The sequence below is a fragment of the Chryseobacterium sp. C3 genome, from assembly GCF_014218905.1.
In the GTDB taxonomy this organism is placed as follows: domain Bacteria; phylum Bacteroidota; class Bacteroidia; order Flavobacteriales; family Weeksellaceae; genus Chryseobacterium; species Chryseobacterium mucoviscidosis.
This window is the reverse complement of sequence record NZ_JACLCU010000004.1, coordinates 326,303-383,973: the sequence shown is the minus strand read 5'-3', so window position 1 is coordinate 383,973 and position 57,671 is coordinate 326,303. Positions and strand designations below refer to the sequence as shown.

The 57,671-nt window shown below is 37.7% G+C and carries 44 protein-coding genes and 1 tRNA gene (2 of these 45 running past the window's edge); 28 read left to right on the top strand and 17 right to left on the bottom strand.

The window, feature by feature from the left end:
* The 7 genes from nuoE to H6W53_RS11470 all read right to left on the bottom strand — a co-directional run.
* Positions 1-277 carry the 5' portion of a complex I 24 kDa subunit family protein gene (gene nuoE, locus H6W53_RS11500; RefSeq protein ID WP_076393021.1) on the bottom strand. Its footprint begins 233 nt before the window's first position, so the window shows 277 of its 510 coding nt (coding positions 1-277); its start codon is at positions 275-277; its stop codon lies beyond the left edge, outside the window.
* A 138-nt stretch (positions 278-415) separates the two neighbouring features.
* Positions 416-1,639 carry an NADH dehydrogenase (quinone) subunit D gene (gene nuoD, locus H6W53_RS11495; protein ID WP_076393019.1) on the bottom strand — a complete coding sequence of 408 codons (1,224 nt, stop codon included), beginning with the start codon at positions 1,637-1,639 and terminating at the stop codon, positions 416-418.
* Between the two features lie 64 nt (positions 1,640-1,703).
* The gene (locus tag H6W53_RS11490) at positions 1,704-2,198 is read right to left on the bottom strand and encodes an NADH-quinone oxidoreductase subunit C (protein ID WP_076393017.1); all 495 of its coding nucleotides are present in this window, start codon (positions 2,196-2,198) and stop codon (positions 1,704-1,706) included.
* A 5-nt stretch (positions 2,199-2,203) separates the two neighbouring features.
* Complete coding sequence (locus H6W53_RS11485) at positions 2,204-2,764, bottom strand: NADH-quinone oxidoreductase subunit B (protein WP_047397471.1); 561 nt, start codon at positions 2,762-2,764, stop codon at positions 2,204-2,206.
* 104 nt (positions 2,765-2,868) lie between these two features.
* The gene (locus H6W53_RS11480; RefSeq protein ID WP_027380112.1) at positions 2,869-3,240 is read right to left on the bottom strand and encodes an NADH-quinone oxidoreductase subunit A; all 372 of its coding nucleotides are present in this window, start codon (positions 3,238-3,240) and stop codon (positions 2,869-2,871) included.
* A gap of 121 nt (positions 3,241-3,361) precedes the next feature.
* Entirely contained in the window at positions 3,362-3,538 is a 177-nt protein-coding gene (locus H6W53_RS11475) for a hypothetical protein (protein WP_185206951.1), read from the bottom strand.
* A 42-nt stretch (positions 3,539-3,580) separates the two neighbouring features.
* Positions 3,581-4,708, bottom strand: coding sequence for a GNAT family N-acetyltransferase (locus H6W53_RS11470; RefSeq protein WP_185206945.1), 1,128 nt, complete (start codon positions 4,706-4,708; stop codon positions 3,581-3,583).
* Positions 4,709-4,814: 106 nt separating this feature from the next.
* Here H6W53_RS11470 and H6W53_RS11465 point away from each other — a divergent pair, with 106 nt between their 5' ends.
* The gene (locus tag H6W53_RS11465) at positions 4,815-5,504 is read left to right on the top strand and encodes a zinc metallopeptidase (RefSeq protein ID WP_185206943.1); all 690 of its coding nucleotides are present in this window, start codon (positions 4,815-4,817) and stop codon (positions 5,502-5,504) included.
* On the opposite strand, the gene H6W53_RS11460 is transcribed toward H6W53_RS11465, so the two are convergent.
* The 9 genes from H6W53_RS11460 to rbfA all read right to left on the bottom strand — a co-directional run bounded on the left by H6W53_RS11460 (position 5,501) and on the right by rbfA (position 13,910).
* The gene (locus H6W53_RS11460; protein ID WP_185206941.1) at positions 5,501-6,103 is read right to left on the bottom strand and encodes an IMPACT family protein; all 603 of its coding nucleotides are present in this window, start codon (positions 6,101-6,103) and stop codon (positions 5,501-5,503) included. The two genes, H6W53_RS11465 and H6W53_RS11460, sit on opposite strands and share 4 nt — an antisense overlap.
* A 121-nt stretch (positions 6,104-6,224) precedes the next feature.
* The gene (locus H6W53_RS11455) at positions 6,225-6,389 is read right to left on the bottom strand and encodes a bacteriocin-like protein (RefSeq protein WP_185206939.1); all 165 of its coding nucleotides are present in this window, start codon (positions 6,387-6,389) and stop codon (positions 6,225-6,227) included.
* A 45-nt stretch (positions 6,390-6,434) separates the two neighbouring features.
* A complete protein-coding gene (locus tag H6W53_RS11450) occupies positions 6,435-6,623 on the bottom strand; it encodes a bacteriocin-like protein (RefSeq protein WP_087705838.1) in 189 nt (62 codons plus the stop codon).
* A 101-nt stretch (positions 6,624-6,724) separates the two neighbouring features.
* Positions 6,725-7,756, bottom strand: a complete 1,032-nt coding sequence (gene ribD, locus H6W53_RS11445; protein WP_185206937.1) for a bifunctional diaminohydroxyphosphoribosylaminopyrimidine deaminase/5-amino-6-(5-phosphoribosylamino)uracil reductase RibD — start codon at positions 7,754-7,756, stop codon at positions 6,725-6,727.
* Between the two features lie 60 nt (positions 7,757-7,816).
* A complete protein-coding gene (locus tag H6W53_RS11440) occupies positions 7,817-9,622 on the bottom strand; it encodes a DUF349 domain-containing protein (protein WP_185206935.1) in 1,806 nt (601 codons plus the stop codon).
* 78 nt (positions 9,623-9,700) lie between these two features.
* Complete coding sequence (locus tag H6W53_RS11435) at positions 9,701-10,438, bottom strand: shikimate dehydrogenase family protein (RefSeq protein WP_185206932.1); 738 nt, start codon at positions 10,436-10,438, stop codon at positions 9,701-9,703.
* Positions 10,439-10,500: 62 nt separating this feature from the next.
* Positions 10,501-12,294: an endonuclease gene (locus tag H6W53_RS11430; protein ID WP_185206930.1), complete on the bottom strand. Its 1,794-nt coding sequence runs from the start codon at positions 12,292-12,294 to the stop codon at positions 10,501-10,503.
* A 47-nt stretch (positions 12,295-12,341) separates the two neighbouring features.
* Positions 12,342-13,547: an ABC transporter permease gene (locus tag H6W53_RS11425; protein WP_185206928.1), complete on the bottom strand. Its 1,206-nt coding sequence runs from the start codon at positions 13,545-13,547 to the stop codon at positions 12,342-12,344.
* Positions 13,548-13,550: 3 nt separating this feature from the next.
* Positions 13,551-13,910 carry a 30S ribosome-binding factor RbfA gene (gene rbfA, locus H6W53_RS11420; RefSeq protein ID WP_076392997.1) on the bottom strand — a complete coding sequence of 120 codons (360 nt, stop codon included), beginning with the start codon at positions 13,908-13,910 and terminating at the stop codon, positions 13,551-13,553.
* A gap of 91 nt (positions 13,911-14,001) precedes the next feature.
* On the opposite strand from rbfA, the gene mce reads away from it, so the two are divergent.
* Both mce and H6W53_RS11410 read left to right on the top strand, forming a co-directional pair.
* Positions 14,002-14,400, top strand: coding sequence for a methylmalonyl-CoA epimerase (mce, locus tag H6W53_RS11415; protein ID WP_185206926.1), 399 nt, complete (start codon positions 14,002-14,004; stop codon positions 14,398-14,400).
* A gap of 62 nt (positions 14,401-14,462) precedes the next feature.
* A tRNA-Ile gene (locus H6W53_RS11410) sits at positions 14,463-14,536 on the top strand.
* A 604-nt stretch (positions 14,537-15,140) separates the two neighbouring features.
* Here the strand turns inward: H6W53_RS11410 and H6W53_RS11405 are convergent.
* Positions 15,141-16,847 (bottom strand): tetratricopeptide repeat protein, encoded by a 1,707-nt coding sequence (locus H6W53_RS11405; protein ID WP_185206923.1) that lies wholly within the window; start codon positions 16,845-16,847, stop codon positions 15,141-15,143.
* A 236-nt stretch (positions 16,848-17,083) separates the two neighbouring features.
* On the opposite strand from H6W53_RS11405, the gene H6W53_RS11400 reads away from it, so the two are divergent.
* The 25 genes from H6W53_RS11400 to H6W53_RS11285 form a co-directional block, all read left to right on the top strand.
* Positions 17,084-17,602: a hypothetical protein gene (locus tag H6W53_RS11400; RefSeq protein WP_185206921.1), complete on the top strand. Its 519-nt coding sequence runs from the start codon at positions 17,084-17,086 to the stop codon at positions 17,600-17,602.
* A gap of 153 nt (positions 17,603-17,755) precedes the next feature.
* Complete coding sequence (locus H6W53_RS11395; protein ID WP_185206918.1) at positions 17,756-21,109, top strand: DUF11 domain-containing protein; 3,354 nt, start codon at positions 17,756-17,758, stop codon at positions 21,107-21,109.
* Positions 21,110-21,179: 70 nt separating this feature from the next.
* Positions 21,180-21,758, top strand: a complete 579-nt coding sequence (locus H6W53_RS11390) for a hypothetical protein (protein ID WP_185206909.1) — start codon at positions 21,180-21,182, stop codon at positions 21,756-21,758.
* A gap of 75 nt (positions 21,759-21,833) precedes the next feature.
* Positions 21,834-22,040 carry a hypothetical protein gene (locus tag H6W53_RS11385; protein WP_185206906.1) on the top strand — a complete coding sequence of 69 codons (207 nt, stop codon included), beginning with the start codon at positions 21,834-21,836 and terminating at the stop codon, positions 22,038-22,040.
* Between the two features lie 52 nt (positions 22,041-22,092).
* Complete coding sequence (locus H6W53_RS11380) at positions 22,093-25,074, top strand: reprolysin-like metallopeptidase (protein ID WP_185206904.1); 2,982 nt, start codon at positions 22,093-22,095, stop codon at positions 25,072-25,074.
* Positions 25,075-25,085: 11 nt separating this feature from the next.
* Entirely contained in the window at positions 25,086-25,517 is a 432-nt protein-coding gene (locus H6W53_RS11375) for a transposase (RefSeq protein WP_076392955.1), read from the top strand.
* 96 nt (positions 25,518-25,613) lie between these two features.
* Entirely contained in the window at positions 25,614-25,940 is a 327-nt protein-coding gene (locus H6W53_RS11370) for a helix-turn-helix domain-containing protein (protein WP_185206902.1), read from the top strand.
* 1,140 nt (positions 25,941-27,080) lie between these two features.
* Positions 27,081-28,112 carry a sensor histidine kinase gene (locus tag H6W53_RS11365; protein ID WP_185206900.1) on the top strand — a complete coding sequence of 344 codons (1,032 nt, stop codon included), beginning with the start codon at positions 27,081-27,083 and terminating at the stop codon, positions 28,110-28,112.
* Complete coding sequence (locus tag H6W53_RS11360) at positions 28,109-28,786, top strand: LytR/AlgR family response regulator transcription factor (RefSeq protein WP_185206898.1); 678 nt, start codon at positions 28,109-28,111, stop codon at positions 28,784-28,786. Before H6W53_RS11365 ends, H6W53_RS11360 begins: the two co-directional genes overlap by 4 nt.
* A gap of 371 nt (positions 28,787-29,157) precedes the next feature.
* On the top strand, positions 29,158-30,297 hold the full coding sequence (locus H6W53_RS11355) for a DUF3500 domain-containing protein (RefSeq protein WP_185206896.1): 1,140 nt from the start codon (positions 29,158-29,160) through the stop codon (positions 30,295-30,297).
* Between the two features lie 77 nt (positions 30,298-30,374).
* A complete protein-coding gene (locus H6W53_RS11350; protein ID WP_185206894.1) occupies positions 30,375-32,576 on the top strand; it encodes a TonB-dependent receptor in 2,202 nt (733 codons plus the stop codon).
* A gap of 26 nt (positions 32,577-32,602) precedes the next feature.
* Positions 32,603-33,970, top strand: coding sequence for a DUF3500 domain-containing protein (locus tag H6W53_RS11345; protein ID WP_185206892.1), 1,368 nt, complete (start codon positions 32,603-32,605; stop codon positions 33,968-33,970).
* A 4-nt stretch (positions 33,971-33,974) separates the two neighbouring features.
* A complete protein-coding gene (locus H6W53_RS11340; protein WP_185206890.1) occupies positions 33,975-35,108 on the top strand; it encodes a HupE/UreJ family protein in 1,134 nt (377 codons plus the stop codon).
* Positions 35,109-35,546: 438 nt separating this feature from the next.
* Positions 35,547-39,992 carry a CRTAC1 family protein gene (locus H6W53_RS11335; RefSeq protein ID WP_185206888.1) on the top strand — a complete coding sequence of 1,482 codons (4,446 nt, stop codon included), beginning with the start codon at positions 35,547-35,549 and terminating at the stop codon, positions 39,990-39,992.
* A 20-nt stretch (positions 39,993-40,012) separates the two neighbouring features.
* A complete protein-coding gene (locus H6W53_RS11330; RefSeq protein ID WP_317169748.1) occupies positions 40,013-40,168 on the top strand; it encodes a T9SS type A sorting domain-containing protein in 156 nt (51 codons plus the stop codon).
* Positions 40,169-40,733: 565 nt separating this feature from the next.
* Positions 40,734-43,862, top strand: coding sequence for a glycoside hydrolase family 2 TIM barrel-domain containing protein (locus H6W53_RS11325; protein WP_185206886.1), 3,129 nt, complete (start codon positions 40,734-40,736; stop codon positions 43,860-43,862).
* 11 nt (positions 43,863-43,873) lie between these two features.
* Positions 43,874-45,757: a carbohydrate binding domain-containing protein gene (locus tag H6W53_RS11320; protein WP_185206884.1), complete on the top strand. Its 1,884-nt coding sequence runs from the start codon at positions 43,874-43,876 to the stop codon at positions 45,755-45,757.
* Between the two features lie 18 nt (positions 45,758-45,775).
* The gene (locus tag H6W53_RS21520; RefSeq protein WP_228457787.1) at positions 45,776-45,964 is read left to right on the top strand and encodes a hypothetical protein; all 189 of its coding nucleotides are present in this window, start codon (positions 45,776-45,778) and stop codon (positions 45,962-45,964) included.
* Between the two features lie 32 nt (positions 45,965-45,996).
* Positions 45,997-46,602, top strand: coding sequence for a family 16 glycosylhydrolase (locus H6W53_RS11315; protein ID WP_228457786.1), 606 nt, complete (start codon positions 45,997-45,999; stop codon positions 46,600-46,602).
* Between the two features lie 147 nt (positions 46,603-46,749).
* Positions 46,750-50,172: a hypothetical protein gene (locus tag H6W53_RS11310; RefSeq protein WP_185206882.1), complete on the top strand. Its 3,423-nt coding sequence runs from the start codon at positions 46,750-46,752 to the stop codon at positions 50,170-50,172.
* Between the two features lie 509 nt (positions 50,173-50,681).
* Positions 50,682-51,893 carry a glycosyl hydrolase family 17 protein gene (locus H6W53_RS11305; RefSeq protein ID WP_228457785.1) on the top strand — a complete coding sequence of 404 codons (1,212 nt, stop codon included), beginning with the start codon at positions 50,682-50,684 and terminating at the stop codon, positions 51,891-51,893.
* Positions 51,894-52,028: 135 nt separating this feature from the next.
* Complete coding sequence (locus H6W53_RS11300; RefSeq protein ID WP_185206878.1) at positions 52,029-53,513, top strand: glycoside hydrolase family 30 protein; 1,485 nt, start codon at positions 52,029-52,031, stop codon at positions 53,511-53,513.
* A 21-nt stretch (positions 53,514-53,534) separates the two neighbouring features.
* A complete protein-coding gene (locus H6W53_RS11295) occupies positions 53,535-55,898 on the top strand; it encodes an MFS transporter (protein ID WP_185206876.1) in 2,364 nt (787 codons plus the stop codon).
* 92 nt (positions 55,899-55,990) lie between these two features.
* Positions 55,991-56,887, top strand: coding sequence for a glycosyl hydrolase family 17 protein (locus H6W53_RS11290; RefSeq protein WP_185206874.1), 897 nt, complete (start codon positions 55,991-55,993; stop codon positions 56,885-56,887).
* A 296-nt stretch (positions 56,888-57,183) separates the two neighbouring features.
* Positions 57,184-57,671 carry the beginning of a family 16 glycosylhydrolase gene (locus H6W53_RS11285; RefSeq protein WP_185206872.1) on the top strand. It continues 1,213 nt past the right edge of the window, so the window shows 488 of its 1,701 coding nt (coding positions 1-488); the start codon lies at positions 57,184-57,186; the stop codon falls past the right edge of the window.

Sequence of the window (57,671 nt, the reverse complement as noted above, 5' to 3'; positions counted from 1 at the left end):
AAGGTCCGGTTCTGCAAACCTCCAGAACATATTTACCTACCGGCTTCATGTTGAACATGGTGTAGAAAGTAGCTACTTCATAAACTTCGATAGGTTTGATACTCAATAATTCTGCAACATAATCCATTACCGGAACGTCTAACCAGCCTCCGAATTCTTTCTGTGCCAAATGAAGTACAGGAATAAGGGCAGATTTTTGTCTTCCTTCAGGATATCTTGCGATGATTTTGTGTACCTGTGCTAAACTTTCCGGTTTAAAAGCTATTGTTTCGCTCATATTTAAAGATTTTAGATTTTAGATTTTAGATTTTAGATGAAAATCTTAGTTCTAAAAATCTTATCAATTTTGATATTAATTTATATTTAAAGAGTTTAGATTAATTTAAAATTTATAATCCAAAATCTATAATTTCTTTTATGCGTCTAATTCTCCCGCAATAATATTCATGCTACACATCGTAACGATCGCATCTGAAATTACAGAACCTGTAATCATTTCAGGATATGCCTGATAATAGATGAAACAAGGTCTTCTGAAATGCAGTCGGTAAGGGCTTCTTCCGCCATCACTCACAAGATAGAAACCTAATTCTCCGTTTCCGCCTTCTACTGCATGATAAACTTCTCCTTTCGGTACATCTGTTTCTCCCATTACAATTTTGAAATGGTAAATCAGTGCTTCCATTTTCTTGTAAACATCTGCCTTTTCAGGAAGATAGAAATCCGGAACATCCGCGTGGAATGGTCCTTCAGGAAGGTTTTCGTATGCCTGTTTGATGATTTTGATAGATTCCCAGATTTCCTGCTGACGAACCATGAAACGGTCGTAGGTATCTCCGGAAGTTCCTACCGGAATGATAAAGTCGAAATCCTGGTAAGAAGAATAAGGCTGCGCAACTCTTACATCATAATCCACACCTGTTGCACGTAAATTAGGACCTGTGAAACCATAGCTTAATGCTCTTTCTGCAGAAATAGATCCTGCTCCGATGGTTCTGTCCATAAAGATTCTGTTTCTTTCTAATAATGTACAGAATTCTTTGAATCTTGGCGGGAACGTTTTAAGGAAATCCTTTAATAACTCATGGAATTTTGGAGTGAAATCTCTTTCAAAACCTCCGATTCTTCCCATATTGGTCGTCATTCTCGCTCCGCAGATCTGCTCATACATATCGTAGATACGTTCTCTTTCGATGAACATATAGGTAAGACCGGTAATTGCTCCGGAGTCCATTCCTGTTACACCGTTACAGATCAGGTGATCTCCGATTCTCGCAAGCTCCATTAAAATAACACGCATATAGTCTACACGTTTAGGAACTTCAACGCCGATCAGCTTTTCAACCGTCATGTGCCAACCTAAATTGTTAATCGGCGCAGAACAGTAGTTCATACGGTCGGTAAGGGTAGTGATCTGAGAGTAGTTTCTTCTTTCTGAAATTTTCTCAAATGCTCTGTGGATATATCCCACAGTCTGCTCTGCATGAAGGATTCTTTCTCCGTCCATCGTTAAGATATTCTGAAAAATACCGTGCGTTGCAGGGTGGGTAGGTCCTAAATTGAGGGTGTATAACTGTCCGTCAATCTGTTCCTTACTTTCGTATTGGTTGAGTATATTAGATAATGAGTTATCTTTCATAATGATTGCTTTTAGCTATTTGCTTCTGGCTATTGGCTCGCTGCCATTAGTGCCATTCGCTTTTTTATCTTCCGAACATGCTGTCGTTCTTGTCTGTTCTTGTTCCGTCTTCCAGACGATATTCTTTCAGCATCGGGTGGTAACCAAGATCTTCCATATTTAAAATAGGTCTCAGATCCGGATGTCCTTTAAATTTGATTCCGTAGAAATCATACGTTTCTCTTTCCATCCAGTTGGCTCCTGCATATAATTCCACTAAAGAATCTACTTCGATGTTTTCTCTGGACATGAATATTTTCAGACGTAATCTGAAGTTCGTCATCATGTTGTGCAGGTGATAAACCACGCCGATTTCCTTTTCCGGAAACTCAGGGTAATGGATTCCGCACACATCGGTAAGAAAGTTGATTTCCAATGATGAATCTTTCAGATAGTGAACGATTTTTTTCAGATCTTCTTTCTTTACTTCAATCGTTAACATTCCATATGGCTCTGAACTTGCAATAACAGACTCCGGAAATTCTCTTGTAATTGCTTCTAATACAAATTCGTTTGTCATTTCCGTTAGTTGCTAATGTTGTAAGAATCTAATAATTTCTGATATTCAGGCATATCTCTTCTTCTGATGCTTTCGCTTTCTGCCAAAGCCTGAACCTGCATTACGCCTTCAATAATCTGTTCCGGTCTCGGAGGACATCCCGGAACGTAAACGTCTACCGGAATAATTTTATCAATACCCTGTAAAACAGAATACGTATCAAAAATACCACCGCTGGAAGCACAGGCTCCAACTGCAACCACCCATTTCGGCTCTGCCATCTGAGTGTACACTTCTTTAAGTACCGGTCCTAATTTTTTGGATATCGTTCCGCAAACCATTAACATATCTGCCTGTCTTGGGGAGAAAGAGTTTCTTTCCATACCAAATCGGGAAGCATCATACGTTGGATTCAGGGTAGCCATAAACTCGATACCGCAACAAGAGGTTGCAAATGGTAACGGCCAAAGAGAAAATTTTCTTGCCATCCCGATTACACTGCTCAGTTTTGTTGCGAAAAACCCTTCTCCTTCAAATCCTTCCGGAGCAGGTGCATCTGTTCTTATTACTGGTTTGTTATCTGACATTTTAGTAGATTTTAGATTTTAAATTTTAGATTCTAAATTATTGTTAATGTAAACTTTAATCGAAAATCACCATCTAAAATTTGTAATTTAAAATTTATAATTTCTTATTTATCCCAATCTAAAGCGCCTCTTTTCCATACATAGAAAAATGCCATGAAAAAGATTGCTACGAATGTAAGAACGGCAAGGAATCCTTCCATTCCGAATTCTCTGAAGTTTACCGCGTACGGATAAAAAAATACGATTTCAATATCGAATAATACGAATAATACCGCCGTCAAAAAGTATTTAATGGAAAACGGTGTTCTTGCATTTCCTTCTACCGGGACTCCACATTCCCAGCTCTGGTTTTTTACAGAATTTCCTTTTTTCTGTTTCGGACCTAAAAAATGCGCTCCAAGCAAAGAAATGGCTACGAAACCGATCGCAACACCTGCTTGTATAAGGATTGGAATATAACTTTCAGGTAAATTCATTTTTGCATTATTATCTCAATTTGCAAATTTAGCGAATAAACAAGAAAGCATGAAATTTATGAGGTTAAAAGTGGCTCCAAAATAGGTAAAACGGGTAATTTAGAATCATTAAAAATAACAATTATTTTTTCATTTTTCTGATGAGAGAATATGCCATAAAGGAAATATAGGCAAAAAGGAGACTTGCGTAGATAATATTCACTGCTGTATTGGTTCTGTCATCCGGTAACTGAAAAAACAAATTGAAAACAATGAATCCGGCAATTAAAATTCCGAAAATGATGAGTTGTGGTTTCATATTTTAAAACTTACAATAAGTCTACTTTTTGATGACGAAAAATTATTTAATTTCCAGAGCGTAGGTTCTCCTTCTTTTATGGTTTACGGGATTGTAATCCTGCCAAAGAAGCTGAATGCTTTTGTTTTCTTCCAGTTCAGGATTGGTTTCCAGATATTTCACTCCTTTTTTATTGAAAATATCCCAGATTTCTTTAAAAATAATGGACGTTACACCGCGTCTCTGATAATCAGGATGGATTCCGATCAGGTAAAAATTAGCCCTGTCGTTTTTCTTTCCTGCCTGTAAAAAATGCCACCACCCGAAAGGGAGCAGTTTGCCTTTGGATTTTTGCAAAGCTTTTGAATAGGAGGGCATTGTAATAGCAAATGAAATCAGATGATTGTTTTCATCGGCAATACATACGATGAAATCTTTATCGATTAAAGGGAAATATTTCTCTTTGTAAGTTTTTCTCTGTTCATCCGAAATAGGAGTGTAGGTAGAAAGATGCTTGTAAGTTTCATCCAGCAGATCAAACATCGCATCCACATACTGCAGAATTTCTTCTTTAGATTTAAATCTTAAAACTTTCAGATGATATTTCTGGGAAATCAGTTCGTTGAATTTGTAAATTTTCTCCGGAAGGGAATCAGGAAACATGATTTCAAATTCCACCCATTCCTTTTCTTTGGTTAAACCCAGTTTTTCCAGATGTTGAGGATAATACGCATGATTGTAAATTCCGATCATCGTTGCCAGTTTATCGAAGCCTAAAGTCAGCATTCCGGCTTTATCAAGGTTGGTGAAACCCATCGGTCCTTCAATCTTTCCGATGTTTTTTTCTTTGGCGTACTCAACTGCTTTTCGGATGAGTGCCTGAGAAACTTTTTCATCATCAATAAAATCAATCCAGCCGAAGCGTACTTTCTTTATCCCTAGTTCGCGTTCTTCCTTATGATTGATCATTAAGGCAATTCTTCCGACGATTTTATTATTCTGGTAGGCAAGAAACTGTTTGGCTTCAGAGTATTGCAGTGCCGGATTTTCCTTCGTACTCCATATTTTAATCTCATCATTAATAAGAGCCGGAACGTAATACGGATTGTTTTTGTACAGATCCATGGGAAATCTTACGAATTGCTTTAGCTGATCGCTGTTTTTTACCTCAATAACTGAAATTTCTGACATGATTCTTTCGTGAAATTATGGAACAAATATAGCTAAATTAATACAATACTTTGGCACAGTTTTTACATCATATTGGATGAAAAGTATATTATAAAAGATTACAGAGATGAATGGTTATTATTTGATTATTATTGTTTCGATGGTGGTAAGCTGGTTTGTTTCATGGAGGCTGAAATCGAAATTCGAAGAATATTCTAAAGTCTATCTTAGAAACGGACTTTCAGGAAAAGAAATTGCGGAAAAAATGCTGAGAGATAACGGAATTAATGATGTTCAGGTAATGTCAGTTCCGGGACAGTTAACAGATCATTATAATCCCGAAAATAAAACAGTTAACCTATCCGAAGCGGTGTATATGCAGAGGAACGCAGCGGCAGCGGCTGTTGCAGCTCATGAATGCGGTCATGCCGTTCAGCATAAAGTAGGATATTCCATGTTGCAGTTACGATCCAAATTGGTTCCAGTGGTAAGCATAAGTTCCAATCTTATGCAGTTTGTAATTATGGGAGGACTCGTAATCATGGCATTTAGTGGAAGTAAACTTGTGCTTACAATAGGGGTTATTATGTTTGCGTTCACGACGCTTTTTGCATTTGTAACACTTCCGGTGGAATATGATGCAAGCAACAGAGCAATGAAATGGCTTCGTGATACGGGAACGGTAACAACAGAAGAATATGTAGGCGTAAAAGACAGTTTGAAATGGGCGGCAAGAACTTATGTAGTGGCTGCAATCGGATCTTTGGTACAGCTTCTTTATTTTGCTTCCTTATTAATGGGCGGAAGAAGGGATTAATCTTCAAATGTAAACGAAACATATTGCATCTCGGATAGTTTTTCTGAGATGTTTTCTTTTTGTGAAAGTTTCAGGGAAGCGGTTACTATACAGTTTTCATTCGCATCAAATTGCAGGACTTTTGCATCATACTTAGACAGCAAAGTAAAAATAATATTCTGCTGATTAAAATTAAACTGAATCTCAATAGTCGTTTCAAGCTCTTTCGTAACAATATTTGCTTCTTCCAGTGTAATTTTTGCCGATTCTTTGTACGCTTTTACCAGACCGGAAACGCCCAGTTTTGTGCCTCCATAGTAACGGACGGAAATAACCAGAACATTGGTGATTTCATGGGCTAATAACTGGTTGTAAATGGGCAGTCCTGCACTTCCGGAAGGTTCTCCGTCGTCATTTGCGCGATAATTTTCTCCGTTAAGTCCGATTCTGAAAGCATAACAATGATGCGTTGCCTTCGGATGTTCTGCACGGATTTTTTCCAAAGCGTGTTTCAGTTCTTCCTCATTGTTCACGGGAAACGCAAAACCCAGAAATTTGCTTCCCTTTTCTTTTAACAAGGTGTTTTCTACCGGAGATTCTATCGTCTTAAAATTGAACATATGTAATGAGGAAAGATATTTTTTCGAATTTTAGAATAATTGTTCAAAGGTAAAATTTTTTTAAGAAAAGTCCCGTAAACAGACAACAAAAAAGAGAACCGTTGCAGTTCTCTTTATTCGATTAACAAGGAAAGCTTCCTTCCAGCCACGGTGGAGGGCAGCTCATACTTGAAGGGGTTTTACAGCATCTTTGTAGATTTGGCGGATAATAAGAACAGCAAACTGGTGCGATTCCTCCGCCAAGATCTTTAAGTTCTTTTCTGGATAGCTTTTTTAGATTTTTCATATAGTTTGAATTAGTTGCGGAGATGATTAAAATTTCTGATCAGTATTAAACCGGCTCTCCTGGATTTCCGGGACCATTATTACTGGTACATTTTGTGCCGATCGGAAGACAATAATATCTCTGACGCGGGATGCAGCATTTGTAATATCCTGTTATGCAGTTTTGATCACAGGTTTCGATTCCTCCCAGAACGCTTTTCAGTTCATGTTTTGATAATTTTCTTAAATTTTTCATGATGATGATTTTTAGTTCATCATAAAGTTACATATTTAATTTCAAACTATGGTGAAAAATTATAAAATATTTATTATGTTAAATTTTTGATTATTAAATGTTTAAATGTTTTCTGAAAGAAAAAAATCAACGCGGTTATCTCTGATAATTTCAGTTTTGAAAGGATTTGCCTGTGCAAAAACAGGAGCTTGGGTTCCGTTCCCAAGAAGAAGATGTTCATTGGTAATAACAATCGTTTCGTCCCAGAGATTGGCATCTATAAAATGCTGTAAAGTGAATTTTCCACCCTCGATAATTACAGACTGAATTTGCTCTTTATATAGAGATTCCATAAGATTCTGAAGGAAGTTGTCTTTTTCGGTTTTAATAAAATGAACATGATCTACAATTTCTTCTTTTATAGAATTAATCACGATGGTTTTTGCTTCTCCGTTGTAAATTTTAAAATTCTGAGGAACTTTCAGATCAAAATCAATTAAAATTCTCACAGGATTAACGCCTTCCACATTTCTTACCGTTAAACTTGGATCGTCATTCAGTGCGGTCTGTGTTCCGACCATAATAGCGTGTTCATCGGCTCTCAACTGATGTACGAACTGATTCACCAGAGAATTTGAAACAGCGGTTGGTTTAAAGTCTTTATCCAGAAATCCGTCTCCGGACTGCGCCCATTTCAGAATAATGTAAGGTCTTTTCTTTTCGTGATAGGTGAAAAATCTTTTATTAAGATCAATACATTCTTTCTCCAGAACGCCTGAAACCACTTCAATTCCCGCATCCTGAATGATTTTTTTTCCTTTTCCGTTCACTTTGTCATGAGAGTCCATTGCTCCGACCACTACTTTTTTAAAGCCTAATTCCTTAATCTTTAAAGCACAGGGTGGCGTTTTTCCGTAATGTGCACAAGGTTCTAATGTAACGTAAATAGTAGATTCGGGAATTAAAGATGGGTCTTCAACAGAATTAATGGCGTTAATTTCCGCATGTGGTTCTCCCGCTTTCTGATGATAGCCTTCACCGATAATTGTACCATTATGCACAATTACACTTCCCACCAAAGGGTTCGGATAGGTTTTTCCGATGGCTTTCTGAGCAAGTTCGATAGCTCTTTTAATATAAAATTCGTCCTGCATACTGAATGAAAAAAGCGAAGTCAAATTGCTTTGCTCCGCTTTCTAATATTTTAAATAGTTTTATTCTCCCGCAATAATGCTGTGAAGATTTTGTTTTAAAGTTTCCAGATGAGCTTTTTTCTCGTCGATAGATTCGTACGTATCTCTCAGCATCGGGTTTTCTCTTGAAGGATTTTTAAAGAAAGCGAGATTGTTTTCCAGCTTTACGATTTCAGCTTCAAGATCAGAAATCTGGCTCTTGATTTTTCTTGCTTTGTCTGTAAGCTGATTTTCAGATAATCCTTCTTCTTTAAGTTCCAGCTCGTTGATTTTATTTAATTTCAGTTTTTCTCTCAACGTTTTGTTGAATTCTGTATTGATGGAGATTTTATCTCTCGGTACTTTTCCGATGTTGTTCCATGCGGTTTTGATGGCTTCAATTCTTTCGATGCTGCCTTCCTCGTTCCCGATTGTTTTCAGTTCATCAAGAATTGCCTTTTTCTGCTTGTAATTTTCCTTCCAGTTATCCGTAGAAGCATTGCTCTTTTCACGGTAATTGTTGAAGAACGCATTACACGCATCACGGAATTCATCCCAGATTTTATTCGTCATGCTTTTCGGAACGTGACCGATTTTTTTCCAGTCTTCCTGAAGTTTTTTGAACAAAGGAACAGCGATGTCCCACTCTTCATTATTTTGGTTGTCTTTTGCAGTCTGGATCAGTTTTAATTTTTCTTCCAGATTTGCCTGCTGAGAACCTTTTAATGATTTATAATAGGTGTTTTTTGTCGTGTTGAATCCTCTCAGAATCGTTTTGAACTCGTTCCAGTTCTGGTTAGAGAGCTTTCTCGGAACGCTTCCTGTTTTCAGAAATTCTGAACGGAGATCTTCCACTCTGCGGATCGCATTCTGCCAGTAATTATGATTAGGATTTTCTCCCGGCTCAGAAAGTTTCTTGATTTCCGCGATGATCTGATTTTTCTTTTCCAGATTTTCGTTCTGCTCTGTTTCAATGGCAGCCGAAAGTTCAGATTTTCTTTCGTGGATTTTATTTGAAATTTCTTTGAATTCTTCCCATGTTTTCTCACGGAATTCTTCAGCAACCGGTTCTGCTTCTTCCTTCCATAATTTGTGAAGATATTGCAGCTCATTCAGCGCTTTCTGAATCACAGGCTCATGTTCAAGCTGTTTAGCACGCTCAATGATGTGTTGTCTTTTTTCAAGATTGTGGCTGTACTCCTGCTCCAGAAATTCCTTATTCAGATCAAGCATCTGATAAAACTGGTTCAGATGATGAAAATAATTGTTGTTAAGAATCTTGAACTCAGATTTGGCAACCTGTCCCGCTTTGGACCAGTCTTCTTTAATCTCTCTTATCGATTTGAAAAGATTGGTTCCCGGTTCGGAATTCGTATACAGATTTTTAAGCCTTTCGATGATGGTTTGGCGGTGCTCCAGATTTTTCTTCTGTTCTTCTTCCTGCCCCTTTTGGTAAGCATCATGCTTTTCTCTGAAAATATTCACCAAAGCAGAGAATTTCGCCTGAGAAGGATGCTCATAACTGAAATTTTCAGGAGCATTTCCCGCTTCGGCATATTCATGCTTTTTATCTTCCACTTCATCATGGATGTAATGACTTGCTTTTTCTTTGAGCTGATTGAATTTTTTGAAATCTTCACCAGCATTGGGCGCATTGATGATTTTTTCCATTTCCTTCAGGGCATCAGCAAGAGAAATTTCTACTTCTTCGTGCTCTTCTTCATGTTCCGTTTCCTCATGATGAATGATTTCATCCTGAGATTCTACAGGTTCTGATGTTTTTTCCTGAGGGACTTCGTTAGAATTTTTGTTTTCCTCGTTTTCAGAAAGGTTGTTTTCTGTAATCATAGCAAATCGTTTATGTGAGTGGCATTAAAATATCCTCTAAATATAGAGCTAAAAAGCTAAATACAGTACTAATTTATGTTATTTTTTTTGAAAATTCCAAATTTCCCATGCTTTTTCTGCCTGTTGTTCCAGCATATAATATCCGTTCACTGTTTTGGCTCCTTTTTCAGAGGCATTGATGATGAATTTGGTATAGTTTGGGTTGTAAATTAAATCGATAATCAAATGTTCTTTTGAAAGCCCTTCGAAAGGGAAATTCAGGCAGTCTTCCACATTCGGAAAAGTTCCTACCGGAGTACACTGGATAATGAGTTTATGATCCTGTACAAAAGCAGCATTTAAATTATCATAATTAATTTCCGTGCTTCTGGAAACCGTAACCGATGGAATTCCGTGTTTGTCCAAAACATATTTTACCGCTTTTGCAGCTCCTCCGTTTCCTAAAATGATGGCTGAATCATGGTGGGGTTTTTTGTGAAGCAGCAAAGTCTTTTCGAACCCGAAAGCATCTGTGTTATAGCCTCTTTTCTTCCCGTTTTCAATCAGTACACAGTTTACGGCTCCGATGTTTTTCGCTTCATCGCTCAGTTCGTCCAGATAATCGATGATTTTTTCCTTGTAGGGAATCGTTACGTTAAAGCCCAGTAATTCCGGAGCTGAAAAGACATCTTCCACTTCATCAATTTCGTTTAAATCAAAAATGGTGTAAGAATAATCTTTCAACATCAGTTTCTGGAATTTGTCTTCAAAGTATTTTTTCGAGAAAGAGTAGGAAATGTTTTTCCCGATCAAGCCTAATTTTTTGTTGGAATCCATAGGATAAAATTAAAAAAAAAAGACCGGAAAAACCGGTCTTTGAGATAAATATTTTTTTTGTTTTATTCTACGATAAATTTCGCTGAGGAAGAATCTGTTTTCAGAATGTAAGTTCCTTTTGCCAAACCTTTCAGATGAATTTTATTAGAAGTTCTGAACGGATTTTCAATCGTTTCGATCAGCTTTCCTGATAGATCATAAATCTGAGCTTTCGAAATTTTATTCAGATTTTCTCCTTTTACAAACAATTCATTGTTTTTTACAGGATTAGGATAGATGGTAAACTGAGACTTATCTTTAGAAACTTCCGCAGTTGCCAATGAAGTGAAGCAGGTCCAGCTTAAATCATCAATAGAAATTCTTTTTCCTGTTTCAGAATTGATTATTTTAATAACCACATTGTTAGGAACATTGATGTTGCTGATTGTTGTAGTGGTAGCTGAAGTAGTAAAAGGAATAGTTCCCGCATTAGTTCCGTTAATCTGTAAAGTCAGATTACCTGCAGAGTCAGAAAACGGTAATTTCGTAGTCACTGTTAAACTTCCGATTCCGCCTGAAATTGTAGAGCTTGTCAGGTTACCATTCTTAATAGTAATAGCTCTGCTGTTAATTGTCTGATCGGTTCTTGCGTCTGTGGCTGTCCATGTAATGCTATTGCTCGTCCATGTTTGCGTTGTATAGTTTGAAGCCGCCGCCGGAATATTAGAGAAATCCTCTGTTCCGCAGCTTCCGCCCGGCTGTCCTCCTGCAAGAGTTGTTCCTGAAGCGATGTTACTCGCCGGAGAAGCATTTCCTGCTGCATCTTTAGCAATCACATAAAAATTATAGGTAGTAGAAGGATTCAGTCCAGAAACAGTAGCCGTTGTTCCGGTAACCGTAGCATATAAAACGCCGTCTTTATAAATTTCATATCCTACAACACCGATGTTGTCTGTAGAAGCCGTCCAGCTTAAAGAAATGGTGTTGGAAGTAGGGTTGCTTGTTGCTAAATTGGTTGGAGCAGTCGGAGCCTGTGTATCAGCAACCGGAGTTCCCCAGATCTGCGCAACGTATTCAGGATGATCGATGTATGGATTTCTGTTTCCCTGATAAGTATAAGAAGCGTTGTTTCTTGCAATTTCGGTAGCAGAAACAGGATCCGCGATATGCCATGCCAATAACTGGTTCAGTTCCCAGGTCTGTAATCCCGGAAATGCGGAACCTCCCAACATATTTCCTGTTCCGAAACCTGAAAGCTGAGTTTCATATCTTGTTACGAAATACAGGATCATTCTTGCAATATCTCCTTTAAAAGCATCAACAGGCTCAAAAACCGTCCCCGAATATCCCGGAGAAACTGAAGTTCCCAGTTTTGATCCGTTTTGAGAAGTGAAAGAAGCCGATCCTACTTTTCCGTATGGGAAATTAGATCTCATACCGTTTACTTTAGCATCGGTCGGTCTGATGAAATGAATATCTGAAACCATCGGAGCATTGCTGTTGAATAAACTTTGAGGGACAACATGCTCTCTGTTATAACATAAACCTTCCGGACCACTGCTTCCGCTACATTGTCCGCCAGGATAAGTATAAGAGTAAGGATCTGTGCCGTTAGGATTTTCAGAATATATATCTAAAATGGTATTGTCATTTTCATAGCCTGCCATAGCGATGTTATCGCGGTCTGTTGTTGCATAACCAGTCCATAAACCATTATAACCATTGTCTACATGACCGTTGGTAATAATCTGTTTCAGTTTGGTTTTTAAAGCAGCTCCGGAAAGACCTGCAGTTCCGTCGTAATATCCCGTAGGAATCTGAGCAAAGGTACTTATCAAGACAAAGCTCAATAAAAAAGAGAATAATTTACGTTTCATTTTTAAAAATTGGGACGCAAAGATACGAAAAAATGAAAGCTTACGTATTAATTTTTAGTAATATAATCTTTGCTGATCTTGGAAAATACCCATGAAATTCCAAAGCCGAATAAGGATGCGGTAACCGCAACAGTGATATAATTTTTACCCACTATTTTCACCGGAAAAGGTAAGGTTTCGTTGGCTTTAAAGAACTCTGTGAACTGCTGGAAATAGCAAAGTCCGGTTCCTATAAGTAAGCCTGAAATAATTCCTAAAACGACAATTAAAACTCCGGTATAAAAGTAAACCTGTCTTAAATGACTTAACGGAAAACCTAGCGAAATAAGGGATTTTGCCTGTTCTTTTTTATCCAACTGAAGAATGATGATGGCTCCTGCTAAATTGAAGGTGGTAATAAAGATCACCAAAGCAAAAATTAAATAGATAAAAAGCTTCTCGGTATTGATCATTTTCCAGAAAGCCGCATTTTCTTCCTCTTTGGTTTTTACTTCAATGTTTTTTCCAAGGGAAGAAATAAGCTGTTGCTTTACGGAGTCTGTATTTTCAGGATTCTTTAATTTGATAACGATTTGATAAGCCGAATGTTTAGGGAGATTTAAAAGCTCTTCAGTCAATTCAACAGGAGCAATAATATAATTGTCCAGTTGGTCTTTTCCTGCAAAAACTCCGGAGACGAGGATATCTTTTTTGTTGTAAATATCTTCTTCTTTATTAATGATTCCGGTTCCCGGTTTCGGCATAAAGATCGTTGCATAATCCGAACTGGACGGTACGGGAATCGAAAGTCTGTTATCCAGAGAATTTTCCATTAAAACTTCGTTGGAATACTTAAAGCTGGGATAAGCGCCGTAGAAAACATCCTTATTGATGGGGTTCACTTTCGTGTAGGCAGAATCTACCCCTCTTAAATAAGCAATATCGCCTTTGCCGTTATAGCTAATGTATACCTTTTCTTCAATAACTCTCGAAAAGTTACTGATCTCTTTATTGTTTTTGAGAACGGAATTAATTTTATCGAAATCTTTAAGTGTTTTTCCGGAAGAACTTTTAAGCGTAAGATCGGCATGAAGATTTGAAATCAATTCTTTATTGAGGTCTTCAAGCCCCGAAAAAACGGAGATGATAACGAACATTGCAGTTACGGCAACCGTCATCGCCCCAACCGCCAACCACGTAATAAACGTAACGGCAGTACTTCCTTTTTTAGACAAAAGGTATCGGGAAGCGATATAAAATGCAATGTTTTTCAAGGGTTACAGAATAGGGTTGTCACCTTCACCTCTCAATTCACGTTCCAGTTTTTCAACGTCGTCCAGAGAAGTGTCTAAGTAGAAATTAAGATTAGGGATTACACGAACCTGCTTCGCCATTTTCTGACCGATGAAGTTTCTGTATTGTGCTTTATTTTCTTCAATTTCCTTCATCACAGCTTTGCGGTGCTCCTGCGGAAATATGCTTAAATAAATTTTGGCAATACCCAGATCCGCCGTTACTTTTACATCCGAAACCGTTACCAGAATGCTTTGTTTGCTTTCTGAAGCCTGTTTGCGGAAAAGTTCTGCGAAATCTTCCTGTATAATCTGTGCTACTTTTCTTTGTCTGTTACTTTCCATAATTTCTGCAAATTTAGTACTTTTGTTTGAATTGATACTTTGAAATTTGTTCGCTGTATCAAATTTACGACTTAATTTATTTTAAATATTTATGAAATTAGAACATATCGGCATTGCGGTAAAATCTTTAGGCGTATCTGATGAACTTTTTGCTAAGTTCCTAGGAAAGGAATCTTACAAACAGGAATCTGTAGAAAGGGAAGGAGTAGTTACTTCTTTTTATGCTGCCGGAGAAAGCAAAATTGAACTTTTGGAGGCGAGTAAAGAGGATAGCCCGATCTCAAAGTTTATTGAAAAAAAAGGAGAAGGCATCCATCATCTGGCTTTTGGCGTGGAAAATATTCTGGAGGAAGTGCAAAGACTGAAAAAAGAAGGTTTTGAATTTATCTCGGAAGAACCGAAAGAAGGTGCTGATAATAAATTAGTTGTCTTCCTTCATCCCAAATCCACGAACGGCGTACTGGTAGAACTTTGCCAAGAAAAGCAATAAAAAATTTTGTAGTGAAAGAAATTTTACTATTTTTGCAAACACAAAATTTAACCAAGTTTTGAGGTCCTATAGCTCAGTTGGTTAGAGCACCTGACTCATAATCAGGTGGTCCCTGGTTCGAGCCCAGGTGGGACCACTTTTTAAATCAAGCACTTGCAGATTTGTAGGTGCTTTTTTATTTTGTCAGGTGAAACATTGGATCAAACGCAAAACTTGGGGGCTATGCAAAAAGTTTAGTCAACCTGAATAGAAGAAAACCACTCAAAATTCTCCCTGAATCCTTCGACTGTTGTTCGGTTATCCTTCGGAAAAAATCCCATTTTTCCGAAGCCGATCCGAAGAAGACCCGAACATGATCCGAAGAAATGGGTTTTCAAACCGGTCAAAACCGGTCAAAAGCAGTCAAAACCGGTCATCTTTTTCACAGGTGTCTGAAATGGCAAAATTCTGTAATACCTTTGTTCAGTTAACCAATAAAAAAAGCACAAAATGCTACGAGTTACAAAAGGAATCCTTGGAGGGTTTTCAGAAATGCGAAAGAAACGCTTGCATGTAACAGCAAGTATCTTGGGGCTTATACTTTAATTTAATCTGAGTCTTTGTCCAAAAAAAGGACGGAGATTATTCGGGATTTCCTGAAAAATCAAATTAAGAATAATTTGAGGATAAAAAATGTGTTTTCTGACAATCACAATCAAATTGAATAACTTTAAAACAGATTAAGTATAAACCGGTTTACATCATATATTTTGTAGAGACTCTTCGATGCTTTTTTCCTTTGGAATGTTCATTTTAGATTTAATTTTACTCTTATAAACACGAACACTGCCATCGGTAATTTTTTCTAACATTGAAATTTCCTTTGCGCTTAAATTCAGCCTGAAATAAACACATAACTGAAGTTCCTGCTCCGAAAGAATAGGATATTGTTCGGATAGTTTTTTGATGAAGTTTTGGTTCTCCACAGAGTTTTGTTCAGTAAAATCAATATTTCTTTTATCAATATTGATTAAATTGTTTAAGTCGAAATAAAGCTCTTTAAGTATACTTTCCGGATTGTTCAGGTTAGACTTTCTGGCCTTCTTAATTTTTTCTAAAAATGCTTTTGCGGTTTCCTGCTTTATATTGAGATTAAGATGCAGATTTCTTATTTTCTCTTCCTGCAATTTCAGATTCTGCTGTAAGATTAATTCTTTCTGGTCTGAGATTGTTTTCTGCTGAGCGCTCATTTCTTTTTCTATTTTTCTTTTCTTGAATGTAGAAATGAAAAAGTAGGTTAAAAATGAAATAATAATAATGCCGATAAGAATAATCCATGATCTTTGCACTTTTTGAGAATGTATCTCATTATCATACTTCTGATTAATGTTTTTAATGATGGTTTTATTTAAAGCTTCATTTAAATATCCCATCATTTCCTTGTTGTCTGCTATCATTTCATCTTTAATCTGAAGTGTTTTAAAATGATAGACTTTGGCTTCATTATAATTTTTGAGGTTGAAATAATAATCTGTAAGGGTTTCAGATATAAGTAATCGGGTATCAAAATCGGGTGATTTTTTTTCTGAATTTTTCAGATAATCAATAATAACATTCATTTTTCCTTTATTCTGATCAGATTTATAAACTCCATATAAATCTTTACAGATAATCACCAGATCCCGCACAAGATCTTCTCTGTTTTTATTTTGGTTAAAAAGATTTTCTAATAACGCCTCAGCTTCATTTCGGTTGCCGTTTTTTATATACGCTTCTGCAAGATTCTCACTAATATGTAAAAAAAACAAATGTTCTTGATGGGTCATGTTTTTTTTCTTAGTCAGAATTTCTAAAGCTTTTTTAAATTCCTGAATAGCGTTGTTGCTTTCATCTTTTTTTATATAAACCAATCCGAAATTATTGTACATGGATGAGATATATAAATATTGGTCGGGAGTGTACAGCTTAAGGGCTTTTGTGAAATATTCATTGGCTTTGTCATATTTTTTCTCATTGTAATACAGCCTGCCTTTAACGTGATAAAGATGAGGTAAAGATTTGGAGTTTTTAACTTTGAGTTCGTTTTCTATTGATTGATTCAGGTAGTAAAAGCTCAGATTACTGGAATAATTTTCAAAATGCAGTGCCAATGAAAAATTAACATCGGTGATAACAATAGAATATTTATTATTATTTGCTTTCCATAATTCCATAAGAGTAAGGAAATGGGAAATTCTGTCTTTTTTATCCTGATCAAAAGTAAATAATAAGGCATATTTGTAAGACATAAAATAAATGCTGTCTTGCGTTTTTCCGAATTTATTTTTTTCAAGATCTGCAATTTTTTGAAGTTGCACTTTATTATCAATATTGTTCTCAATTTTCTTTTTCAACTGCTGAAAATATTCTTCCTGTGAAAAGCAAAATATAGAAAAGAACAAAATAAAAAAAGATAGATTTTTCTTCATTGGATTACTTGTTGGTTGCAAACATATACGATAAAAAATTGCTGTAAAACATTATTAACAGTAATGTAAATTTAACTTACTGATTATTAAATTGTTAATTTTTTAAAATTAATGAATATTTTAATTATTTCTTCTTTTTATTAATACTTTTTAACACCTCATTTTCATCATTTGCACTCGTAGGTATATAATTTCGCAGACACAACGGAAAGAATAAAATCTTTCTTCAATAGAAAATGATGAAATTCTGGTTAGGGTTTTTACTGTCTTTTTTCTGCGGGTGTTGGATGCATTCACAGGATGTTGGTAATTCCTCAATCGTCAAGATAGACGGCGCAATAATTATTCAGAATCATGAATCAGATCCCATTGCAGATAAAGTAAAAACAGAAAGAAAATCTCTTTTCGTTATCAGAAAAAAACAGACTAAGCAACATAAAAACATTCAAAAGAGAGATACTAAATTAATTTCAGTAGACAGCAGAAAAAATCGCTCTGAAAAAAAAACACAAATAAAAACATATAAGAGTTCAGATGATGATTGGCTTTTTTCAACTTCACTGGTGAAAAAGATTTCTGCTGTTTTTTCTTCGAATACAAATCCCGATCTCAAAAAGAACTTTAATAATTATGTTTTCTTAATAAGATTATTCAAAGAACATTTTATCAGAAAAAACACCTATTTCTATCTCTTTTTTAAGCATTCAGAAATATGGCATCAGTTTTTCAACAAGCCTCCGCCATTTATTATTTAAAGATCAATATCTGTCATCTTCAAAATAGTCATAGGGTTTGTCAAACATTTTGTTTTAAGGATTCACTCTACTGAAAGAGATTAAAGCTACAGGTTTTCAGACAGATAATGGAATATGGTTACATAATAATTAAGATTCTTATAAAATACAAAAATGAACAATATAAAACTATTTTTGGTTTGTCTGCTTTTCTTATTAGGAAGCGGGGCAAATGCCCAGACGAATTTGGCACTGGGAAAAACCGTAACCTCTTCGGCAGGCGGAAGTTCACTGTCTAATCTGGTAGATGGTAATTTTAATACAGCTGCGATTACAGGTAATGCTGCAGTTCCGCCTAATGCAGAATATTTTCTGGTGGATCTGGGTTCAGACTATATTATCGATAACGTAACATTAGGATCGGTAGTTCCGGATAATGGACGCTCCAGAAGATTTATGCTGATTACCTATCCCAGCACAGTTGGAGGTAATTTAGGATTTAATCCGAATACTTATATTGCTGCTAATAATACCTGTTATTTATACAACAGATTAGTATATACAGATCCTGCAGGATTTGTGGATTCCCAGACTGTGTTGGGAGGCGGTCCGGTTCCCGCTGTAGATAATTCTAAAAGAGGACCGGCTTTTCCTGGTGGGCAAATCAATATGCACGTTGGTATACATAAAGCAAGATATGTGCTGATTCTTAATTTGCAGGATGACAACCTCGAATTTACAGAATTGCAGGTATTTGCCTCTACTAAACCAGCAGTAAGAAATTTTGTAAATGGTGGTTTTGAACTCGATGGTGACGGTATGCCAAGAGAAGGCGATGTAAGAGGATGGAGCACTACGGAAGCGGCAGCAATGCCGGGCGGCAGAACACCGGTAATTCCCACACAAGGTAGTCTAATTGAATACTGGAGTAATGGGCAGGTAAATGGGGGGAATTCAATCTTTTCATCGGAAGGAAGCTTCTGGGCAGAACTAAATGCTTACACCAATGGTATGCTGGAACAAGAACCTATTTGTGTATTGCCGGGAGAAAGCTTTACATGGTCTTTTCTTCACAGAGGAAGAGATGGAGTAGATACCATGGGGCTGCGTATAGATGATCAAAATGTGGCTGAGTTTACAGACAATAATGGACAAGGTGGAACCCATTCTTTTGTTTTAACAGGGAGTAGCACGATTAATACAGGATTAACACAAAGTGCAACCGATGTTAGAGGATGGACAAGATATACCGGAACCTGGAACAATACTTCAGGGGTGGCAAAAACAGTATTTTTTGCATATTATGCAAAAAGTACGGCATCTAGTGGATTGGGTGGCGGTAACTTTATTGATGATGTGTCGATAACTTCTCTCAACAGTATTGCCAATTTATCAACCGCATCCAGCAGTGGTCTGGAAACAATACCGAGTGCTAATCTTCCAAAATTAACCATCAATGGGAGTGTTACCACAGCACAGACCATTCAGATTAATATAACCGGAGGTACAGCCACCAGAGGAGTAGATTATACTACAATACCTGCAACAGGATTAATTACAGTAACAATACCTGCAGGAAATTATGATGGAACAGATGCAACTGCTATTAGTTTAGCGCCTTATATTCAGATCAATCAGGATAATATATCAGAATCTAATGAAACGATAGAATTTTCTCTTCAGAATTCAACGGGCAATGTATTGATTGCGCCGACTTCAGGGTGCTTTACCAGAATCGTATCTGCAATTTATACGATTATTGATCCTGTAGCGGATCTTTCGATTGTGAAAACTGTTAATAATGCCACTCCGAATGTGGGCAGCTCTGTACAATTTAGTTTGGTGGTTACCAATAACGGCCCTGATGCTGCTGCCGGAGTTTCTGTAACAGATCTCTTGCCTAGCGGTTATACCTATCAGAGTTCTACAGCAGCCTCAGGTTCTTATACTCCGGCAACAGGGATTTGGGCAATTGGAAATTTAGCCAACGGAGCAGCAAGTACTCTCACCATAACGGCTTTAGCAAATTCTACAGGAACGTATCTGAATACAGCTACTGTTAGTGGAAATGTATCAGATCCTGTTTCTGGCAACAATACATCTTCGGCAACGACAGCACCTGTGGTTCAGAATGAATGTATGGGAAGTACGGCAACCAAGTTAAATTTATCCGGAGGAGTTTTGATTTCCGGTACGGCTAATACGGTAGGCGCAAAATATAAATACAGTAATGCTATTGGAGGAACGGGAGTGAGCCAGCAAGCAGACGTTGTATTTGAACTTACAGCGTTGGATTATGGGTCATCTTTATTACAATCGAATTATAATTTTGTTTTTGATGTTCCCCAATCTACTGCAGGTATTGAAAATAATTTTCAGCCTGGTTTTATAAGAAGTACGACAGGAAATATAAATAACATTCCGAATGGAACTTATCACCAGTCTTCAACCTGGAAAGTTACAATATACAAAGCAGGAACGAATACACCTTACAGTGTACCGTCTATTGTGCAGGTACTGGATAATGACGGATCGCTGTCTTCAACAATAAATGTGATTGAAAGTGTAGAGTTTTTATCTCCGCTTCCGGCTCAGATTTTAACGAGTACCCCTACAACGCAGATTGTTACAGGAAATGTTGTGAAATCTAATGGAACTTCACAACCGGGTATAGGAGTAGATCCTCAGTATTCTGCTTATGGAAATTACGGTTATGCCAATGAGTTTAGCTTTAAATTAGATAATGAGATTGTAATTAATGGAGGAGGAACCGGAAGCATCAGTTCAAATCTTGCTAATCGTTATGCGTCAGTTAACTTTGGCTGTGACTTCTCCGGAACCAATAACTTTACCAAGCAGATTGTCCGTGGAAAAGTTTATACCGATACGGATGGAGGAATACCAAGCGGAGTACCTTATACTGCGGGTAATGTATATGCAAATCTGGTAGATCCAAACGGGATCATTGTAAATTCCCAAATGGTGAGTACTGCAACCGGAATATACAGTTTCAGCAATGTAATCGCAGGAACCTATACCATAATACTTACAAACGCAATGCAGACAGTGGGAGCAACGGCCCCTGTTTCATCTTCATTGCCGCCAAACTATGTTAATGTTACATCTACAGACAGCACTCCTACAGATGGAATCACTACGGTAGTTGTAACCAATGTTGATTTGGATGGTATTGATTTCGGAATCAATTTGGCGGTTTGCTATGAATCACCTACCGATACAGGCAGTTCAGTTCCGGTAAAACATGGGATTACCCTATTAGGAAGAGCAGGAGCAGGCAATGGAAACTGGCCGATGCTGAGAAATTCGGCTTATACCGTATTAGAATCAAAAACGAAAGGTTTCGTAATTACCAGAAATTCTAATCCTGAAGGAAGTATTGCTATTCCTGTTGTGGGAATGATGGTGTTTGATACGGATGAAAATTCGGGCAAAGGATGTCTAAAAATCTATACAGGATCCGGATCCGGTGAAGGCTGGAAATGCTTTAATACACAGACTTGTCCATAACTTTTTAATACCATTGGGTATGGTATTTATTGACCATGCCCATTGTGTTATTAAATATAAATATAAAACAATGAAAAAAATAATCATACTTATCGGAATATACACCTCGGTTTTATCATTTTCTCAGGTAAGAATCGGGGAGAAAACAATTAATCCTACCAATTACGATTTAAGCAGTGCTTCCGTTTTACTGGAATTCGGGGATACAAATAACAAAGGAATTGTTCTCCCTTATGTAGAAACGGTTCCTGCAGGAGCCAATAATGCTAAAGGTGGTACTTTTATTTTTGATGTGTCTGCATCATCGGAATATAAAGTTAAAGTAAAAAATGAGAACACAGGCTGGACAGATCTCAGTGTACAATCAGGCTACAGCACAGCGGTAGAAACGGTAGTGAAAAATCCTCAGGCGGCTCCACTGGCAGACAAAGCCGGAGCAAAAGCTGTGATCGGAAATTCTGCCACAACAACGGACGGTGTACTGGTTTTGGATTCAGGAAACAAAGCCATGGTTCTTCCTATAGTTACCAATTATACCAACATCAAGAATCCGTCACCCGGAATGATGGTTTTTCTGAAAGGAGCAACTGCAGACAAACATCGTTTGGTGGTTTTTAATGGACAGAAGTGGACATTCTGGAAACCATAACATTAAAATATAAAAATGTGAACAGCTTAAAATTTTACTTTTTAAGCTGTTCATTTCAAACATTGCGAGCTCTATATGTCTGAAAAATATAAATATCTCATAGGAAAAACCAAGCAGGAAGTCATTTCCATTCTGGGACAGGAATTTAATTTTTATCCGTCGGATCATTGGAGCTATGAACTGTATACAACCTGGTGGGGCAAAAAGGCAACACTGTATCTGGATTTTCAAAATGATCGGGTTAGAGATTTTAAAATAAACTTCAGATACTTGAGATTCTAAGTTCTTTACTTTAAACAACATGTTTTTAATTGATTGCTTTAAAAAGTAGAATATGAAAAAAATAGTCATTTTATTTTATACATTTATTTCCATTACTATTCTGGGACAAAATTCATTAGAACAGACTTCTTCAGACACTGAAATCAAGATAGATTTTAAAAAGTTTGAGACTCAGTTTTATAAAAAGAAAGAAACGTCTCAGAAAATGAAGGGAAATATATCAATCCTTCTTCCTGAGAACGGTCTGGTAAAATTTATTTTAAATGAGAATGATCTTATACCGGATAGAATTGCGTCGATTATAACATTTGACGGTAAAAGTGAAGATGGAAAGTTTTCAATGAAACTCTCTTTATACAATAATAGGCTGAGTGCAATTATTAAAACTTATCAGGGTAAATATTATGCATTGGAAAGATCAGGGAGCTCTTCTTCAGATCATTACAGAATATACAGCTTAAGTGAAGCCATGAAAAAAGAGGCTTTTATCTGCAGTGCGAATGTTGAAGATTTCCTTTCAAAAACTCATGATGGTTCCATAATATCAAAATCAGTAACCAATTTTCCGATAGGATCACAGCTCAGAAAATATCGTATGGCTGTTGCAGCCACAGGTGAATCGGTAGAATCATTAGGCAGTGCGGATGCAGTTCTTAATGAAATTGTATCCAAGATTAATGCAGTTAATCTTATCTATGAATCTGAAGTTTCCGTTACTTTTACTTTGATATCCGAAACACTCAACAAAAGCATTCTTTTCACCAACTCTGCTACAGATCCGTTTACAGGAACCGGAGGAAGTGCAGGCCAGGCAGGTTTTGTAATAATGAATAATTCAGGACTTCTTACTTATAATAAATATGATATAGGACATACGGTAAATATAAGTACTTCGGGAGGAGCAAGCGGAACAGCTGGCGGGCAGCCTTGTAATGATTCTTCAAAAGCTTTGGGGTGGTCTAACTGGGGAACACAAAACAGTCTGGGATTTGTTACAAATCTTATAGCTCACGAAATGGGACATCAATTCGGAGCAAGCCATAGCTACAATGCTACAGGAGGAGACTCCCCCGGAGATACTTTTTGCGCCAATAGCTGGAGCAGTAGCGGAGCAGTAGAACCCGGAAGCGGAGCCACTCTTATGGCATACGGAACAAACTGTTCTTATCCTGTAGACCAAAGATACCCTTCTAATAATTATGAATCCTACTTTCATGCAAGAAGTCTGGATCAGATTCTGAACAGAATACAGACCCTTTCTACATGCTATACAGTCGTTGCAAGCAGTAATATACCGCCTGCTGCCAATGCAGGAGCCGATATTACCATACCCAAAAATACACCTTTCAGGCTCTTGGGAACAGGAACGGATGCGAATGATGCCAATCTTTCTTATACCTGGGAAGAAAATGATGCTGCTACGGCTAATGATAAAGGTGCATTTGGATCAACATTAAATGGTGCTGGTGGTTATACTGCTGTAAACAGTACTACTGCGCCGCTTTTCAGATCGGTTAAAAGCAATATAAATGGAGAAAGATATTTTCCAAAACTGAATTTCATCCTCAATAACCAGAATGTTCCTCCAATGAATGAGGGAGAAGCATTGCCCAACGTTGCAAGAAATATCAATCTGAGATTAACTGTTCGGGATAATAATGCTTCAAACGGCGGGATTGATTCAGATGATCTTAATGTTACGGTTGCTGATTGCGGACCTTTGAGTGTAAGCTATCCAAATGCGTCAGGAATAACGCTGAATGCCAATAGCAGTGCTACGATAAGCTGGAATGTAAATAATACAAACTCAATAGCTAATACCGTTAATCTGTTTTTATCTATTGATGGAGGTTTGAGTTTTCCTTATATTTTAGCGAGCAATATTTTAAACAACGGAAGTTATGTTGTAACAATTCCCAATATTCCAGCTACAACTAAGGCAAGAATAAAAGTAAGTGCATTGCTCAATCCAAATGCAGAATTTTTTGATATCTCGGATAATAATTTTACCATAGCATCAGCCTGTGAAGCATTTAGAAGTTACATCAGTCCCACTTTTGCTGTAACAACTTATGCAGGATCTGCGGTTGCGAATCTTAATATGACGGGTGCGGCGGCTGCCAGTGAACCTTTTAGTACAAAATCGATCATTTTTAATGCGCCGTCTACAAATTCAGCAATACATGGGTATTCCAGTGCAGATAATGTAACACCCATCAGCTTCAATGATAATTATCCCACTCATCTTGTGCAGTTTCGGGTAACGCAGACAGGAAATTATACGATTTCTAAAAATTCCGGCTTTCTTATAACTTCAGTGTATACAGCTACACCACCTAATTTGTCAGATTTTTTAACATCAAACTCTACAGGGACATATTATGGAGTTGTAAATGCTTCCGGTTCCACAAGATCCGTAGTACTTAACGAGGGAACAAATTATTTTATGTATTTATGTAATTTTAGTAATCCTGCCAATGCCAATACTTACACATTGACTTTTAACGGCCCCGGAATGGTTTATGAAACCATAAATACACCATCAGGTTACAACTATACTTATATTGCCGTGAACAACAGTACAAATAAGGTAGAGGCTTTTCATCCGACAGCGGATTTTACAGTATTACCAATAGGCTCTTATACCGTGAAAGGACTTTCATATATCAATACAGCTTCGCCTTCGTCATTTATTGGAAAGACATTTAACGAGATTGTTGCAATGGGTGTCTGTGTTCAGGAAAGTTCCAATAAAAGACAACTTACTATTACCGGAGTACTGTCAACTGCTGATATTAAAAAAACAGAAAGTGATATAAAAGTAGTACCCAACCCTGTAAATGACTGGCTGACTGTAGTAAGTGATAAAAATGTTTCAGAATATGAAATATTGGATTTATCAGGAAGGATTATTATTCCGAAATCAAAATTTCACAACAGTATATTTCTGAAAAACTTAAGCACAGGATCATATATTTTAAAATTGTTTGATGGTCATCATATCATCTATAAAACAACGATTATTAAAAACTAAAATGATTAAAAATGAAATTTAATTTTAAAAATATACACATAGGACATCTCATAAAAAGTAAAGTTTTGGAGCATGAAGATATAACGCTGGACAGAATTTGTAATTTTTTTGATTGTGATGAGGAAAAAATACAAATGATGTATGCTTCCGAAAATCTGGAAACCGATTTGCTTCTCAAATGGAGTAAATTATTAAAGTTTGATTTTTTCAGAATATATACTCAACATTTGATTCTTTATTCCCCTCCACAAAGTAGTGTTTCAAAAAATAGTAAAAATTCAACTCTTCCTCAATTTCGTAAGAACATCTATACGAAAGAAATAATAGAATTTATTCTGGAATTAATTGAAAAAGGAGAGAAGGATAAAAAAGAAATAATTGACGAATATAGAATTCCTAAAAATACGCTTTATAAGTGGATTAATAAGTATTCTCAGATGTAATATTCAGACAGAAATGTACAATGAAAGTAAATAACCAAAAACTGCATTAATTTAGAATATAAATAATTAATTAATATAATCTTAACTATATTGTAAATGGGAAAATTTGAACAGCCTGATTATAACAAAATTTTCAGAGACATTGTAGAGAAAAAATTTATAAAAAGAAAAGAAGAGCTTTTACCGCTTTTACAGAATCACTTAACGGTATTAGATGTAATAAGAATTAATAAAATTATATTTGGTAAGGGCGATGACAACATAAACAGACTCAATCAGAAACATAAATCCTATGATAAAGAGACCATACTGAAAATTTTAGATTATCAGAAAAAGAATCATTACAACAATGTTGCTCTTGCAAAACATTTCAATCTAAGCCGTAATACAATTGCCAAATGGAGGAAGATTTTTATTAATTAATGGTAATTGAAAGAGTAACCGGAATATAAAATCATGATATCATTGAGATTATTCTGTTTCTTTATAAATGAGTGATATTAATAGTATTTCATAAGTGTTTTTATATCAGTTGGTTAGGGGGTAATAATCTCAGTGTCTCTGATTCGAACCCGGGTGAAACCACATAAAAAGAGTTTGTATCATAACTCTATGATATGGTTTGAGATTCACTGTACGAAAACCATTCTCCATCAGAAGGTCGAGAAAAAACATAAAAAAAGTCCGTTTTCACTAGTTGTGAGACGGACTCTTTTTTATTTCAAGATTTAGTTTTTTGATTACAAAAACGGTCATGTTTTTTAACCTAAATTATCATTCCCCAATCAAAAACCACTCAGAATTCTCCCGAAATCCTTCGACTGTTGTTCGGCCTTTCTTCGGAAAAAATCCCATTTTTCCGAAGCCGATCCGAAGAAGACCCGAACATGATCCGAAGAAATGGGTTTTCAAACCGGTCAAAAGCAGTCAAAACCCGTCATCTTTTTCACAGGTGCCTGAAATGGGAAAATTCTGTAATACCTTCGTTCTGTTAACCAATAAAAATGCACAAAATGGCACGAATAACAAAAGGAATCCTTGGAGGATTTTCAGGAAAAGTAGGGGCGATTGCAGGCGCGAACTGCCGTGGCTAGGACATTATGAGAAGCCGGAGACAACATAGCTTGGAATTTGATAATTAACTAAGATTATTTCTGAAACACAAAAGATGGCTGAGCGGAGCCGAAGCCACCTATTGTATTTTGATTTTTTTAGTACTAAAAGTTAAGAATATTTTGAAAAGGAGAATAAACAGATGGCTGAATATAAAACTAAGGTAACTGAGCATATAACCAGGTGGCTGAATGTAAAACTAAGGTGACGAGTATATAACCAGATGACTGAACGTAAAACTAAGGTGATAGAGCATATAACCAGTTGGCTGAACGTAAAACTAAGGTGATAGAGCATATAACCAGTTGGCTGAACGTAAAACGAAGGTGGCTGAGCGGAGCCGAAGCCACTTTTTCAAATCCTGTTAAATAAACATTCACCCCAAAAATATCCCTCTTTACAACATTTTTCTCTTTGCAATCATAAAAACAATAATTTTGTGTAATAACTATGAGTAAGAGAAAATTATTGATCTTTACGGGAGTAGTTCTGTTTTTACTCCAGCCGGTTCTTCTTCCTGCGTTTCCTATGGATAGCTCAGAGCCTCATTATTTTAAAGATTTATCAGAAAATATACTGGGTAATTTGCTGATCCTCATCTTTTTTTACATCAATTATACTTACCTTATTCCGGGACTTTTATTTCAGAAAAAATATCTGCAGTACGGGTTTCTGGTTTTCTTGGGACTCATGGTCGTTTTACTTCTGCCGTGGGCGCTTTTCGGATCTCATGCTCCGCCAGACTTTGCACAGCTGCCCTTTCATCCGAGAACCCATGAAAAAACAATGTTTCACAGGATTCAGCTGTTCTTTTCGGAGGTAGATCATCTGGTCTTCCTTTTCGTGGGGACGATATTTTTTTCCACCTTCTGGTTTGAAAGAATGCAGAACCAGAAAATTAAAAACGAAAAATTACAGGCAGAACTTTCTCACCTCAAACTGCAGATTCATCCCCATTTTTTATTCAATACCCTGAACAGTATTTATGCATTTGCGATAAAAAAAGACGATAAAACAGCAGATACGGTATTGGTTTTTTCAGATTTTATGCGGTATCTTTTACAGGATTCCTATCAGAATGAAGTTCTGCTGGAAAAAGAAGTTCAGTATATCAGCAATTATATCGAGTTACAGAAATCCAGACTGAGAAATTCTGTTGCTGTTGAATTTGAAAAAACAGGCGATTTTGATAATAAAAAAATTGCTCCTCTTATCCTGTTCACTTTTGTGGAAAATGCTTTTAAATATGGTGTAAATCCGGATGAAAATTCTGAAATAAAAATAGAAATATCCATACAGGAAAACGAATTGAATTTTATGGTTTTCAATAAAATTGTATCTGCCAAAAATATAGAATCCAGTAACATCGGGATTAAAAATACCAAAGAAAGACTCATGCTTTATTATCCTCAAAAACATACGCTGGAGATTAAAGAAGACCAAAAGGCATTTATCGTCAATCTCAAAATTAATTTGTTATGATTACCGCTATAGCACTGGACGATGAACTACCATCTTTAGAGATCATAGAAGCATTTTGTGCGAATATTGAGGAGATAGACTTAAAGAAAACTTTCCTCAAGACCAGCGAAGCAAGATATTTTCTGGAAAACAATCCTGTGGATCTGCTTTTTCTGGATATTAATATGCCCGCTGCTTCAGGGATCGATTTTTATAAAACACTTCCACAGGAAACCCTGGTGATTTTTACAACAGCGTATAAGGAATATGCTGTAGAGAGCTACGAGATCGGAGCCTTTGATTATCTGCTGAAACCATTTAGCTTTCAGCGTTTTAAAATGGCAGTCGACAGAGCGGCGGAGCAAAAAAAATTACTTTCTGCTCACGATGAAGGATTTATCTATTTTCGGGTAGATTACGGATTGGTGAAAGTTGTTTTCAGTGAGATTCTGTATATCGAGGGACAGGATAACTATGTGAAATTTTACTTTGAAAACCAAAAATCACTTTTAGTAAGAATTACCATAAAAGAACTTTTGGAAAAACTTCCTGAGCAGCATTTCTGCAGAATCCACCGTTCCAGTATTGTTTCTTTAGCAAAAATAACTTCTTTCAGGCACAAGACAGTCTATATAAAAGATATTGCGCTTCCTGTAGGCAATACCTATGAAGAAGACTTTCTTAAAAAGATATAATTTAATCTGAGTTCGGGATAAGTCTTCTTAAACACCGTGTTAAACAAAGAGATTCAATTCTCAGGAATTCAGCTTTTAAGATATACAAAGGCGTAAAATTGATCAAAGTAATACTATTTTGTGTTTTTTAAATAAACGAAGTACCTTTGTTTAGCTTACCAACTTTCAATAAGTAAAAAAATCTTTTGTTTTTCTTTGCGATACATTAATATAATGCTATAAATCAATTATTTAAATTTATTTCTTATCCCGAACTGAGGTTAAAATTAAAAATATATATTTTCACCACAACTATTTTATCATTGACCACACTTTCCTGAAACCCATGGGATTATTGATTTTTTTTGTAATGAATTTTAAAATAACATATTATGAAAAAAATCTTTTTGATGATAAGTGTTCTCGGCATTACGCTAAGCACTTTTATCGTTTCATGTTCTGATGATAATGATTCTGCAGATTCTGGTAATTCTACCAGCAGCACAGGCGGAGGAGCATCTGATAATGCTGTTGGAACAACCGGAGCAGCATCCATAGCCGCTACGGATGTAACAGCCTGCGGTTCCGTAACGGGCGTTTCCAAAATTGTTTGTCTTACCGAACAGTTAAAAGCTACGCTTACTTCCTCACAGCTTGCCGCCGTTCAGCTGGATTATACCTATGCCAACATTAAAACCTGGTCTAATCTTCCTGCGGCGATGTCCGCAAGAAAAGGAATACCTTTAGGGAATCTTAATGCAACACAGGTAGGTATTGCGAAAGCCATCATCAAAGAAATGAGCGGAACCACCGCTAATGAAGGCTATGATGAAATTCAGCAATTGCTGTATGCCGATAATTATCTCAATGCCAATGGAGGCGGAAGTACTTATGGTTCAGGAAATTTTTATCTGGCTTTCTTCGGAACTCCTTCTGCCACAGGGAAGTTTGAAATTATGTTTACAGGGCATCACAAGACCATTGCCAATACCTATAATAATGGAGCTTTAGTAGCTGCAACGCCTTTGTTTACGGCTACAGAACCATTGTCTTTTGCGGTTAATTCTACAACGTATGCGCCGGTAGATCAGGAGAAAAATGCTATTGTTGCTTTACTTGGCGCGCTTTCTTCCACACAGCTTACCACTGCAAAAGCCAGTACAACCTTTACGGATCTGGTTTGCGGACCTACCGCCAACTGGAGTTTCCCGACTGCTTTTTCAGGGCTGCAGTGTTCTGCTTTGGATGCGACTCAAAAAGCATTGGTGCTGAATGTAATTAAGACCTATGTAAATGATGTTTCCGATACCAGTGCAGCTTCTATTCTGGCAACCTACACATCAGAATTAGACAATACCTACATTTATTACAGCGGAAATACTTCAATGACGGTAAAAAATGATTACTTCAGAATTGCAGGTCCAAAAGTGTGGATCGAATTTTCCGTACAGGGCGGAATTGTTCTCAGCGGAGTTCATTACCACTCCATCTGGAGAGACCGGGTGAATGATTATGCAACGACTAACTCATAAAAAGATTCTTAACCCAAACCTCACAGGTTTTTAAAACCTGTGAGGTTTAGAAATCCACAACAAAAATCAGAAACGAAATGAGATTGCTTTTTTTCTTTCTTTTTCCGGTTTTAATCTTTTCCCAGAGTACGATCAGGGGGATTATCTCTGATGAAAACGGTCATCCGGTAGAAAATGTTTTAGTAAAGAATATTTCTAAACCTTTGTATCATACCCATACCGATATTTCAGGGAATTTTTTGTTGGAAAATGTAAGCCCGGAAGATAGTCTGGAATTTGTTCATCAGGATTTTGAGACCCAAAAGATCGTTCTGGAAAATCCGGAAAACCTGAATATTATCTTAGAAAAAAAATCATTTCAGATCAAAGAAATCACCATTACGAAAAATTTAAAAAATTTAAATACCATTTCGAAAATCGATTTGCAGGTACAGCCTGTTGCTTCATCTCAGGATCTGCTGAGGAAAGTTCCGGGTTTATTTATCGGGCAGCACGCAGGAGGAGGAAAAGCGGAGCAGATTTTTCTGCGTGGTTTTGATGCCGATCACGGAACCGATGTTGCCATTTCTGTAGACGGAATGCCTGTAAACATGGTGTCTCACGCTCATGGACAGGGATATGCTGATCTGTATTTCGTGATTCCGGAAACGGTAGAAAGTATTGATTTTGATAAAGGATCTTATTTTGCGGATAAAGGCGATTTTGCCACTGCCGGATTTGTCGCTTTTAAAACCAGAGATTTTGTCGACAAAAGCAGTTTAGGATTGGAAATCGGGCAGTTTAATACCTTCAGAACCAACAGTATTTTTAATCTACTCAACAAAAACAACCAGTCAGCCTATTTTGCAGGTGAGTTTTTAATGACGGATAATTATTTTGATGCTCCTCAAAACTTTAACCGCATCAACCTTTTTGGAAAATATACCTCAAGACTGACAGATAAAGACAGACTGTCTGTTTCAGTTTCGCATTTTAACAGCAGATGGGATGCAAGCGGACAGATACCGGAAAGAGCTGTAAACAGCGGACTTATTTCGCATTTTGGAGCAATAGACAATACGGAAGGAGGCACAACAAGCCGAAGCAATTTCAATCTTCAGTATGAAAGAAAAATCAATGATGATGCTTTTATCAGAAATCAGGTGTATTTCAATAAATATGATTTTGAACTGTACTCCAATTTTACCTTTTTCCTGAATGATCCCATCAACGGAGATCAGATCAGGCAGAAAGAAAACAGAACGATTGTAGGATTTCAATCAGAATACAACGGGAAAATAAATGACAATATCAGCTTTAAAACAGGGGGTGGCTTACGCAATGACAACAATAAAGATGTAGAACTTTCTCATACCAAGAACAGACAGGCCGTTTTGCAATACCTCAGTCTGGGAGATATTAATCAGACTAATGTATTCGGGTACGGCAGTTGGGATTTTTCTTTCGGAAAGTGGCTGATTAATGCAGGATTGAGGGTAGATTATTTTAAATTTAATGTGGTGGATCAATTGGCAGAAAAATATCAGAATCAGTCTGAAGCAAAAGCTGTTCTTAGTCCGAAACTTAATTTTTTATACTCTTTTAATACAGGTTTTAATGCTTTTTTGAAGTTAGGAAAAGGCTTTCACAGCAATGATGCAAGAGTGGTAATTGCCGAAAAAGGGAAAAACATTCTGCCGGCTTCTTACAATGCCGATTTAGGATTTTCATGGAAACCTCTTCCCAACGTATTAATAAACGCCTCATTGTGGTATCTTTTTCTCGAACAGGAATTTGTTTATGTAGGCGATGAAGCGGTGGTGGAACCCTCAGGAAAAACAGCAAGAAAAGGTTTTGATGTGGGATTGCGTTATCAGCTGAACAACTGGCTTTTCTGGAATACCGATTTTACCTACACCCATGCAAGAGCCATACAAGAAGCCAAAGGGAACGATTACATTCCTCTTGCTCCCAAAACTACCTTTGTCAGCGGATTATCCGTGAAAAATCTTAACCGTTTTTCAGGAAGCATCAATGCAAGATATTTAGGAGACCGTCCTGCGAATGAGGATAATTCTGTAACAGCGAAAGGGTATTTTATCACCGATCTTTCTGTGAATTATCAGTTCAGAAAAGTTTCTGTGGGAATTAATATCGATAATATTTTCAACACCAAATGGAAAGAAACCCAGTTCCTCACCGAAAGCCGTCTTCAAAACGAAACCGAAAGCGTGGAAGAGATCCATTATACCGCAGGAACGCCCTTTAATGCACGATTGATTTTAAAATACAACTTTTAGAGACCTATAATTTAAACACTTATACAATGAAAACACTATTCAGCATCACCGTAGCCACTTCTGTTGCGGCGATTTCATTTTTCAGCTTTTTTAAAAAGAATACAGAAACCCCAAAAGCAGCATTTATGACGAATATTGCCAAGAAAAATAAAGCTGCGAAAACAGTGGTTACCACACAACAGATTATTGATCTTGCCAATGCCTTCAAAGCCACCCTTTCCAGTTCGCAGATTGCAACGCTGGAGCTGGCTTATACGTATGCCAATGCAAAAACATGGTCTAATCTTCCTGCTGCTATGTCCCCAAGAATCGGACTGAAAATGGGAACTCTTACAACGGCTCAGTTAACCGCTGCCAGAAATCTCATTCAGGCTTTATCCGGAACAGGAAACGAAGGCTATAACGAGATCTACGGACTTTGGATGGCAGACAATTATCTTTCAAACAACGGAGGCGGAACCACTTACGGAGAAGGTAATTTTTATATCGGGTTTTTCGGAACTCCATCTTTATCAGGAACTTTTGAAATCCAGATGACAGGACATCACAGAACGGTTTCCAACACCTATATCAACGGAATTCTTGTGGGGGCAACTCCTTCTTTCGGTGCAGCAGAACCTTTTGCCTCTTTTACTTATAATTCGGCAACCTACCAACCAATGATTGAAGAAAAAACCGCTCTTGTGAATATGTTGTCCGGATTATCTTCCGCACAGCTTACTACTGCACAGCTTTCCACAACGTATACCGATTTGGTCTGCGGTCCCGGAAAAGACTGGCTGTTCCCGACCACCAAATCCGGACTGAAAGTAAGCAATTTAACAACAGCTCAGAAACAGCTCGTTTACAATGCAATTGCAACTTACGTAAATGATGTGGACGATACGAATGCGGCAACCATTATGGCAAAATATAATAATGAACTGGATAATACATACATTGCATGGTCTACCGATGCCACACTGACCAACCAGAACGGTTATGTAAGAATAGACGGACCATCGGTATGGATAGAATATTCTGTACAGAACGGAATCATCCTTACTCCGAAACATCCTCACAGCATTTGGAGAGATCACACTACAGATTACGGAGGAACAGGAAATACCTTATCTACGAATGAAACCAATACTTCCATTTCTAAACCTATGATTTATCCTAATCCGGTAAAGGATTTTGCTACTTTTAACTTTACAGCTTCAGAAAAAGGAAATACAAAAATCAACATCTATGACCAAAGCGCAAGATTAGTGAAGAGCATAGAAAAGAACAATCTGCCGAAAGGACAAAATTCTGTCTCTGCCGACTTAAGCAGTCTTGAAAAAGGAGTTTATACCTTCAATATACAACACAATGGTACAAAAACAAGCGGACAAAAACTCATCAAAAAATAAAGGGTTGAAGAAACTGTTTCTTTTATTTGTCTTTTTTTCAGTCTTTGCATCGGCGCATCCGCTGCCGGATACGAAGGTCATGTTTCATATGTATCCGAGCGGTGCGGCGATTGATATTACTGCGCCGCTTCGTGATTTTGAAATCGTTTTCAACGGTAAAATAACACCGGATCAGAAAAAAAAAATTCAGGAGTATTTTAAGAATCATATCAAAATTTCCTCTGAGAACAGATTCTGGAATATAAAACTTGTTGATTATAAGATCTCCAGAACACGGGATTCTGTGGTCGGGCTCTATGATAAAATAGATTTCAGGATTACGGCAAAACCACAAAAAAAAGAAGATACCCGAGATTTCACCCTTCATTACGATGCCTTTGTACACCAGATCTATAATCACAAATCGATTATAGGATTGGCTTCCGACTGGGAAAAAGGAGTACAGAATTCTAATCAGATTCTGGGGGTTGCAGCGCGGGATCTGGACGGAAATATTCAGCCTCTGAATATATCATTAGAGGAAGGAAGCTTTTTTACAGGGTTCAAAAGCATGATTGAAATGGGTTTCAAGCATATTTTAGAAGGGAAAGATCATATTTTGTTTTTAATTTCCCTGCTTTTGGTTGCCCCATTTTTTGTAGAAGACAGAAAATGGAAACTTCTGCACAATAAAAAATCTGCGGTAAAAAGAGTGGTAAAGATCGTAACCGCTTTTACCGTAGGACATTCACTGATGCTTATTTTGGGAGCCATACAGTTAATAAATATCAACCCGAATAATATAGAGATCGGGATTGCGATTACCATTTTACTGTCCGGAATCAACATCTCCAAACCCATCTTTTTCGGGAAAGAAGTTCTTATTGCCCTGCTTTTCGGATTTGTGCACGGATTTGCTTTTGCCAATACCATTACGTTTTTTAATCTGGATATCAGTCAGTTCATCTGGAGTGTTTTAGGCTTCAATATAGGAATAGAATTGGTGCAGATCCTGATTGTACTGATAAGTTTTCCCATTATCCTCTATGTTTCTAATAGGTTTAAAAATATTGATCTTTACAGATCTGCCGTTTCAGTTTTTGTGATTGTAATGGCCTGTTACTGGATGTATGAAAGAGTAGAAAGTTTCCTGCAATAATAAGGAGATGAGGATTTTGTTTTAAAAATTCTGAAAACTTACCCATTCCATGATCTGGAAAATGAAAGAGGTTTAAGTGTTTGATTTTTAGATTTTAGTAAAGAGAGGATGAAAGCATCTTCTCTTTAATTTTTCCTGTTGTTTCATCTAATTGCTAAAAGCAAATATTGTGATTGTTGTAAAATCATGCATAGAAGCTATAACAGTTCTGAGTCTTGTATTTTCTATAATTAATTTTTTTTATTCTGATTTTCAGAAGGGTATTGTTGCATACTATTTGCATTGAGCCAATAAACTCTTTAAAATTCCAAAAAATGAAACAAAATCTTTTTTTTGGAATTTTTTTTCAAAGAAAAAATTGTAAGCTTTTGAAAATCAATACATTTTAAAACAAGCATATTTGTTGAATGCGGTCTACTACCTAAAATAGCAGCAAGTATGAAAAATTTATTCTTTTTATTTATTCTTTTTTTAGGAGTAAATAATCTCTATGCAACAGGAGAACCCTCAACTTATTTTCAAATTTATGTTCCACCAAATAACGATGCCGTACAAAGAAACGTCTGTTTAGTGGTAACGGCTATCTACGATGATACGGAATTTAATATCATTGATGATGGCGCGGACGGAGATACGGATGATTCTAAAACCGGAGTATTAAAAGCAGGGCAGAGCTACGTCCTGTATATTAAAGACAATGGGATTAATGATGATGCCCGTTATGCTTCCGGTGGTGTTTTAAAATGGGACGGAGACTATTTTATTGTTAAATCCAATAAACTGGTGTATGCTTCCCAAAGTACAAACAGCGACTGGCAGCACGACTGGGTTCCGAGTGTGGATAAAAGCTCTATCGGGCAGAAATTTATTGTGTATGCTCCCATGATTACCTCTTCCAAAAGAGACATCAATGTATTTGCCTATCAGAATAATACCGTAATAGACTTTTACAAAATCTCTACTCAGGCAAAAACAAATACAGGTTTTACAGATGTTGATGCTGAAAATCCCGTTAAAGTTTTTTCTAAAACACTGAACGTTGGGCAGGATTTAATTTACAGCTTTCCGGAAGGAAGGGATGCGATGATTTCTGGAGAAACGTATATGCTGGTTGCCAATAAGCCCGTAACGGTGCAGTACGGAGCCTTATTCGGAAATGAGCGGGACGGAGGAGGATATGTGCCTACATCCAATGGAAGCTCTTCCGGAGAACTGATGTATTTCGCGGTTCCTTATCAGTCGGGTGGTGAACAGGAAATAAGAATTGTGAGCTGGGACAATGCCAATACCGTGAAACTGGATCGTTTTGTAAACGGAAACTGGGTACCTGTACAAACCTTCTCTCTCAATCGGTTAGCCGCGGGAGACTGGGTGGGAAAGACCAATGGAAACGTTTCTTATCCTACCGTCTTCAGAGTTACCTGCACCGCAGGAAAAAAAGTCTCTGTTTTTGAAGGAAATTGGTTTGAAACCGGTTCTCCGGGAACCTCCGATATGGCAACAATGGTTTCTTCCGAAAGCGGAACAACGGCAGGAAAAAAGTTCCTGACCTATATTGCACCTCCGGGTAATGAAACCAATGTAACCAACCCCTTAACAGGATCAAAGTATAACGGTTCCTTTTCTCACCTGTATTTATTTTCAAAAACAGGAGCTACCGTTACCGTAAAAGATGCTTTAACCAATGGGACAAAATTTAATAAAACATTTACTATTACTCCCGAGAAATACGCAGACTGCTCCATAAGTCTAAATGAATGGAAAGCATTTTACAACGGAACAGGAACAGCTTCAGGATCAGAAAGACCTTATCTGATCGTGGAAAGTAATAATGATATTGCGGTGATGAACAGTAATTTTAATGATAACTGGATGTGCTATACCGGAAGTTCTTTAGGACATTCTTTCACCCAGACAAGCAACGTAAGCGACGATGCGCTCATCCCGACCGAACAGGCAACCGTAGTTTCTCAGGTTAAAACGGGCGGGGAAGTAACAAATCCTTCGGTAGAAGTTATTGTACAGGAAGGACTTAAAGTAGTAGAATCGAAAATCATTAACCCAAATCAATCCCAAACACAGGGTGTTGTTACAGAACTTAATGACAAAACAAAAGTAGAATATAATAACTTACCGACCTTACAGCCGAACTCTACGTATCAGATTGAAACCAAAGTGGTAGCAACCGTAGGTGCCAATAACGGAGAACTGGTAGGAACCACGCTTAATTCCACCGTTGAAACCGTGATAACAGGAAAAGTGAACGGAGAAACACAGCAGTCAACCATTGCGAATTCGGTATCTGTACAGACAACTAATACTTCAAAGCTGATATTTTCACGTCTTGAAAATCCGTTGTTTGATTCATTCACCTCCAACTCATGGACCATCAGTTGGGTAGACATCAACAATGATGGTTATGATGATATATACATTACAGATATGGGACTTACTTCTCCTAACCGAATCTTTATGAATAATACAGCCGGAGGCTTTACAGCAGGGCAGGTTTTACCTGAAGACGGGGTTTCTATGAGCAGCACCTGGGCAGATGTGGATAATGACGGAGATGAAGATTTATTGGTTCTTAACAATACCAGAAATCCCAACCGTTTTTACAGAAATGACAACGGTACATTGGTCGCAGACAATACCAAATCTTTTACTCAGGATGTTTCCTATTATCATGGCGGTGCCTTTGCAGATTATGATAATGATAACAAAGCAGATGTATTTATGTGTAATTATTTCCCTACAAAATACAATGAGCTGCACAGAAATACAAATAACGGAAGCTTTGTAAAAGAAGCTACAGATGCCATTCCGCTAGAAGCCAATTCTTCTCTTGGACCAACATGGGCAGATTATGATCAGGACGGACTGATGGATTTATTTGTCCCTAATGGAAGCGGAAATAAGAACTCTTTATTCCATAACGACGGAAACGGAACCTTCTCCAAGAAAAATAACATCATTAATCAGGAAGGCGGAAAATCTGTAGGAAGCTGTTGGGGAGATATAGATAATGATGGAGATTTGGATTTATTCGTAACCAATTCCAACACAACAACCAATTTCCTGTATAAAAATTTAGGAAACGGAAATTTCCAGAAAATAACCAATTCTATTGTTAATCAGGGAGGAAGTTCTCACGGATGCAGCTTTGCAGATATTGATAATGACGGAGATTTAGACTTGTTTGTAACCAATGACAGAATCAGAAAATTCCTTTATTTTAACGACGGAAACGGAAATTTTACCGAAAACAGAGACGAAGCAATTACCTATAATTTCGGACTTTCTTTCGGACACGCATGGAGCGATTACGATCACGACGGCGATCTGGATCTTGCCGTGGCAACGCATTCCAATCAGAAAAATCACATTTTCATCAATAACGGAAATACCAATAAATGGCTGGAAATTAATCTGAAAGCCACAGAAAGCAATGGTTCTGCCATCGGAACAAAAATATTTGTAGAAACAGGCAACAGAACGCAGATGAGAGAAGTAAACAGCCAGAGTGGTTTTGGAGGACAAAGCAGCTATACACAGCATTTTGGATTAGGAAACGCAGCAACCATCAATACGATCACCGTTAAATGGGCGAGTGGAATCATTCAGAAACTGACGAATATTTCTGCCAATCAAATACTCGAAATCGTAGAGCCCCAACAGACAAAAGTTTCCGGAATCGTTTATTTTGACACCAATAACGACGGGGTGAAACAGGATAGCGAACCTACCGTTTCAAGAGCGGCTATTAAAGTGGTGCCTACCAATGCCAAAGTATATTCCAGTGATGCCGCTACATTCAGCTTTTATACCACTCAGAATGATGTTGAGTTGAGAATTTTAGAAGAGAACGGATTAAGTGCAGGTTCCAAAGTATTCGATCTGACCAATTATCAGCCTTCCCAAAAAATATTTATCGCTGCAACGTCAACCTGTAACGATACAGATTTAAAAATAAATATGGGAGGAACGGCTATCCGAAAAGGATATACCAATAACCAGTTTAAAATTGTAGTAAGCAATCAGTCCCGTAATATATCCAATTCAAGCATTTTAAAATTTACAGTACCTTCCTCTGTAAATATTATCAGTCCGTCCTTACCGATTGCGCAGCAGGAAAGCTTTGTTGAAAATTCAAAAAATTATACAAGATATTCCTGGAGCATGGGATCTTTAAATCCTTTTAACAATAAAGTCATTAGCTTTATGACCGGTACAGATGCATCCGTTTCAGTGGGTGATGAATTAGACTTTAAAGGAGAAATTGTAAACTCATCGGTAGACTGCAATATAGATGATAACCTGCTGATGCAAAAATACCCTGTTTATGGAGCGATAGATCCTAATGATATTTTGGTTTCTCCGAAAGGCTATGGAACAGAAGGATATATATTACCCGATCAGTTGCTTACCTATACCATCAGATTTGAAAACGTAGGAAATTTTGCTACTCAGAATGTATCCATTATAGATAACATTCCGCAGGAATTGAACATCAATACCTTTAAAATGGTGTCTGCAAGTCATGATAACGTATCTGTGGAAATTATAGACAATAAGATCACGTTTAAGCTGGAAAATGTGTTTTTACCGCCTACTTCAGAAGATTCAGACCGATCTCAGGGGTATGTTACCTTCTCCATTCTTCCTAAAAAAGGATTAGAAGAAGATACAAAAATTAAAAACAGTGCATTCATTGCATTTGATGACGAAAACCTTCTGAAAACCAATACGGTAACTAATACCATTCAGTCTAAAGCACAAGAACAGGAAATGACAGTCGTTCATCTGTATCCAAATCCTGTAAACGATGTTGCATTTATAAGACTGGAACACAGAAAAGGTTCAGAATACACAAGAAAAAAATAATAAAAGCTGAGGTTATTGATGTGAACGGAGTTCTTATTTTAGAAAAGAATTTCAGTGCCTCAGAAGAAGTGAGAATAGATCTGCCTTTACAGATTAAAGGATATTATCTGCTGAAAGTTACAGATTCAGATAATAAAGCGTATACCAAAAAAATGATCGTTAAATTTAGAGAATAATCTTTCAGTTTTTAGGCTTATCCTATTGAGTCAGCATAGAAAAAGCAAAATTTAAATCATTGATTTCAGTCAGACCATTCGAAATTTTCGGATGGTTTTTTTTGTCTTAAAAAGCAGATGTGCTTATAAATAATTTTCGCCAAAATCATTATTTTAATTTCAGAAATTCTCAGAAAATTTTAACCCTGAAAATAGAATTTTTACAAAATATTTTGAAAATAGATTGTTTGAAAATTCTCAAAAATGTGAAATTTTAAAGCCCATTTCTCATTTCAATATTTTTATCTGAATGTTAAAAAATGTCCTATTAGGAGCTGTAAAATGTTAAATAATTCTTAATTCAATTTCATAGAATTCAACTGATTTTTTGATCTGAAAATGATTTTATTGCTTCTTTATTTCCATTTAAGTATTTGACATTCAATAGTTTATTTGTGTATATCAAATGTATATACATATTATTTATGAACTAATTGTTAACATTTTTAAATTAGGCAAAGACGATTCATCATTAAATAAGAGGTCTTGTCCGAATTATAAAACTGAATAGAAATTATATAACATAATGAAAAGAATATTATTTTTCTTAGTCTGTATCGGCGCTCATCTTTCCCACGCACAATCCCAGAAAGTTGAGGTGGCGAATAACACAGACGGACAAAAATTAGAAGTGAACGGAAAACCTTTCATTGTAAACGGAATGAACTGGGATTACTATCCTGTCGGAACCAATTACAACTATTCCCTTTGGAAACAGTCCGATGATTTCATCAAAAAAGCTCTGGATGATGAAATGGGGCTTCTGAAAAATATGGGCGTAAATGCTGTAAGAATCTACACTGGAATTCCGGCAAAGTGGATTACGTATATCTACGAAAATTATGGAATTTACACTATGCTTAACCATTCTTTCGGAAGATATGGTCTTACCGTAAATGGCTCATGGGTGGCAAACACAGATTACGCAAACCCTGCAACCAGAGAACTTTTACTGAAAGAAACCATAGAACTGGCAGAACAGTATAAAAATACACCGGGACTTTTGCTGTACCTTTTAGGAAACGAAAACAATTATGGCTTATTCTGGGAAGGCGCAGAAACGGAAGATATTCCTATGAAGGACAGAAAATCTACCCAGAAAGCAATCCCGATGTATCAGCTCTTCAATCAGGCAGCTTTAGAAATAAAATCTTTAGATCAGAACCATCCTGTTGCTTTATGTAACGGAGACACCCTGTTTTTAGACATCATTGCTCAGGAATGTAAAGATGTAGATATTTTCGGAACCAATGTATACCGTGGCGTTTCTTTTGGCGATCTCTTCCTGAAAGTAAAAACAGAATACGGAAAACCTGTTCTCTTCACCGAATTTGGAGCAGACTCCTTTAACGAACTTTCTCAAAAAGAAGATCAGGATGCACAGTCTTATTATCTGCTCGGAAACTGGCAGGAAATCTATGAAAATGCAGCCGGCTTGGGAAAAGCGGGAAATGCACTGGGAGGATTCACATTCCAGTTTAGCGACGGTTGGTGGAAATACAAACAGACCGAAGATCTGGAGGTACACAATACCAATGCATCGTGGAGCAACGGAGGATACATCAGAGATTTCCGTAAAGGCGAAAATAACATGAACGAAGAATGGTTCGGAATCTGCGCCAAAGGAAAAACAGATGCAACAGGACATTATCAGTTGTATCCCAGAAGTGCATATTATACTTTAAAGCAGGTTCATCAGTACAATCCTTACGAAAGTACCCAAATGAAGTCTTCTGGTGCGGTTAAAAACTATTTTAATGACATCAATATTACCGATGCAAATCTGAGAGCAACAGGCGATAAAGCTGCTCTGAAAGGAGAAAGCAGTGATATGATCAGAATCAGCAATCTGAGAGCAGATTTTTCAACCTTCAACACCGGAGGAAGTCTTATCACCACACCAAAAGAAAAAACAGATGCCTATACATCCTATCCGAACAGACAGGGCTTTGATCATATGCAATCCTATTACGTGGGAATAGAAGGAAATCCCACAGCCAATATGAGAGCCAATGTTAACTTTAATATTCTGGGAAATGTGGCAGAAAATCCTATCGACCAGATATTTTATGAAAACAGAGGAAGAGCAATTCAGGTAATGAATGCAGACGGAACCACAACCACAATGAGAGATCTCAACAGAATTCAGGTCTACAACGCAAGTTATACATGGAATCAGAAATATTTTGATCTTCACGGGTTCTACAGAACAGGGCATTACCATTGGGGATACGAAGGCGATCTTTTCGGACTCTATCCTGAAGCCAATTACGGTCCTAATATGGACATCTACAACGGAGAAGCCCCTTTCGGTTTTGAATTCACAGGAAAAAAAGAAATCAATGGGCTGAAAGTCGCTTTCGGACCGGAACTTTGGTGGGGAGCCAACCCTGCATTGTTGGTAAAATACTCAAGAAAAGCAGGAAAATTCGATCTTACAGGAATCTATCATGAAGATCTGGATCAGAGAGGAGATACACAAAGTTCATTTGCCATTCCGCAGCCTAAAACCAGAAGAGTAACATTAGCAGTTCAGAGAAAATTCGGAAACTTCGGAATTGATCTGGGAGGAATCTGGGGCGGACAGCCGCTTAACGGAAGAACATTCCAGTTATACAGAGACGGAAACATTTATCAGGATCAGATCAGCGGGAAAGACAATTGGGGTGGAAAAGCCAAATTTACCTACGCAGGCGGAAAATTCAACTGGTACGCACAGGGAGCCATGATGGGTCTGGTTGCCAATGGAGGAGCAGATTACACACAGACCTTTACCGGATGGAGATTAAAAGACAGCGGAAGCGGAAACCAGTATAACGTCCTTTCAGGATTCACCTATAATATCGGAAATTTCCAGATCGCACCTAATTTCCTTTGGCAGAAGCCGATCGAAGGACCGGTTCCAATGGACGCACCTGCACCGGGAAGACCAAGAAATATACTGCAGGATCCTTTTGTAGTAAGAGCAAACCGCGAGCAGACCGCAGGAGAAATCCTTTTCACGTATGATCCTACTCCGGCTACATGGATGTACGCGTGGGACAGCGATAAAACAGAAGATGCACCATTTGCATTCAGTACAGGATTTGTGTACAGACATTTACCGACAACACAGGATGCTGCAATAGGAATTTTACCGGACGGAAGAACCACTTTTGCATTTCCGGGAGCTGCACCGGCAGCCAATCTTTGGGAGGCCAATGCAAGAATTGTTTCTAAAGTAAGCTCCGATTTCGGAGTGATAGCCAACATTTATGGTGGAACGGCACAGGCAAACGGAAGCGATACCAGAAAAATTGAAAGATTCGGATTGGAGCTGAGAACCATTTACAAAAAATTAAAATTTGTTACCGCATTCAAACTGAACGATTGGGGACCTTACGATTACCACAGAGATTATAACCTTACTTTCCCGATGCAGCTCATGGGAGATCTCTCCCTTGAAATAGGAAAACCCGAATGGTGGATCCTTCCGGGAACAAGAATCGGAGTTCGCGGTACCTACAGAACTTTAGATCAGTATTCTCCGAGATATGCACCTACTTATACCATAAACGGTGCCGGAAACTGGGTTCCTGATCCTACCGCAATCGGATTCCCGAACGGAAACGAATGGGAAATAAGAACGTATATTCAAATCAATATCGGTAAATAACTTGTACAAAAATGAAAAATATATTCAGACATAAATTCACCAAAGTATTATTAAGTGCTTCACTTTTAATGGCTTTTGGCTGTCAGAGAGACATCAGCGAGCTTGAAACGGCAGAATATCCTAAAAATCCGGAAGTTTTTATGGATGCCTTCAGTTCAGGGTTAAATTATTCCGCCTTCGGAGGATCCGATGTAAAAGCATTTGATGTAGACACACAGGTAAAATATTCAGGAACCACTTCCATGAAATTTGCCGTTCCGGATTACGGAAGTCCCGAAGGAGCTTATGCAGGAGGATCTTTTTACACCTCTGTAGGAAGAGATCTTTCAGATTACAATGCATTAACATTCTGGATCAAAGCGACTCAGGCAGCGAATATAGATATCATCGGTTTTGGAAACGATCTTGGTGAAAACAAATATCAGGTTTCCCTTTCTGCACTTCCGGTAAATACCAACTGGAAAAAAGTAATCATCCCGATTCCTGATCCTTCAAAATTAAAAATGGAAAAAGGAATGTTTTTCTATTCCGAAGGTCCCGAAAACAACAAAGGATATACCTTTTGGGTAGATGAGGTGAAATTTGAAAAACTCGGAACCATTTCCTATCAGTCCGCATCTATCCTGAACGGAAGCAACAAAACAATTACCTCTTTTGTAGGCGTTAATAATAAAATAGACGGACTTACTGCTTCTTACAGTATGCCCAACGGAGCAACACAGGCAGTGAACCTTACTCCGTATTATTTCAACTTTAAAACTTCCAATGCAGCGGTAGCTTCGGTAGACCAGCTTGGAAATGTAAGTACAGTAGGATCCGGTTCTTCTGTTATTACCGCAACTTTAGGAAGCAATACGGCAACAGGAAGCCTTACCATTAATTCCTCAGGAAATTTTGTTCATGCACCTGTACCTACACAGACAGCAAATAATGTCATCTCTATTTTCAGCGATAAATACACCAATGTTCCGGTGGATTATTACAACGGATACTGGGCTCCTTATCAAACGACACAATCAGCAGATTTTACGGTAAATAATGACCATGTGCTTAACTATACCAACTTTAATTTTGTGGGAATCCAGATGACTTCACCTACTGTAAATGCATCATCCATGTCACATTTACGCATGGATATGTACTTACCGAATGCTGTAGCGGCAGGATCATCTTTTACCATAAAAGTAGCAGACTTCGGAGCAGATGGAGTATATGGAGGAACTGATGATAAAACAGGGCAGTACACCGTAAATACCGCTTCATTACAAAGTCAGAGCTGGATCAGTCTGAATATTCCCATTACAGCAATTACAGGGTTAACAACGAAAGCGCATATCGGTCAGATAATTTTCGAAGGAGCCAATATTTCTAATTTTTATGCAGATAATATTTACTTCTACAACGACGGAAGCATAATTCCTGCAACGCCGACTGCGGCTGCACCTCTACCAACTCATGCTGCGGCAAGCGTTCTTTCGGTTTTCAGTGATGCTTATACAAACGTTGCGGGTACAGATTTTAACCCGAACTGGGGACAGTCTACACAGGTTTCCCAAACTCCGATAGCAGGAAACAATACCCTGAAATATGCAGGACTAAACTATCAGGGAACCCAGTTTGCAAGTCCGCTTAACGCTTCATCCTACGGATTCATTCATATAGATTATTATACCGCTAATTCTACAAGTTTAAAATTCTATTTAATCAGTCCCGGTCCTGTAGAAACGCCGTATACTTTATCTGTACCTTCGGGAATTGGGATCAATACCAATGGCTGGAAAAGTGTAGACATTCCTCTGTCTTCCTTCTCACCGGTTGTACTCAGCAACATCATTCAATTCAAAGTAGACGGAAACGGAGATATTTTCTTTGATAATATTTATTTCCATAACTAAAATTTTAAAAGAACAATTATGAAATATTTACCTAAAAATAAAATTTTAAAACTTCTGGCTGTTCCTGCATTTCTGTTTTCGATGAGTTCATGCGATCAGGAATCGGTACAAACGCTTCCCGACAGAAACTTTGAGATGGTCTGGAGTGACGAATTCAACGGTACCGCAGGAAGCCTTCCGGATAAAAAAAATGGACATTCGATTTAGGAACCGGAGATAACGGATGGGGAAATCAGGAATTGCAGTCGTATACCAATTCCACCAATAATGTTTCTTTAGACGGAAATGGAAATTTAGTAATCACCGCAAGAAAAAACGGAAACGCTTTCACTTCGGCAAGAGTAAAAACACAGGGACTTTTTTCTCATGCTTACGGAAAAATAGAAGCAAGAATCAAAACACCTTATGGTCCCGGAATCTGGCCTGCTTTCTGGATGTTGGGCGATAATATCAATACCGTTTCATGGCCTCAGTGTGGCGAAATAGACATCATGGAACTGAAAGGACATATCCCGAATGTCGTATACGGAACCCTTCACGGTCCCGGATATTCCGGAGGAAATGCAAAAACAAAAGCCTATGGATTACAAAATGCCAGATTCGATCAGGACTTCCATGTCTTTGGAGTAGAATGGCAGGAAAACCAGATAGACTTTTTTGTAGACGGATACCTTTATCATCGCGTAAAATCTTCGGATGTTTCAGGAGAGTGGGTGTATAATCATCCTTTTTTCCTGATTCTTAACGTGGCAGTCGGAGGAAACTTTGTAGGATTTCCAACGGACGGAACCTCTTTCCCTCAAAGTATGTACATCGATTATGTAAGAGTTTACAAAGCAAAATAAAATTTTAAACCACTCAAACCTTACAGGCTTTCAAAACCTGTAAGGTTTCCCAAAAACAAGACTCTCAAAACATTTCAACGAAGGAAATTTTTCCTTCGGAAGGGCTTTACAAACCAATTTTAAAAATAATTCATCAAAATTACATTAATGCAATCCACGATTTCCCATATCGAATCCTCTTTAGAAACTGTAAAAATCAACCACGAAGTTTTTTTTAAAATCTCCGATGCAGAATCGTTGCGTCCGTTTTTTATGACCATCGTAAGCGATTCCAATCATTGGATGTTCGTTTCCAGCAATGGTGGACTTTCCGCGGGGAGAAAAAACTCAGAATTTGCCCTTTTTCCGTACTACACCGATGATAAAATCACCGAATCGGCAGAAATTACCGGAAGCAAAACGATGGTTCAGGTTCATAAAAAAGAGGAAATTATTGTTTGGGAACCTTTTTCCGTTCGCAATGAAGCGCAATTTCACACTTCGAGAAATGTCTATAAAAACGAATTCGGAAACAAGATTATTTTTGAAGAAATCAACCACGATTTAGCACTCGCTTTTTCTTATGAATGGAACAACAGCAGCGAATTTGGGTTCATCAAAAAATCAAAAATCAAAAATTTAGCGGCTGGAAATCAATATATAACCGTTTTAGACGGATTGCAAAATATTTTACCGTACGGAATCGGAAGCGATTTGCAAAACCGTGTCAGCAATTTGGGCGATGCATACAAACGCACCGAACTCGACGCAACATCCGGACTCGGAATTTTCGCATTAAGTGCCATTATTGTGGATAAAGCCGAACCAAGTGAAGCCTTGAAAGCAAACACCGTTTTTTCCACTGGGACAGAAAATCCAACGTATTTGCTGTCTTCATTTCAGTTGAAAAATTTCAGAAAAGGTGAAAAAATTACACAGGAAAACGATATTAAAGGCGAAAAAGGAGCCTATTTTATTCAGCAGGAATTAGAATTAAACACAAATGATGAGAAAGAATGGTGGTTTATCGCCAATATTAATCAGTCTCAATCCAATGTAATCGGTTGGATTGAACGCATTAAAAACGAAAAAAATCTTGCTGAAAAAATCCAGAACGATATTGATTTAGGCACAGAAAATCTCAAAAAACTAGTCGCTTCTGCCGATGGATTGCAGTTTACCAATGACGATCTGCGAGACAGCCGACATTTTTCCAATACGTTGTTTAACATTATGCGCGGCGGAATTTTTGATGACAATTACACCATCGAAAAGTGGGATTTTTCCAAATATTTAGAAAAAGCGAATCAAAATATATTCAATCATTCAAAAGAAATTTTAAATAATCTTCCAGAAAAATTTAGTCTTTTTGAATTAAATGAATCGTTAAAAAATACAGAAGATGCTGATTTCATAAGATTGGCTAAAGAATATTTACCGCTCAAATTTTCCCGCCGTCACGGCGATCCTTCCCGTCCTTGGAACAAATTTTCGATCAATACCAGAAGTGAAATTAACGGTTCTAAAATCCTCGATTATGAAGGAAACTGGAGAGATATTTTCCAAAATTGGGAAGCTTTAGCGCATTCCTATCCGTATTTTATCGAAGGAATGATTTTTAAATTCCTGAATGCAACGACTTTTGACGGGTACAATCCGTATCGGGTAACCAAAGACGGTTTCGATTGGGAAACCATAGAAGCCGACGATCCTTGGAGCTACATCGGATATTGGGGCGATCATCAGATCATTTATCTGTTGAAATTTTTAGAATTTGCCGAAAATTATTTCCCAAATTCTTTAGAAACACTTTTAGACAAAGAATATTTCGTGTACGCCAATGTTCCGTACAAAATAAAATCCTACGCCGAAATCCTGAAAAATCCGAAAGATACCATTGATTTTGATTTCGATTTGGATTCAACAATTCACGAAAGAAGAAAAGAAATCGGAGCAGACGGTGCTTTGCTCTGTGACGAAAACGGAGACGTTTTGAAGGTGAATTTCACCGAAAAAATACTCGCAACCGTTCTCGCCAAATTATCCAATTTCATTTTGGAAGGCGGCATCTGGATGAACACGCAACGTCCGGAATGGAACGATGCCAACAACGCTTTGGTTGGAAACGGTGTTTCGATGGTGACGCTGTATTACTTAAGAAGAATGATGAAATTTTTCCAGACTGTTTTTGAAAATTCGGCTTTGGAAAATGTACAAATCTCCAGCGAACTGGTCGATTTTTACAAAAAAATACGAGAAGGTTTTCAGGAAAATCTTCACTTGTTGGAAGGAAATATTAGCAACGAAGACCGCAAAAAAATCCTCGATGTATTCGGAGAAGTCGCTTCGGAATACCGAAATCACGTGTATCAGAAAGGGTTTTTGGGTAAAAAACGAACCGTTTCTTTGGAAGGTTTACAACGATTTACCAACCTTTCGTTGCAGTTTTTGGAACATTCCATCAAAGCCAACGAAAGAAAAGACGGTTTGTATCACGCCTATAATTTGATGACATCCAATGATAAATCGGTTGCGGTTTCGTATCTCAGCGAAATGTTGGAAGGACAAGTTGCCGTGTTGAGTTCCCAATTTCTGACTTCCGAAGAAGGCTTAAAAGTTTTGGACGCATTGAAAAATTCAGCGTTGTTCCGGGAGGATCAATACAGCTATTTATTGTATCCTAACAAGCAATTGAAAGGATTTTTAGAAAGAAACAGCATTCCGGAAAATTTAGTGCAGCAATCAGCATTGCTTCAACAATTGGTTTCCGAAAAAAACACGCAGATCATCGAAAAAGATGTGTTAGGAAATTATCATTTTAATGGAAATTTCAAAAATGCAGGAGATCTAGAATCAGCTTTAGATGATTTAAAGGTTGAAAATCAGGAAAAAGCCTTGATTTTAGGAATTTTTGAAGAAGTTTTTAATCATAAAGAATTTACCGGAAGAAGCGGCACATTCTACGGGTACGAAGGTTTAGGCTCCATTTATTGGCATATGGTTTCCAAATTATTGTTAGCCGTAATGGAAGTTTGCCAAAAAGCCATCAATGAAAATGCTTCACAAGAAACGGTGGGAAGATTACTGGAACATTTCTACGAAATCAACGAAGGAATCGGCGTTCACAAATCTCCAGAATTGTATGGCGCATTTCCAACCGATGCCTATTCGCACACGCCATTCGGAAAAGGCGCACAACAACCGGGAATGACGGGACAGGTAAAAGAAGACTTGCTGAGCCGTTTCGGAGAATTGGGAATCGTGGTAAAAGACGGACAATTGCAGTTTAAGCCCGATTTATTAAGAAAAGAAGAGTTCTTAACCGAAGAAAAAACCATCGAATATTTTGATGTGAAATCCAATGCTTCATCACTGAAATTACCCGAAAATGCTTTGTTTTTCACCAAATGCGAAGTTCCGGTGATTTATGAAATTTCGGAAAACGAAAGCGTAGAAATTTTTAATGAACAATGCGAAGCAAAAATAGAGAGCAGTTTAACCATCAATCAAGAAGACTCCGAAAATATCTTCAAAAGAAACGGAAAAATCTCTTTGATTAAAGTGAAAATTAAAAAAGAACAGTTGAAATAATGAAAAAAAAAATTGATTGTCCGTTTATTAACCTAAAGCTTCGACAGGCTCAGCTTGACATCGCTAGAAATCAAGCGTTTAGTATTAGAGGTGTCACACTGAGCTTGTCGAAGTGCCTGTTATAAATAATTGATTTTCATATCAGTGCATAGTAATAGGTTGTTTAACGGATATTCAATAAAAAAAATAATTGTTGTCCGATAAAAATGGAAAAGCAATTAACAGGTCGCTCCTACGGAGCTTTTTACCGAAGAATACAAATTTCCTATTAACAGTAAGTCCCGATGATACTTAATACAGCTCCTTTAGGAGCGTACTGTTAATAGAAAAAGGTAGCATACAAAAGCAAAGCTCCGTAGGAGCGACCTGTTAATCTATCTCATAAACATTTAAATGGTTGAGGTGAAAATTCTTTTTATCGGGCAACAATGAAAAAATTTCAATGATTAATGAAATTATTCCGTGTAATACCAATTCTTATTTTGACCTATTTAATGTCATGTAACAGTATGCAAAACACAATCAAACATAAAAGTGCATCCGAAATTTTAGGAAATCCTAACTATTTGGCAATGTCTTACGGCGGTTACCGAACCAATTCCAGAAGAGTGCAACCTACCGTTTCGCAGTTGAAAGAAGATATGAAAATTCTTTCGGCGATGGGTGTGAAAATCATCAGAACGTATAATGTGCATCTTCCGGAAGCCGTAAATGTGCTGAAAGCGATTAAAGAATTGCGTCAGGAAAATCCTGAATTTGAAATGTATGTAATGCTCGGCGCGTGGATCGACTGTAAAAATGCGTGGACTGGTTTTGAACCCAATCACAACGAAGAAAGCGAAAGAAACGCCTCTGAAATTGCACACGCTGTAGAATTGGCGAACGAATATCCGGAAATCATTAAAGTCATTGCCGTAGGAAACGAGGCGATGGTAAAATGGGCAACTGCGTATTATGTGCAGCCTTCCGTGATTTTGAAATGGGTGAATCATTTGCAGGAATTAAAGAAAAAAGGAGAATTGCCGAAAGATTTATGGATTACCAGTTCCGACAATTTTGCAAGTTGGGGTGGTGGTGATAAAGAATATCACACGAAAGAACTCAATGAGTTGATCAAAGCGGTGGATTATATTTCGATGCACACGTATCCGATGCACGACACGCATTATAACCCGATTTTTTGGGGAATTTCGGAAGATGAATTTCAATTTTCCAAAGAAAAACAATTGGATTTGGCGATGAATCGTTCCGTGAATTATGCCAAATCGCAGTACAATTCGGTGAAAAAATATATGCAAAGTTTGGGCGTGGAAAAACCAGTACACATTGGCGAAACCGGTTGGGCAACATTCTCCAATGAATTGTACGGAAGCAACGATTCTAAAGCAGTTGACGAATACAAAGCCGGAATTTTCTACCACAAAATGCGGGATTGGACAAACGAAGCGGGAATTTCCTGTTTCTATTTTGAAGCGTTTGATGAACCTTGGAAAGATGCCGGAAATGCAGGCGGTTCGGAAAATCATTTCGGATTGTTTACCGTTGACGGAAATGCAAAATATGCAGTTTGGAATCTGGTGGATGAAGGCGCGTTTAAAAAACTAAAACGGGACGGAAACACCATTCAGAAAACCTTTAACGGAAATCTGAAACGATTGTTAGATTCTGTGGAAATGCCTCCACACCGCGAATTTGAAAAACAATTGTTGGAAACGAAATGATGATTTTAAGATGATTCAAAAAGGTAATGCTCTCGCAGATTTAGCTAATTGGGCAGATTTATTTAAACTTTTTTAATCTGCGAAATCTGTATAATCAGCGAGATAAAAAAACATTTGGAAAACAAATCCAAAAATATGAAAACAAAAATCCTACATATCGCCCTAATAACCAGTTTGATGATGAGTTGTCAATCTCAAAAATCGTGGAAGACAGACATCTACGAAACCTCTGCAAGTGGAAATCAATTAACCAAAATTGATGCGGTAAAACCTGTTGAAAATTCAGTTAAAATCAAACTCAATCCCGAACAGAAATTCCAAAAAATTACGGGATTTGGTGGTGCTTTTACCGAAAGTTCTGCGTATTTGCTCAAGCAATTAAGCAAGGAAAACCGGGAAAAAGTATTGCAATTGTATTTTGGGGAAGATGGAGCCAATTATTCTTTAACCAGAACCACGATTGCTTCCTGCGATTTTTCTCTGAAACATTACACCTACGCTCCGGTTGCAGACGATAAAGAACTGAAACATTTTTCGGTACAGGAAGATATGGATGATTTGGTTCCGATGATTAAAGAAGCGCAGAAAATTTCAAAAAATGGTTTCAAAATACTGGCTTCACCGTGGACTTCACCACCTTGGATGAAAGATAACAATGCGTGGATCAACGGAAAACTATTGTCACAATACAACGAAACGTTTGCACTCTATTTTTCAAAATATTTAACCGAATATAAAAAACTGGGCATTCCGATCTGGGGAATTACCGTAATCAACGAACCGAACGGAAACGGCGGAAACTGGGAAAGTATGTTGTTTACCCCAAAAGAAATGACCGATTTCGTGGAAAATTTCTTAGGCCCGAAATTAGAAAAAGACGGCTACGGAAACGTGAAAATTTTCGGCTACGACCAAAACCGTTCTGAACTTAAAAACTGGGTAAATGAAATGTACCGCTCCGAAAAATCTTCCAAATATTTTGCAGGAACAGCCATTCATTGGTACGACAGCACCTATAAAATTTTTGAAGACGAGCTGCAATATGCGCATCAGAAAAATCCGTCAAAACACTTAATTCAAACTGAAGCCTGCATAGACGGCGATATTCCGAAATGGAAAGATGATTCGTGGTATTGGAGCGCAGAAGCGACAGATTGGGGATTTGACTGGGCGAAAGAAGAAGAAAAATATCTGCATCCAAAATACGTTCCGGTTTTCCGTTACGCAGGAGACATCATCGGTTGCCTGAACAATCAGGTTGATGGCTGGATCGATTGGAATATGGTTTTGGATAAAAACGGCGGTCCGAACTGGTTTAAAAACTGGTGTGGCGCACCGATTTTGGTAGATCCCGAAAAAGACGAAGTGTATGTAACGCCTTTATACTACACGATGGCGCATTTCAGCAAATTTATTCGTCGCGAAGCGGTAAGAATTGGTTTTGAAAATCCTGATTCTGATTTAAAAATTACAGCCGCTAAAAATCCTGACGGTTCAGTTGCGGTGGTAGTTTTCAACCCATCGGAACAGACAAAAAATATCGAAATTTCCTTAGAAAATCAAAAAATTCCGGTTCGCATCAGTGCAAAAGCATTGCAAACGGTTCATTTAACTTTTTAATTAAAAAAACACACAAGAAAAATGGCAGATCAAATCAAAAAATCAGCGAATAAAGTTCCAATAGGTCAGAAGGTCGCTTTTGGGTTGGGAATGTTGGCGAACCAGATGTTTCCTGCAATGATCGGGATTTTCACCGTTGTATTGGTAGAGAAACTCGGCTTTAGCGGATTTTTGTTAGGCTTAACCTACTTTATTCCTAAGTTTTATGACGCTTTGTTTGATTTGATTATGGGATATGTAAGCGATAATACCAAATCCAAATGGGGAAGAAGAAGACAGTATGTTTTAGCAGGAGCTATTATTTTAGGGATTTCGTTTGCTTTGATGTGGCAGTTGTACGCTGAAAATGGCGTTACGTACAATTTTTGGTACTTTTTGGTGGTTTCACTTATTTTTTATTCAGGACTCACCATCTTCAGTATTCCTTATGTAGCGATGGGTTACGAAATGAGCGACGATTTCCATGAGCGCACCAATATTATGGCAACTTCTCAGCTCATTGGTCAGTTAGCTTGGGTGGTTGCACCTTGGTTTTGGGTAATCATGGCAGATCAGTCCTTATTTCCATCCAGTGATGTTGCGGTGAGAACTCTGGCGGTTTATGTTGCTATTGGTTGTGCCATTTTAGCGGCAATTCCAGCATTTTTTATTCCAAGCAAATCGACACTCCACGAAAATTATAGCCCGATTGATTTGAAAGGGATTTTAGGAAGTTTTGGCGAAATAAAAGAAGGATTGAAAGCTTCGGTAGAAATTAAACCGTTCAGAAAAATATGTATTGCCACTTTTTTAATATTTAATGCATTTCAGACTACAGCCGGATTTTCCTACTTCATCATCAAATATTATTTGTTCAAAGGAAATGAAGAAGGATTTGGATTATGGCCCACTTTATTCGGAAGTGTAGGCGCAATTATTACAACCGTTGCAGTCATTCCTATCGTGGCAAGAATGTCAAAAGTAATGGGGAAGAAGAAAGCATTTTTGGTTTCTCAGGGCATTTCAATCGTGGGTTATATTTTACTGTATTTACTTTTCGTTCCGGGCAAACCGTATCTGTTTCTGTTTGCGTTGCCGTTTTTCTCCTTCGGAATCGGGAGTTTGTTTACCTTAATGATGTCGATGACTTCTGATGTGATTGATATTGATGAACTCAACACAGGAAAAAGAAGAGAAGGAAGTTTAGGCGCCATTTATTGGTGGATGGTAAAATTCGGAACCGCTGTTGCGGGATTATTAAGTGGGATGATTCTTTCTCTGGTCGCTTTTCAATCCAATGCCGCTACACAAACCGATGAAACGATGTTCTGGTTAAGAATTTTCTTTGTTGGAATTCCGATTCTTGGAACTTTGACTGCCATTTGGACCATGAAAAATTATGATGTAGATGAAGCCAAAGCCAGAGAAGTAAGAGATTTGTTAGAAAAAAGAAAAGCCCCAAAACCTTCAGGATATGGTGCCAATAATGTTTTAGAAGGAATGAATTTGGCCGGACTTTCCAGATTACAATTACAACAAAAATTCCCGCAATATTATTTCCCAATGTATGACTATTCTAATGTAGAAGGAGTAAAGTCAGCATTTTTAAACGTTTTTAATGGTGGAATGAGCGGCATTTGTTTTAGCGTCTTTACTGAAAAACAATTTCCGGGAGACTTTATTACAGAAGAGCAAATCAGAAAACGCCTCGAAGTATTAAAACCTCACACACAATGGATCAGAGTATTTTCTTCCACCCACGGACACGAACATATCCCGAAAATCGCCAAAGAAATGGGCTTCAAAGTGTTAATGGGAGCTTGGATTGGCAAAGATGAAACCGAAAACCAACAGGAAATACAGTCTTTAATTCAGTTGATCAAAGAAGGAAATGTAGATATCGCCGCCGTTGGAAACGAAGTACTTTACCGTGGCGATCAAAACGAAGAAACGTTGTTGAGCTACATTCAACAAGTTAAAAATCAAACGATGGATGTTCCTGTAACGTATATCGATGTCTATTATGAAATTATTAATTACCCGAAATTGGTGGCGGCAAGTGATAAAATTCTCATCAATTGTTATCCTTTCTGGGAAGGCGCATCCATAGAACACGCCGGAATGTATTTGCAGGAAATGTATCATCAAACCCAAAAAATCGCGGGCGGAAAAGAAATCATCATCGCAGAAACCGGTTGGCCAAGTAAAGGCGAAGAAGTACAAAACGCAAAACCTTCTCCGGAAAACCTGATGAGATACTACTTGGAAGCGCAAAAGTGGGCATCAAAAGAGCAAATTAACCTGTTCTATTTCTCTTCTTTCGACGAATCGTGGAAAATCCATTACGAAGGTTGGGCAGGAACTTCGTGGGGATTGTGGGATGCCAATGAAAAATTCAAATTTTAAAAAAGACACAAGACTAAAAGACAGGAGATGCTAGACTAAATCATCATTTATCATTTATCAATCATCATTTATTACAACTATAATCTAAGAACATGTCATACAGAGCAGAGCAGTATTTATCCTTACCCAAGCAAAATCAGGATAATTACATCAAAGGAAAAACCGAAATCGAAAAAAAAGATTTGTTCAGAGAAATTCTGTACAACGGTGTTCACGGCTTTTGTTTTAGTTTGTATGAAGACGGACAAAAACCCGGTGACATTATCTCCGAAGAGCAGGTTCGCCGAAGAATGGAAATCCTGAAACCGCACACTTCTTGGGTTCGCTCGTTTTCCTGCACCGAAGGCAACGAACATATCCCGAAAATCGCCAAAGAATTCGGAATGAAAACCTTGGTCGGAGCTTGGTTGGGCGACGATCCCGAAATCAACGAAAGAGAAGTGGAAGGATTGATAAAACTTGCCAAAGAAGGTTTTGTAGACATTGCAGCCGTAGGAAATGAAGTGATGTACCGCAAAGATTTGTCCGAAGACGAGTTGCTGGATTTCATCAACCGAGTAAAAAAAGAACTCCCTGAAATTCCGGTAGGTTACGTAGATGCTTATTATGAATTCACGATAAAACCAAGAATTACAGATGCTTGCGACGTAATTTTGGCGAATTGTTATCCGTTTTGGGAAAGTTGTCCCGCCGAAAATTCGCTCAATTATATGAAGCAGATGTATGAGCAGGCAAAACAGGCAGCCAACGGAAAACCAGTCATCATTTCCGAAACTGGTTGGCCAAGTAAAGGCGAAGATTTGAAGGGTGCTATTCCGTCCAGAGAAAACGCCTTGAACTATTTCATCAACACCCAATTGTGGTGTATGGACGAGGAAATCGACTGTTTCTATTTTTCCTCTTTCGATGAATCTTGGAAAGTTGGTCCCGAAGGCGAAGTCGGTGCACATTGGGGGATTTGGGATAAGCACGAGAAGTTGAAGTATTGAGGAGAGGGAAGAGGGAAGAGGGAAGAGGGAAGAGGGAAGAGGGAAGAGGGAAGTTGGATGCTGGAAGAGTGAAGATGGAAGAGGGAAGTTTTTTGTGCTGTTTCATCTGTCAGAAGTTTATCCTGAGCTTATCAATGAGATCCCGCTTTTTTCTTTTCCGTTGCCTGAGCGAAGTCGAAGGCAACGGAAAAGAAAAAAGTTCCACTCAAGTCGGGCTGCAAGAAATTTGAGATTAAAAAATATAGACTTGTTTAATCTCGAATTTAAAATCTAAAATCTAAAATTTTAAAAAAGTTATGATCAAAAAAATACACCATATCGTTCTACTCCTTTTCAGCACACTCTATTTGGCGCAGGTCGATGTCGTGTACAATGATCTGGTGTGGTCCGACGAATTTTCTACCAACGGAGCGGTGGATAATGCAAAATGGCATCATCAAACCCAATTGCCTACAACAGGAAGTTGGTACAATAATGAGCAACAGCATTACACCAATCTCATCACCAATTCTTTCGCCAACAACGGGGAACTGAATATTGTTGCTAAAAAAGAAACCTTTACCGATCAGGGGTATACCAAAAATTACACTTCGGCAAGATTAAATTCAAAATTCGCCTTTAAATACGGCAGAATAGACGTTCGGGCAAAAGTTCCGAAAAACCAAGGAACTTGGCCTGCAATATGGCTTTTAGGAAGAAATGTAAACGAACCGGGTGGTTATTTCGCTTCCACTTATGGAAATACCAATTGGCCGGCTTGTGGAGAAATCGATATGATGGAATA

Excerpts from the sequence above, each read along its gene's own strand:
- H6W53_RS11480 (WP_027380112.1), bottom strand. The coding sequence starts at position 3,240 with ATGAATTTACCTGAAAGTTATATTCCAATCCTTATACAAGCAGGTGTT.
- H6W53_RS11290 (WP_185206874.1), top strand. The coding sequence starts at position 55,991 with ATGTCATACAGAGCAGAGCAGTATTTATCCTTACCCAAGCAAAATCAG.
- H6W53_RS11460 (WP_185206941.1), bottom strand. The coding sequence starts at position 6,103 with ATGTTCAATTTTAAGACGATAGAATCTCCGGTAGAAAACACCTTGTTA.
- H6W53_RS11305 (WP_228457785.1), top strand. The coding sequence starts at position 50,682 with ATGCAAAACACAATCAAACATAAAAGTGCATCCGAAATTTTAGGAAAT.
- nuoD (WP_076393019.1), bottom strand. The coding sequence starts at position 1,639 with ATGAAAGATAACTCATTATCTAATATACTCAACCAATACGAAAGTAAG.
- H6W53_RS11440 (WP_185206935.1), bottom strand. The coding sequence starts at position 9,622 with ATGATTACAGAAAACAACCTTTCTGAAAACGAGGAAAACAAAAATTCT.
- H6W53_RS11465 (WP_185206943.1), top strand. The coding sequence starts at position 4,815 with ATGAATGGTTATTATTTGATTATTATTGTTTCGATGGTGGTAAGCTGG.
- H6W53_RS11385 (WP_185206906.1), top strand. The coding sequence starts at position 21,834 with ATGTCTGAAAAATATAAATATCTCATAGGAAAAACCAAGCAGGAAGTC.
- H6W53_RS11475 (WP_185206951.1), bottom strand. The coding sequence starts at position 3,538 with ATGAAACCACAACTCATCATTTTCGGAATTTTAATTGCCGGATTCATT.
- H6W53_RS11400 (WP_185206921.1), top strand. The coding sequence starts at position 17,084 with ATGATGAAATTCTGGTTAGGGTTTTTACTGTCTTTTTTCTGCGGGTGT.
- H6W53_RS11390 (WP_185206909.1), top strand. The coding sequence starts at position 21,180 with ATGAAAAAAATAATCATACTTATCGGAATATACACCTCGGTTTTATCA.
- H6W53_RS11355 (WP_185206896.1), top strand. The coding sequence starts at position 29,158 with ATGAAAAAAATCTTTTTGATGATAAGTGTTCTCGGCATTACGCTAAGC.
- H6W53_RS21520 (WP_228457787.1), top strand. The coding sequence starts at position 45,776 with ATGAAATATTTACCTAAAAATAAAATTTTAAAACTTCTGGCTGTTCCT.
- H6W53_RS11335 (WP_185206888.1), top strand. The coding sequence starts at position 35,547 with ATGAAAAATTTATTCTTTTTATTTATTCTTTTTTTAGGAGTAAATAAT.
- H6W53_RS11310 (WP_185206882.1), top strand. The coding sequence starts at position 46,750 with ATGCAATCCACGATTTCCCATATCGAATCCTCTTTAGAAACTGTAAAA.
- H6W53_RS11435 (WP_185206932.1), bottom strand. The coding sequence starts at position 10,438 with ATGGATTCCAACAAAAAATTAGGCTTGATCGGGAAAAACATTTCCTAC.
- H6W53_RS11370 (WP_185206902.1), top strand. The coding sequence starts at position 25,614 with ATGGGAAAATTTGAACAGCCTGATTATAACAAAATTTTCAGAGACATT.
- H6W53_RS11320 (WP_185206884.1), top strand. The coding sequence starts at position 43,874 with ATGAAAAATATATTCAGACATAAATTCACCAAAGTATTATTAAGTGCT.
- rbfA (WP_076392997.1), bottom strand. The coding sequence starts at position 13,910 with ATGGAAAGTAACAGACAAAGAAAAGTAGCACAGATTATACAGGAAGAT.
- H6W53_RS11295 (WP_185206876.1), top strand. The coding sequence starts at position 53,535 with ATGGCAGATCAAATCAAAAAATCAGCGAATAAAGTTCCAATAGGTCAG.
- H6W53_RS11365 (WP_185206900.1), top strand. The coding sequence starts at position 27,081 with ATGAGTAAGAGAAAATTATTGATCTTTACGGGAGTAGTTCTGTTTTTA.
- ribD (WP_185206937.1), bottom strand. The coding sequence starts at position 7,756 with ATGCAGGACGAATTTTATATTAAAAGAGCTATCGAACTTGCTCAGAAA.
- H6W53_RS11375 (WP_076392955.1), top strand. The coding sequence starts at position 25,086 with ATGAAATTTAATTTTAAAAATATACACATAGGACATCTCATAAAAAGT.
- H6W53_RS11430 (WP_185206930.1), bottom strand. The coding sequence starts at position 12,294 with ATGAAACGTAAATTATTCTCTTTTTTATTGAGCTTTGTCTTGATAAGT.
- H6W53_RS11485 (WP_047397471.1), bottom strand. The coding sequence starts at position 2,764 with ATGTCAGATAACAAACCAGTAATAAGAACAGATGCACCTGCTCCGGAA.
- H6W53_RS11490 (WP_076393017.1), bottom strand. The coding sequence starts at position 2,198 with ATGACAAACGAATTTGTATTAGAAGCAATTACAAGAGAATTTCCGGAG.
- H6W53_RS11405 (WP_185206923.1), bottom strand. The coding sequence starts at position 16,847 with ATGAAGAAAAATCTATCTTTTTTTATTTTGTTCTTTTCTATATTTTGC.
- H6W53_RS11360 (WP_185206898.1), top strand. The coding sequence starts at position 28,109 with ATGATTACCGCTATAGCACTGGACGATGAACTACCATCTTTAGAGATC.
- H6W53_RS11380 (WP_185206904.1), top strand. The coding sequence starts at position 22,093 with ATGAAAAAAATAGTCATTTTATTTTATACATTTATTTCCATTACTATT.
- H6W53_RS11300 (WP_185206878.1), top strand. The coding sequence starts at position 52,029 with ATGAAAACAAAAATCCTACATATCGCCCTAATAACCAGTTTGATGATG.
- H6W53_RS11395 (WP_185206918.1), top strand. The coding sequence starts at position 17,756 with ATGAACAATATAAAACTATTTTTGGTTTGTCTGCTTTTCTTATTAGGA.
- H6W53_RS11350 (WP_185206894.1), top strand. The coding sequence starts at position 30,375 with ATGAGATTGCTTTTTTTCTTTCTTTTTCCGGTTTTAATCTTTTCCCAG.
- H6W53_RS11470 (WP_185206945.1), bottom strand. The coding sequence starts at position 4,708 with ATGTCAGAAATTTCAGTTATTGAGGTAAAAAACAGCGATCAGCTAAAG.
- H6W53_RS11325 (WP_185206886.1), top strand. The coding sequence starts at position 40,734 with ATGAAAAGAATATTATTTTTCTTAGTCTGTATCGGCGCTCATCTTTCC.
- mce (WP_185206926.1), top strand. The coding sequence starts at position 14,002 with ATGAAATTAGAACATATCGGCATTGCGGTAAAATCTTTAGGCGTATCT.
- H6W53_RS11450 (WP_087705838.1), bottom strand. The coding sequence starts at position 6,623 with ATGAAAAATTTAAGAAAATTATCAAAACATGAACTGAAAAGCGTTCTG.
- H6W53_RS11345 (WP_185206892.1), top strand. The coding sequence starts at position 32,603 with ATGAAAACACTATTCAGCATCACCGTAGCCACTTCTGTTGCGGCGATT.
- H6W53_RS11455 (WP_185206939.1), bottom strand. The coding sequence starts at position 6,389 with ATGAAAAATCTAAAAAAGCTATCCAGAAAAGAACTTAAAGATCTTGGC.